This is a genomic window from Arthrobacter sp. zg-Y179 (assembly GCF_020907345.1).
Classification (GTDB): domain Bacteria; phylum Actinomycetota; class Actinomycetes; order Actinomycetales; family Micrococcaceae; genus Arthrobacter_B; species Arthrobacter_B jinronghuae.
Genome location: NZ_JAJJOB010000005.1, coordinates 506,610 through 563,240, shown reverse-complemented (window position 1 = coordinate 563,240; position 56,631 = coordinate 506,610). Strand labels below are relative to the sequence as shown.

General features: G+C 63.7%; 54 protein-coding genes and 3 tRNA genes (2 of these 57 running past the window's edge). 30 read left to right on the top strand and 27 right to left on the bottom strand.

Annotation, left to right across the window (positions count from 1 at the left end; translation table 11 throughout):
* The 4 genes from LOC56_RS05860 to LOC56_RS05845 all read left to right on the top strand — a co-directional run.
* Positions 1 to 25: the final stretch of a TIGR00266 family protein gene (locus LOC56_RS05860; protein ID WP_229951314.1), read on the top strand. It extends 626 nt beyond the left edge of the window; 25 of the gene's 651 nt are visible here — the last part of the coding sequence; its start codon lies beyond the left edge, outside the window; it ends in the stop codon at positions 23 to 25.
* A 162-nt stretch (positions 26 to 187) separates the two neighbouring features.
* Positions 188 to 1,123, top strand: coding sequence for a thioesterase domain-containing protein (locus tag LOC56_RS05855; RefSeq protein ID WP_229951310.1), 936 nt, complete (start codon positions 188 to 190; stop codon positions 1,121 to 1,123).
* Between the two features lie 15 nt (positions 1,124 to 1,138).
* Positions 1,139 to 2,041: a non-homologous end joining protein Ku gene (ku, locus tag LOC56_RS05850; protein WP_229951309.1), complete on the top strand. Its 903-nt coding sequence runs from the start codon at positions 1,139 to 1,141 to the stop codon at positions 2,039 to 2,041.
* Positions 2,042 to 2,046: 5 nt separating this feature from the next.
* Complete coding sequence (locus tag LOC56_RS05845; RefSeq protein ID WP_229951308.1) at positions 2,047 to 2,361, top strand: hypothetical protein; 315 nt, start codon at positions 2,047 to 2,049, stop codon at positions 2,359 to 2,361.
* Positions 2,362 to 2,392: 31 nt separating this feature from the next.
* Here the strand turns inward: LOC56_RS05845 and LOC56_RS05840 are convergent, their stop codons facing one another.
* Entirely contained in the window at positions 2,393 to 2,632 is a 240-nt protein-coding gene (locus LOC56_RS05840; RefSeq protein WP_229951307.1) for a DUF2630 family protein, read from the bottom strand.
* Positions 2,633 to 2,679: 47 nt separating this feature from the next.
* On the bottom strand, positions 2,680 to 3,183 hold the full coding sequence (locus tag LOC56_RS05835) for a DUF4383 domain-containing protein (protein ID WP_229951306.1): 504 nt from the start codon (positions 3,181 to 3,183) through the stop codon (positions 2,680 to 2,682).
* Positions 3,184 to 3,313: 130 nt separating this feature from the next.
* Between LOC56_RS05835 and LOC56_RS05830 the strand changes: the two genes are divergently transcribed.
* Together LOC56_RS05830 and LOC56_RS05825 are read left to right on the top strand one after the other, a co-directional pair.
* Complete coding sequence (locus tag LOC56_RS05830; RefSeq protein WP_229951304.1) at positions 3,314 to 4,111, top strand: SDR family oxidoreductase; 798 nt, start codon at positions 3,314 to 3,316, stop codon at positions 4,109 to 4,111.
* A gap of 1 nt (position 4,112) precedes the next feature.
* Positions 4,113 to 5,597: an FAD-dependent oxidoreductase gene (locus LOC56_RS05825; protein WP_229951303.1), complete on the top strand. Its 1,485-nt coding sequence runs from the start codon at positions 4,113 to 4,115 to the stop codon at positions 5,595 to 5,597.
* 91 nt (positions 5,598 to 5,688) lie between these two features.
* Here LOC56_RS05825 and LOC56_RS05820 read toward each other — a convergent pair whose 3' ends face one another.
* On the bottom strand, positions 5,689 to 6,279 hold the full coding sequence (locus LOC56_RS05820) for an SRPBCC family protein (RefSeq protein WP_331460914.1): 591 nt from the start codon (positions 6,277 to 6,279) through the stop codon (positions 5,689 to 5,691).
* 272 nt (positions 6,280 to 6,551) lie between these two features.
* Between LOC56_RS05820 and LOC56_RS05815 the strand changes: the two genes are divergently transcribed.
* Positions 6,552 to 7,049, top strand: a complete 498-nt coding sequence (locus tag LOC56_RS05815) for a Dps family protein (RefSeq protein ID WP_229951302.1) — start codon at positions 6,552 to 6,554, stop codon at positions 7,047 to 7,049.
* A 102-nt stretch (positions 7,050 to 7,151) separates the two neighbouring features.
* On the opposite strand, the gene LOC56_RS05810 is transcribed toward LOC56_RS05815, so the two are convergent.
* A complete protein-coding gene (locus LOC56_RS05810; RefSeq protein WP_229951301.1) occupies positions 7,152 to 7,856 on the bottom strand; it encodes a FadR/GntR family transcriptional regulator in 705 nt (234 codons plus the stop codon).
* 263 nt (positions 7,857 to 8,119) lie between these two features.
* On the opposite strand from LOC56_RS05810, the gene LOC56_RS05805 reads away from it, so the two are divergent.
* From LOC56_RS05805 to LOC56_RS05795, 3 genes are all read left to right on the top strand, one after another.
* Positions 8,120 to 8,638, top strand: coding sequence for a gluconokinase (locus LOC56_RS05805; RefSeq protein ID WP_229951300.1), 519 nt, complete (start codon positions 8,120 to 8,122; stop codon positions 8,636 to 8,638).
* A 124-nt stretch (positions 8,639 to 8,762) separates the two neighbouring features.
* On the top strand, positions 8,763 to 9,539 hold the full coding sequence (locus LOC56_RS05800; protein ID WP_229951298.1) for a metal-dependent hydrolase: 777 nt from the start codon (positions 8,763 to 8,765) through the stop codon (positions 9,537 to 9,539).
* 48 nt (positions 9,540 to 9,587) lie between these two features.
* Complete coding sequence (locus tag LOC56_RS05795) at positions 9,588 to 11,318, top strand: cation:proton antiporter (RefSeq protein WP_229951296.1); 1,731 nt, start codon at positions 9,588 to 9,590, stop codon at positions 11,316 to 11,318.
* 38 nt (positions 11,319 to 11,356) lie between these two features.
* Here the strand turns inward: LOC56_RS05795 and LOC56_RS05790 are convergent, their stop codons facing one another.
* The gene (locus LOC56_RS05790) at positions 11,357 to 11,734 is read right to left on the bottom strand and encodes a VOC family protein (RefSeq protein ID WP_229951294.1); all 378 of its coding nucleotides are present in this window, start codon (positions 11,732 to 11,734) and stop codon (positions 11,357 to 11,359) included.
* A 67-nt stretch (positions 11,735 to 11,801) separates the two neighbouring features.
* Positions 11,802 to 12,545, bottom strand: a complete 744-nt coding sequence (locus tag LOC56_RS05785) for a LysR family transcriptional regulator substrate-binding protein (protein WP_229951290.1) — start codon at positions 12,543 to 12,545, stop codon at positions 11,802 to 11,804.
* A gap of 80 nt (positions 12,546 to 12,625) precedes the next feature.
* Between LOC56_RS05785 and LOC56_RS05780 the strand changes: the two genes are divergently transcribed.
* The gene (locus LOC56_RS05780; protein WP_229951524.1) at positions 12,626 to 12,988 is read left to right on the top strand and encodes a DUF5997 family protein; all 363 of its coding nucleotides are present in this window, start codon (positions 12,626 to 12,628) and stop codon (positions 12,986 to 12,988) included.
* Between the two features lie 181 nt (positions 12,989 to 13,169).
* Here LOC56_RS05780 and LOC56_RS05775 read toward each other — a convergent pair.
* A tRNA-Leu gene (locus tag LOC56_RS05775) sits at positions 13,170 to 13,252 on the bottom strand.
* A gap of 451 nt (positions 13,253 to 13,703) precedes the next feature.
* On the opposite strand from LOC56_RS05775, the gene LOC56_RS05770 reads away from it, so the two are divergent.
* From LOC56_RS05770 to pknB, 7 genes are read left to right on the top strand one after another with little or no spacing between them, the layout of a single operon-like run.
* A complete protein-coding gene (locus tag LOC56_RS05770; protein ID WP_229951288.1) occupies positions 13,704 to 14,435 on the top strand; it encodes an FhaA domain-containing protein in 732 nt (243 codons plus the stop codon).
* On the top strand, positions 14,435 to 14,920 hold the full coding sequence (locus LOC56_RS05765; RefSeq protein ID WP_442860070.1) for an FHA domain-containing protein FhaB/FipA: 486 nt from the start codon (positions 14,435 to 14,437) through the stop codon (positions 14,918 to 14,920). The genes LOC56_RS05770 and LOC56_RS05765 overlap by 1 nt, the downstream gene beginning before the upstream one ends.
* Before the next feature lie 44 nt (positions 14,921 to 14,964).
* On the top strand, positions 14,965 to 16,440 hold the full coding sequence (locus LOC56_RS05760; protein ID WP_229951287.1) for a PP2C family protein-serine/threonine phosphatase: 1,476 nt from the start codon (positions 14,965 to 14,967) through the stop codon (positions 16,438 to 16,440).
* Positions 16,440 to 17,858 (top strand): FtsW/RodA/SpoVE family cell cycle protein, encoded by a 1,419-nt coding sequence (locus tag LOC56_RS05755; RefSeq protein ID WP_229951286.1) that lies wholly within the window; start codon positions 16,440 to 16,442, stop codon positions 17,856 to 17,858. Before LOC56_RS05760 ends, LOC56_RS05755 begins: the two co-directional genes overlap by 1 nt.
* Positions 17,855 to 19,294, top strand: a complete 1,440-nt coding sequence (locus LOC56_RS05750; protein ID WP_229951285.1) for a peptidoglycan D,D-transpeptidase FtsI family protein — start codon at positions 17,855 to 17,857, stop codon at positions 19,292 to 19,294. Before LOC56_RS05755 ends, LOC56_RS05750 begins: the two co-directional genes overlap by 4 nt.
* A complete protein-coding gene (locus LOC56_RS05745) occupies positions 19,291 to 21,129 on the top strand; it encodes a protein kinase domain-containing protein (RefSeq protein ID WP_229951284.1) in 1,839 nt (612 codons plus the stop codon). The genes LOC56_RS05750 and LOC56_RS05745 overlap by 4 nt, the downstream gene beginning before the upstream one ends.
* A 6-nt stretch (positions 21,130 to 21,135) precedes the next feature.
* Positions 21,136 to 23,022 (top strand): Stk1 family PASTA domain-containing Ser/Thr kinase, encoded by a 1,887-nt coding sequence (gene pknB, locus LOC56_RS05740; RefSeq protein ID WP_229951283.1) that lies wholly within the window; start codon positions 21,136 to 21,138, stop codon positions 23,020 to 23,022.
* Here pknB and LOC56_RS05735 read toward each other — a convergent pair.
* Both LOC56_RS05735 and LOC56_RS05730 read right to left on the bottom strand, forming a co-directional pair.
* Positions 23,019 to 23,693: an aminodeoxychorismate/anthranilate synthase component II gene (locus tag LOC56_RS05735; RefSeq protein ID WP_229951282.1), complete on the bottom strand. Its 675-nt coding sequence runs from the start codon at positions 23,691 to 23,693 to the stop codon at positions 23,019 to 23,021. The two genes, pknB and LOC56_RS05735, sit on opposite strands and share 4 nt — an antisense overlap.
* Positions 23,694 to 23,869: 176 nt before the next feature.
* Positions 23,870 to 24,640, bottom strand: a complete 771-nt coding sequence (locus LOC56_RS05730) for a class E sortase (RefSeq protein ID WP_229951522.1) — start codon at positions 24,638 to 24,640, stop codon at positions 23,870 to 23,872.
* 228 nt (positions 24,641 to 24,868) lie between these two features.
* Here LOC56_RS05730 and LOC56_RS05725 point away from each other — a divergent pair, with 228 nt between their 5' ends.
* Entirely contained in the window at positions 24,869 to 25,120 is a 252-nt protein-coding gene (locus tag LOC56_RS05725; RefSeq protein ID WP_229951281.1) for a cell division protein CrgA, read from the top strand.
* A 462-nt stretch (positions 25,121 to 25,582) separates the two neighbouring features.
* Here LOC56_RS05725 and LOC56_RS05720 read toward each other — a convergent pair whose 3' ends face one another.
* Positions 25,583 to 26,206 (bottom strand): rhomboid family intramembrane serine protease, encoded by a 624-nt coding sequence (locus LOC56_RS05720; protein ID WP_331460913.1) that lies wholly within the window; start codon positions 26,204 to 26,206, stop codon positions 25,583 to 25,585.
* 302 nt (positions 26,207 to 26,508) lie between these two features.
* On the bottom strand, positions 26,509 to 27,051 hold the full coding sequence (locus LOC56_RS05715; RefSeq protein WP_229951279.1) for a peptidylprolyl isomerase: 543 nt from the start codon (positions 27,049 to 27,051) through the stop codon (positions 26,509 to 26,511).
* Positions 27,052 to 27,203: 152 nt separating this feature from the next.
* On the opposite strand from LOC56_RS05715, the gene LOC56_RS05710 reads away from it, so the two are divergent.
* Positions 27,204 to 28,211, top strand: a complete 1,008-nt coding sequence (locus LOC56_RS05710) for a hypothetical protein (protein ID WP_229951278.1) — start codon at positions 27,204 to 27,206, stop codon at positions 28,209 to 28,211.
* Between the two features lie 133 nt (positions 28,212 to 28,344).
* On the opposite strand, the gene LOC56_RS05705 is transcribed toward LOC56_RS05710, so the two are convergent.
* From LOC56_RS05705 to dnaA, 11 genes are all read right to left on the bottom strand, one after another.
* On the bottom strand, positions 28,345 to 29,268 hold the full coding sequence (locus tag LOC56_RS05705; RefSeq protein ID WP_229951277.1) for a DMT family transporter: 924 nt from the start codon (positions 29,266 to 29,268) through the stop codon (positions 28,345 to 28,347).
* A gap of 135 nt (positions 29,269 to 29,403) precedes the next feature.
* Positions 29,404 to 29,476 (bottom strand) — tRNA-Ala (locus tag LOC56_RS05700).
* A gap of 64 nt (positions 29,477 to 29,540) precedes the next feature.
* Positions 29,541 to 29,660: a DLW-39 family protein gene (locus LOC56_RS05695; RefSeq protein ID WP_229951275.1), complete on the bottom strand. Its 120-nt coding sequence runs from the start codon at positions 29,658 to 29,660 to the stop codon at positions 29,541 to 29,543.
* Between the two features lie 45 nt (positions 29,661 to 29,705).
* Positions 29,706 to 29,779 (bottom strand) — tRNA-Ile (locus LOC56_RS05690).
* A gap of 115 nt (positions 29,780 to 29,894) precedes the next feature.
* Entirely contained in the window at positions 29,895 to 30,404 is a 510-nt protein-coding gene (locus LOC56_RS05685; protein WP_229951273.1) for a DUF3566 domain-containing protein, read from the bottom strand.
* Positions 30,401 to 33,058, bottom strand: coding sequence for a DNA gyrase subunit A (gene gyrA, locus LOC56_RS05680; RefSeq protein WP_229951271.1), 2,658 nt, complete (start codon positions 33,056 to 33,058; stop codon positions 30,401 to 30,403). The genes LOC56_RS05685 and gyrA overlap by 4 nt, the downstream gene beginning before the upstream one ends.
* A 69-nt stretch (positions 33,059 to 33,127) precedes the next feature.
* Positions 33,128 to 35,185, bottom strand: coding sequence for a DNA topoisomerase (ATP-hydrolyzing) subunit B (gyrB, locus tag LOC56_RS05675; RefSeq protein WP_442860069.1), 2,058 nt, complete (start codon positions 35,183 to 35,185; stop codon positions 33,128 to 33,130).
* 265 nt (positions 35,186 to 35,450) lie between these two features.
* Entirely contained in the window at positions 35,451 to 35,969 is a 519-nt protein-coding gene (locus tag LOC56_RS05670; protein ID WP_407079922.1) for a DUF721 domain-containing protein, read from the bottom strand.
* 4 nt (positions 35,970 to 35,973) lie between these two features.
* Complete coding sequence (gene recF, locus LOC56_RS05665) at positions 35,974 to 37,158, bottom strand: DNA replication/repair protein RecF (RefSeq protein WP_229951268.1); 1,185 nt, start codon at positions 37,156 to 37,158, stop codon at positions 35,974 to 35,976.
* A gap of 185 nt (positions 37,159 to 37,343) precedes the next feature.
* Positions 37,344 to 38,468 carry a DNA polymerase III subunit beta gene (gene dnaN / locus LOC56_RS05660; protein ID WP_229951266.1) on the bottom strand — a complete coding sequence of 375 codons (1,125 nt, stop codon included), beginning with the start codon at positions 38,466 to 38,468 and terminating at the stop codon, positions 37,344 to 37,346.
* 602 nt (positions 38,469 to 39,070) lie between these two features.
* Complete coding sequence (gene dnaA / locus LOC56_RS05655; protein ID WP_146359770.1) at positions 39,071 to 40,492, bottom strand: chromosomal replication initiator protein DnaA; 1,422 nt, start codon at positions 40,490 to 40,492, stop codon at positions 39,071 to 39,073.
* A gap of 525 nt (positions 40,493 to 41,017) precedes the next feature.
* On the opposite strand from dnaA, the gene rpmH reads away from it, so the two are divergent.
* The 8 genes from rpmH to LOC56_RS05615 all read left to right on the top strand — a co-directional run bounded on the left by rpmH (position 41,018) and on the right by LOC56_RS05615 (position 47,017).
* The gene (rpmH, locus tag LOC56_RS05650; protein ID WP_022892375.1) at positions 41,018 to 41,155 is read left to right on the top strand and encodes a 50S ribosomal protein L34; all 138 of its coding nucleotides are present in this window, start codon (positions 41,018 to 41,020) and stop codon (positions 41,153 to 41,155) included.
* A gap of 63 nt (positions 41,156 to 41,218) precedes the next feature.
* Positions 41,219 to 41,566: a ribonuclease P protein component gene (rnpA, locus tag LOC56_RS05645; protein ID WP_227920389.1), complete on the top strand. Its 348-nt coding sequence runs from the start codon at positions 41,219 to 41,221 to the stop codon at positions 41,564 to 41,566.
* Between the two features lie 30 nt (positions 41,567 to 41,596).
* A complete protein-coding gene (gene yidD / locus LOC56_RS05640; protein ID WP_229951263.1) occupies positions 41,597 to 41,968 on the top strand; it encodes a membrane protein insertion efficiency factor YidD in 372 nt (123 codons plus the stop codon).
* 9 nt (positions 41,969 to 41,977) lie between these two features.
* Positions 41,978 to 42,940 (top strand): membrane protein insertase YidC, encoded by a 963-nt coding sequence (yidC, locus tag LOC56_RS05635; RefSeq protein WP_229951261.1) that lies wholly within the window; start codon positions 41,978 to 41,980, stop codon positions 42,938 to 42,940.
* Positions 42,937 to 43,482: a Jag family protein gene (locus LOC56_RS05630; RefSeq protein ID WP_229951259.1), complete on the top strand. Its 546-nt coding sequence runs from the start codon at positions 42,937 to 42,939 to the stop codon at positions 43,480 to 43,482. The genes yidC and LOC56_RS05630 overlap by 4 nt, the downstream gene beginning before the upstream one ends.
* A 39-nt stretch (positions 43,483 to 43,521) precedes the next feature.
* Complete coding sequence (rsmG, locus tag LOC56_RS05625) at positions 43,522 to 44,154, top strand: 16S rRNA (guanine(527)-N(7))-methyltransferase RsmG (protein ID WP_229951257.1); 633 nt, start codon at positions 43,522 to 43,524, stop codon at positions 44,152 to 44,154.
* A 376-nt stretch (positions 44,155 to 44,530) separates the two neighbouring features.
* Positions 44,531 to 45,472: a ParA family protein gene (locus LOC56_RS05620; protein WP_229951519.1), complete on the top strand. Its 942-nt coding sequence runs from the start codon at positions 44,531 to 44,533 to the stop codon at positions 45,470 to 45,472.
* Between the two features lie 105 nt (positions 45,473 to 45,577).
* Positions 45,578 to 47,017 (top strand): ParB/RepB/Spo0J family partition protein, encoded by a 1,440-nt coding sequence (locus tag LOC56_RS05615; protein WP_229951255.1) that lies wholly within the window; start codon positions 45,578 to 45,580, stop codon positions 47,015 to 47,017.
* A 3,132-nt stretch (positions 47,018 to 50,149) separates the two neighbouring features.
* On the opposite strand, the gene LOC56_RS05610 is transcribed toward LOC56_RS05615, so the two are convergent.
* Positions 50,150 to 51,436: an MFS transporter gene (locus LOC56_RS05610; protein WP_229951253.1), complete on the bottom strand. Its 1,287-nt coding sequence runs from the start codon at positions 51,434 to 51,436 to the stop codon at positions 50,150 to 50,152.
* A 60-nt stretch (positions 51,437 to 51,496) separates the two neighbouring features.
* Between LOC56_RS05610 and LOC56_RS05605 the strand changes: the two genes are divergently transcribed.
* The gene (locus tag LOC56_RS05605) at positions 51,497 to 52,042 is read left to right on the top strand and encodes an ArsR/SmtB family transcription factor (RefSeq protein ID WP_229951251.1); all 546 of its coding nucleotides are present in this window, start codon (positions 51,497 to 51,499) and stop codon (positions 52,040 to 52,042) included.
* A gap of 102 nt (positions 52,043 to 52,144) precedes the next feature.
* Here the strand turns inward: LOC56_RS05605 and LOC56_RS05600 are convergent, their stop codons facing one another.
* Positions 52,145 to 53,404, bottom strand: coding sequence for an oxamate carbamoyltransferase subunit AllG family protein (locus tag LOC56_RS05600; RefSeq protein ID WP_229951249.1), 1,260 nt, complete (start codon positions 53,402 to 53,404; stop codon positions 52,145 to 52,147).
* 75 nt (positions 53,405 to 53,479) lie between these two features.
* On the opposite strand from LOC56_RS05600, the gene LOC56_RS05595 reads away from it, so the two are divergent.
* Positions 53,480 to 54,145, top strand: coding sequence for a class I SAM-dependent methyltransferase (locus LOC56_RS05595; RefSeq protein ID WP_229951247.1), 666 nt, complete (start codon positions 53,480 to 53,482; stop codon positions 54,143 to 54,145).
* A gap of 118 nt (positions 54,146 to 54,263) precedes the next feature.
* On the opposite strand, the gene LOC56_RS05590 is transcribed toward LOC56_RS05595, so the two are convergent.
* The 3 genes in view from LOC56_RS05590 to trxB are tightly spaced (at most 28 nt apart) and all read right to left on the bottom strand, a layout consistent with a single transcriptional unit that may run on beyond the window.
* Positions 54,264 to 55,457 carry a peptidoglycan-binding protein gene (locus tag LOC56_RS05590; protein WP_229951245.1) on the bottom strand — a complete coding sequence of 398 codons (1,194 nt, stop codon included), beginning with the start codon at positions 55,455 to 55,457 and terminating at the stop codon, positions 54,264 to 54,266.
* Between the two features lie 6 nt (positions 55,458 to 55,463).
* On the bottom strand, positions 55,464 to 55,790 hold the full coding sequence (gene trxA / locus LOC56_RS05585; protein ID WP_229951243.1) for a thioredoxin: 327 nt from the start codon (positions 55,788 to 55,790) through the stop codon (positions 55,464 to 55,466).
* Positions 55,791 to 55,818: 28 nt separating this feature from the next.
* Positions 55,819 to 56,631, bottom strand: the 3' portion of a protein-coding gene (gene trxB, locus LOC56_RS05580) for a thioredoxin-disulfide reductase (RefSeq protein WP_229951241.1). The gene runs 231 nt beyond the window's last position; 813 of the gene's 1,044 nt are visible here — the last part of the coding sequence; the start codon falls outside the window, past its right edge — the gene reads right to left on this strand; it ends in the stop codon at positions 55,819 to 55,821.

Here is a 56,631-nt window from a genome sequence, read left to right as displayed (position 1 = left end):
CCCCGTCGCTACCGCTGCCCGCTGACACCCCCGTCCGCCGCCCGGCAGGATTCCACGACAACAGGATTCTGTCCTTCCCTCCCGTTCACTGGCGGCCGGGACTGCGGCATGTGAAAGTGTCCCTATCGGGCCGAAACCGCTGCGTTGCGCGGTCGGTGAAGGTGCCGCCGCAACGAAGGAGGCAGCCATGGATCCCGCACCCCTCGGACCGCCGGAGAAACCCGGAACGCTGGTTTTCCTGCCGGGCACCGGCAGGCCCAACCCGCAGCTCGCGGACCGGATCCGGGAGCAGGTGGCCGAGGTACCGGGATTGTCCGATTACCGGGTGCTGGCGGTTGACTGGGCCGCCGCCGCACCCGATGAGGTCAGCTTTGTCCCGGCATTGCCCCCGCGGTATGTCGCCGACGATCCGCCCGGCGTGACCGATACGTCCCTGGCCCTGGCCCTTTTCGGTATGGACCTGGGGGCGGCTGATCCGCTGAAACAGGCCTCCAGCGCCGGTGCCCCGCCGGCGCGGCCGGACGCGGCTTTGCTGGGGGAAACGCTGCAGGATCTGGTCCTGGGGCTGATCACGGACGCGGGGATCCGGCACCGGATCCGCCTCACGGATGCCGCGGGCAGTTTCTTCGGCAAGGTCGCCTTTTATCTGCGCCACGGTCCGGCCGCCCGCGCCCGCATTGCTGACACCCTGCGCAGTATGGACCAGGATGCACCGGTGGTGTTGTTTGGACACAGCCTCGGCTCCGTGGCGGCTGTTGACCTGCTCAGTTCCCCCGAGGCGGAGGGCATCCGGGTGGATCTGCTGGTGACCGTGGGCTCGCAGGCACCGTGGTTCTACCTCCTCGATGCCCTCGCTTACCTCGGGCCGGTCCGCGGCGGTTCGGGGCCGGCAGTTCCCTGGTTGAACTTCTGGGACGAGCGCGACCTGATTTCCTTTTGCGCCGAACGGGTGTTTGCCGGCCGGGATGTGAACGTGACCGACAGCGAAGTGGACTCGGGCAAACCGTTTCCCGAATCCCACGACGCCTATTTTTCCGATCCACGCGTGTACCGGCAGCTGTGGGAGCATCTGCGGGAGGCACGCGCAGACAAACCCGACTCTGGCAACGGAACCGGAATCTAGTGTTCACTGGACTACATGAGAGCGATCTGGAAAGGCGCCATCGCGTTTGGGCTGGTCAACGTGCCGGTCAAGGTTTATGCCGCCACCGAGGACCACGACGTCAGCCTTCACCAGGTGCACGGCAAGGACGGCGGACGCATCCGCTACCAGCGCCGCTGCGAGATCTGCGGCGAGGTGGTGGAATACAAGGACATCGCCAAAGCGTACGACGACGGCGAGCAGACCGTGGTCCTTACCGACGAGGATCTGGCGTCCCTTCCCGTGGAGAAAAGCCGGGAAATCGACGTCGTGGAATTCGTGCCCAGCGAGCAGGTGGATCCCATCCTGTTTGACCGGACGTACTACCTGGAGCCGGACTCCAAATCGACGAAGTCCTACGTGCTGCTCCGCCGCACCCTTGAGGACACCGACCGCACGGCCATCGTGCAGTTCTCGCTCCGGCAGAAGAGCCGGCTGGGTGCCCTGCGCGTACGCGGCGACGTGCTGACCCTCCAGACCCTGCTGTGGGAGGACGAGGTCCGGGAGGCCACCTTCCCCTCGCTGGATGAAAAGGTGCGGATTTCCGCCAAGGAGCTGGAGATGTCCTCGGCCCTCGTGGATTCCTTCAGCGGGGACTTCGATCCTTCCGAATTCACCGACGATTACCAGGAGCAACTCAAGACCCTGATCGATGCCAAGCTCGAACAGGGAGAATCGCTCGACACGGAGGAGACCTTCGGCGGAGAATCCGAGGAGGACGAGGGCGGCAAGGTCCTGGACCTTATGGAGGCGCTGCGGCGCAGCGTAGAGAAGAACCGCGATAAAAAGAGCGGCACCGACGCTAAAAGCACCAAAGAGGACGGCGCCAAGAAGGCTCCCGCCAAAACCGCGAACTCCAAGAGCACCAAAAGCACAACCAAAACCCGGAAAGGCGCCTGAGCACTATGGCATCTCGTAATTTCTTCACGGACCGGTTCGGCCGGCAGACCGTTTTCAAGGTGCCCAACGGGCCGCTCATCGGCTGGGGCGTGTTTGGCGTGGCGTCAATGATGGCATTGACGCCCAGGAACGCCGGGCTGCTGAAAACCCTCAGCAAAGGCTGCCTGATGGTCTGGGCCCTTGGGGAGACCTTCCGGGGTGAAAGCGGCTTCCGGCGCAGCATCGGGGCCGCCACCCTGCTTCGTGAGGTCACCGGCCCGGCGGACCCGGACACTGAAGCCGGCACGCCGAAGGTGTCCGACAGCAGCCGGAAGCACTAGTCCGCTCGGGGCCGGCCGTACGGGATGGTCCCTACTGGCGGTATCCCTCGACTTCGCCCACGGGCCGCTCCTGCGCCTCATCCGGGTTCTGTCCGGCGTCGGCCTTGGCCCGCCGCTGGCGGAGGAGGTCCCAGTACTGGTCGAGCTGTTCCTCCACCCGCCTCAGCTCCGCGGCGTGCTTTTCGGGTTCCGCACCCGGGTCCGCCTCCCGAAGGGACTGCTCCTGCGCTACGAGTTCCTGGATGCGGTGCTGGATTTCCTGTTCGTCCATGGCTCCTACGCTTCAGCTCGGCGTTGCTCTCGATCGACTGGCGGTACCTAGTTGGGAACTGATCCTTCGCCGGGGTTCGGGTTGCTGCGGTACGAGCTCGATTCGCTCTCGCGGCCCAGGAAGATACCCAGCAGGATCATCACTACGGCCAGCACTGCGTGCAGCCAATTGTCCGCCGTGTTGAAGGGAACGAAGTTGGCGTCCGAATCCAGCGGGATGAGCAGCCCGTAAATGAAGAGCAGGGCGTAGAGGATGCCTCCTCCCAGCAGATAGAGCTTCGCCGAGGAGTGCTTACGCGCCAGGGCAAGCCCGGCGAAGCCCAGCAGCATGTGGACCACGTTGTGCAGCACCGAGACCTGGAAAATGCCCAGAAGGGCGGCCTCCGATGCGTAACCCGAGAAGTAAAGCTGGCCGTAATTTATGGTGGCCCCGGGAATGAACCCCAGGACTCCGATAAGCAGGAAAACAATCCCGAAGGCAATTGCGGCTTTTTGCGCATTGGTCCTGCGGGCCGAAAGACCGCCGCCGGAACTGTAGCTGGGGTATGCCATGATGACTCCTCTGCTCCGCAGCACGGGAGGACCGGACCGGGAGGATTCGGTGATCAGGACTTTAAACTGTTGCACAATTGGGGCAAGGTGGGAAGCATACTGACTTTCCAGGACCACGAGGGGGTACCAGATGGGGTTTGCGCCTAAAACGGCGATAGTCACGGGGTCTGATTCCGGCATTGGACGTGCCGTCGCGGTAGCTCTGGCGAAGGCGGGCATGGACGTGGGTATCACCTGGCATTCCGATGAACAGGGTGCCGTGGACACGGCGGAGGAGGTCCGCTCACACGGCCGCGCCGCCGTCGTCGCCCGGCTGGACACCACGGATCTGCCAGGATGCGCGGACGTCGTGGATTCCCTGGCGGAGAAGCTGGGCGGCCTGGACGTGTTCGTCAACAACTCCGGGACCGGAGACGGGCAGAAGTTCCTGGACCTGACCTATGACGCCTGGCGCACCACGGTGGACACCAACCTCAGCGGGGCCTTTGTCTGCCTGCAGCGGGCAGCTCAGCGCATGGTTGCGCAGGGCAACGGCGGCCGGCTGATCGCCGTCACCAGCGTCCACGAACTCCAGCCACGGGTGGGCGCTGCGGCCTACACCGCCTCCAAGCACGGGCTCGGCGGGCTGATGAAGACCATCGCCCTGGAGCTGGGAAGCTACGGGATCACGGCCAATTCGGTGGCCCCCGGGGAAATCGCCACACCCATGACCGGGCAGACGGACTCCGACCCCCGGGCCGAGGACCGCCCCGGCATTCCGCTGGGCCGGCCGGGCTACGCTTCCGAAATCGCCGACGTCGTGGCCTTCCTGGCCTCACCGGCGTCGTCCTACGTCACCGGGGCCTCCTGGCCCGTCGACGGCGGCATGCTCCAGATGGGACCGCAGGGCGGCTCCCACATCACTTCGTCAGCTTGGCGGGAAGGATAACTTGAAATCTCTATGGCTCGATAACGCGCCCGTTATACCCACTGATCTCTTCGACCCGGAGGCGTCCTACGACACCGTGGTGGTCGGTGCGGGACTTACCGGCCTCACCACGGCAGCTCTGCTGGCCCGCAGCGGACAGCGCGTAGCCCTCCTGGAAGCACGCACGGTAGGCGCCGTCAGCACCGGCAACACCACAGCGAAGGTTTCGCTCCTGCAGGGAACGCAGCTCTCCGGCATCACCTCGCACCACAACGCGGAGACCGCCCGCCAGTATGTGGAAGCCAACCGGCAGGGACAAAGCTGGCTGCTGCGCTTCTGCGACGAACACGGGATTGGCTACGAGGTCCGGGACGCGTACACCTATGCCACCACCGAGCAGGGACTCAAGACCCTGCGGAAGGAACAGGAGGCAGCCCAGGCCGCCGGACTCGACGTCGAGTTCACCGCGGAGACCGAACTGCCCTTTGAAACCACTGGCGCACTGCGGCTTCGCGACCAGGCACAGATCCAGCCGATGACGGTGCTGGCCGGCCTGGCCAAGGACTACCGCGCCCATGGCGGCGCCCTGATCGAGGGCGTCCGGGTGACCGGCGCCCGGCATGAGGACGGGGCGGGCATCAAGGTCGGTACCAGCCAGGGCGAGGTCACCGCCCGGCACCTGGTGTTGGCCACCGGCATCCCGATCCTCGACCGCGGCGGCTACTTTGCCGTCCTGAAGCCCGAGCGTTCCTATGCGGTAGCCCTGCCGGTGACGGGAACGGTTCCGCAGGGCATGTACCTCTCCGTCGATTCGCCCACCCGCTCGCTGCGGACCGCAGAGGCGAACGGCATCTCCTACCTGCTCGCCGGGGGCAACGGGCACACGGTCGGCCGGAAAAAGCACACCCAGGAACTGGTGGACGATCTGGTGGACTGGACCGTGGAGAACTTCGCGGTGGGAAGCGCGGCCAGTTATGCCTGGTCGGCGCAGGACTACTCGCCGGCACGCAGCCTGCCCTACGTCGGGCAGCTGCCGCTGATGGGCTCCAACATCTATGTAGCCACCGGGTACAACAAGTGGGGCATGACCAATGCCGTTGCGGCTTCGCTGGCACTGAGCGCGGAGATTCTCGGCGGAGAGAACCCCTGGGCACGCGAGCTGTACAAGCCCCGGGTGGCCCCGCTCGATGCCGCCTCCACCCTGCGGGACAACGCCGAGGTGGGGCTTTCCATGCTCACCGGCTGGGCCGCCGGACTGGTCAACAGTACCGACACGGCCCCGCCGGAGGGGCAGGGAGTGGTGTCCCGGGAGAACGGGAAGCCCGTGGGTACCTGCACCGTGGCCGGCAAGACCAGCCGGGTGTCGGCCGTGTGCCCGCACCTCAAGGGAGTCTTGAACTGGAACGACGCCGAACAGTCCTGGGACTGTCCGCTGCACGGCTCCCGGTTCACGGCCAAGGGAACTCTGCTGGAAGGTCCCGCGGTTAAGAACCTCGATCCCGCCTGATCGCGGGACCCCGTTAAACCCGGACCCGTTAAACAAGAGACTGCGGATGCCTTGCAAGGCATCCGCAGTTCTTTTATGACCTGCCGGGCGGCTAGAGACCGGCCCTGGGTCCGCCGGATTCCGGGTCATCCATTGCCGGATCCGCATCCGGAGCCGCCGCCAGCCGCGACGTGTCAGTGGAGGTAGGTCCTACCGGAGCCGTGCCGGCTGCGCCGGTGGCAGCATTGCCCGGTGCATCAACATTTCCCCGCCACGAGCCCGTTTCCGAACCGCGGCTCTCAATAAATTCCTTGAAACGGGCGAGGTCCGATTTGACCTGCCGGTCATCGGCGCCGACCACGGAACCCAGCTTCTCTACGACGTTTTCGGGTTCCCAGTCCAGCTGGACGGTTACCCGCGTTTCGGCGTCGCCCAGGCGGTGGAACGTTACGACGCCGGCATGGGACTTTCCGTCCGTACTCTTCCACGCGACCCGCTCGTCCGGATGCTGCTCGGTGATTTCAGTGTCGAATTCCCGCTCGACACCGGCCACCTTGGTCACCCAGTGGGTGGTGGTGTCCGAAAGCTGGGTGATGGAGATAACGCCGCCCATGAAGTGGGGGAAGGACTCGAACTGGGTCCACTGGTTGTAAGCGGTGGTTACCGGTACTGATACGTTGATCGACTCTTCTACGGTGGTCATGCTGTCCCTCCGGTAGTGCGAATCCTGCCTTTGGCCGGGCCGTTTCTCACAGGTCCCGTTTTCCTCACCGTACACAGGACGACAACGCACTTCAACTGGAAGTAAGGTTGCTTATATTAGCTTTCCCGGGAACCTGTCCATTCTGTTCCGAGCCGCTTCCCGGGGTTAGGCTGGGGAACAATCCACCTGCCGAAGCCGCTTTGTCCGGACGGTATCCGGGCTTTTTCGGCAGGTGAGTCCAGTACTCATTTTTCGTCAACATTGGAGGAAACATGAAGGCATCTGAAGAGCTGACCACCAACCTGCAGGCCGTCCTGGTGGACATGATCGAACTGCATCTGCAGGGCAAGCAGGCCCACTGGAACGTAGTGGGTAAGAACTTCCGGGACCTGCACCTGCAGCTTGACGAGATCATTGACGACGCGCGCATCTTCGCGGACGAACTGGCCGAGCGCATGCGTGCCCTCCGCGCCGTCCCGGACGGCCGCAGCCTGGCGGTCGCCAACGGCACCAGCCTGCCGCCGTTCCCCGCCGGGCTGGTTGACACCCGCGACACCGTGACGCACGTGGTCGCCATGCTCGAGGCCGTCGTCAAGACCATGCGCGACGTGCATGACCAGGTGGACGAAGAGGATCCGACCACCGCAGACATCCTGCACGGCTTTATTGCCAAGCTCGAGCAGTACGCCTGGATGGTGGATGCCGAGAATATCTCCGCCACGGCGGAGGTAGTCACGCCCGAAGACAGCAATCTGGAACCGACCCGCTAAGACTCCGGCTTCCGGGCCGGCGCATCCCTTTCCACGGGGGTGCGCCGGCCTTTGCCGTCCCTGGAGGCTCTGCCGGCCCAGCAGCCGTGCCCCGGGGAACGGCTAACCCTCGATGGCCTGCCGCACTTCTTCCAGTAAATCCATCATGTGCGCCAACGCGGCAGCACCGTCTCCAGCGGCGACGGCGTCGGCCACCAGCACATGCCCCCGCAGGGCAGCCTCGCTCGGTTTCGGCGGCATCATGCCCTGCCGGGTGCGGCCGGCAAGGACCTCGGCAACCACATCCTGAAGCGATGCGAACATGTCGTTGCCGCTGGAGCGCAGCAGCAACGTATGGAATTCAATATCGGCCTGCAGGAACTCCTCCAGCTCTCCCGCTTCTCCGAGCCTTCGGAGCTCCGCGGCCAGCTCCACCATCCGGTCACGCTCGGCGGCTGCAGCGTGTGTGGCGGCGGCCGCCGCGGCCACCGGCTCCACTCCCACCCGCAGTTCGGTCAGGGTGCGGAACTGCTCTGCCCGGCCCGGCCCGGCAAGGCGCCATTTGATGATCCGCGGATCGAACACGTTCCACAGCTGGGGATCCTGCACCACAATGCCGACGCGGCGCTTGGAATACACCAGGTTCATGGACTCGAGGATCCGCATGCAGTCGCGGACCACGGTTCGGGAAACGCCGAACTCCTGCTGCAGCCCGTCAAGCGTGAGCCGGTCCCCCGGCGCAAGCACGCCGGAGGCAATGTCCTGGCCCAGGGTCTCGATGATCCGGGCGTTTAGGACCGCGGCCGGCGGGCCGGCGTGTTCGTTCATATCCGCATCTTTCCAGCTACGTTCCTTTGTATATTCCTTACAGTGCATATGATTGGGAGGCCCGAAATCAGCACGGATCCTGCCGGTAGCGCTGGTCGCCCCCTGTTTCAGCCTAGCCTCCGAACCATGCCTTTGATCAGCCGCTGACGGAGCATCGATTTCTCCGGCTGCGCCAACTGCTGTTGGTGATACCTTTGTGCTCAACAGTTCGGGTCAGCAAACCGGCCCGAACCCGCGACAACGGCGTCCCAAGGAGATTTCAAATGTCCCCAGCTGCACAGCACCTCGTCATCATGGGTGTTGCCGGATCGGGCAAAACCACCATTGCCAACCTGCTTTCCAAACGGCTCGGATGGATTGCCGCAGAGGCCGACGAGTTCCATCCGGCCGTTAATATCGCCAAGATGTCCGCCGGCGTCCCCCTGGACGACGACGACCGGTGGCCGTGGCTCTACGCCATCCGCGATTGGATGGGTGTCCAGGCGGAAAACGGCCGGTGCACCATCGTTACTTGTTCCGCGCTGAAGCGCACGTACCGAAATGTCCTTGCACAGGCAGCAGGAGACGTAACGTTCGTCCACCTGGACGGGAGCAGCGAAGTGCTTGCGGAACGGATGAAAACGCGAAGCGGACATTTCATGCCGCCGTCGCTGCTTCCCTCGCAGCTGAGCACGTTGGAGCCGCTTGCCCCGGACGAAGCCGGTCTCCGGATTGAAATAACGGATTCTCCTGCCGAAATCGTGGATGCCATTCTCCGACACCTGGGCTTCGCGGTCGCCTAGGCATCCCCGCTGCCGGTCCGCCGCCGGTCCAAGGTGAACGCAGGGCCGGGGAAACCGTGGAAAAATAGGTAGCTTCAATAAATTCTTTGGCGCCTGCACCGCCCTCTGGAAGGACTTTTCAACCATGATGGGTGGCCACCATGCCGCTAGCGGCGCTGCGGCATGGGTTGCCGTTGCCTCCACCGCTCCCCACGCATTCGGCTGGTATCCGGTGACGCCGCTCGGCGTCGTCACCGGAGCCCTGTTGACCGCCGGTGCCGCGCTGCTGCCCGATCTCGACCATCACAGCGGGACCATTGCCCATTCCCTTCCCCCGCTCACCAAAATCCTTGCCCGCTTTACGGAGGCCGTCAGCGGCGGCCACCGCCGCGGCACGCATTCCCTGCTCGGGCTGGCGGTCTTCGTGGCGCTGGCGACGGCATTGGGCAGGGTGACTACCGAGGTGCCGGTCTTCGGCTCAGTGGCGCTGGGCGCGGGGATCCTCTCCGTCCTGCTGATGGGATTCGCCTTCAAGGCACTGAAGATCGCCGGCGGACCGGTTCGCAGCTGGTTCCTCGCCCTGGCCTTCTCGGGGTTCATTGCCGTCTATGCACCGGAAAACAATGACTGGCTGCCGGTGGCGGTGGGCCTGGGAGTGGCAGTACATATTGTCGGTGACCTCCTCACCCACCAGGGCGTAATGATTCTGTGGCCGCTGCGGATCAAGCGCCCGCGTTCCCTGGTCCGCTTCCCTGTGGTCAGTAAGCTGTGGCGGAGCAGCGGCTGCTTCTCGCTGCCCCTGATCGGCGCGGCCGGATCATGGCGCGAATGGGCCCTGATGGTGCCCGTGACCATTTACGCGATTTACGGCGTCACCGTGGACGGCATGACGGCGCTGACCGGTTGGTCCCCCTACACCTGACCCGCTTCCGCGGACGGGAGCACAGCCGAGCGGGACTAAAGTTGAAGTGTGGAACTGGCTCTTTTCGCTGTAGTGGGTGTTGCCGTCATTGTGACGGTTGCTGCCTTTTCCAAACGCCTCGGAATAGCTGCACCATTGATCCTGGTGGTACTGGGGCTGGCCCTTTCCTACACGCCGGGCGTGCCGGAGTTCTCCGTTCCACACCAATGGATCCTGATGGGGGTTCTGCCCCCGCTCCTCTATGCCGCCGCGGTGAACGTCCCCGTAGTGGACTTCCGACGCAACATCGGTGCCATTTCCTCGTTGTCCGTCTTCCTCGTCCTGTTTTCGGCTTTCGCCACGGGACTTCTCCTGTACCTGCTGCTGCCGGACCTGAACTTCGCCGCCGCGGTGGCGCTGGGCGCCGTCGTCAGCCCGCCCGACGCCGTCGCTGCCACCTCGATCGGAAAGAAGCTGGGCCTGCCGCCGCGCCTGGTCACGGTGCTCGAAGGCGAGGGGCTGGTCAATGATGCCACCGCCCTGGTGCTGCTGCGCTCCGCCGTCGCCGCCTCCGCCGGGGGCCTGTCGAGCATCTGGGCCGGCATCGGCGACTTTGGTTTCGCCGTCGTCGTTGCCGTTCTTGTCGGCCTGCTGGTCGGCGCGGCCACGGTCTATGTCCGATCCAAACTCCAGGACCCGGTTCTGGATACGGCAATCTCCTTCGTGGTTCCCTTCATAGCCTTCATTCCGGCGGAGGAAGCCGGGGCCTCGGGTGTCCTGGCCGTCGTCGTGGCCGGGCTGTACACCGGGCACCGGAGTGCCTCAGCGCTCACGGCGCAGGCCCGGATAAATGACAGCATCAACTGGCGGACCATCCAGTTCCTGCTGGAGAACGGCGTTTTCCTCCTCATGGGACTGGAACTGCGGCATCTGGTGGAGAACGTCGACGCCAGCCTCCTTCCAGTCCTCGATGCCGTACTGATCGGCCTGGCAACCACCGTGCTGCTGATCCTGCTGCGCTTCGCCTGGGTAACTCCGCTGATCTACCTGCTGCGGCTGAAGGTCCGCCACCAGGACCGGCGGACGAAGCGGTTCCGGCTGGGTCTGGACCGGATCAAGGCGAACGGGCTGAGCGACGAGCGGCAGCGCAGGCGGCACCGGCGGGCCGAATTGCTCTACCTCCGCCGCCGGGCCGACGTCGAGCAGCTCAGCCGCGAGGGTTTGGGCTGGCGCGGAGGCATGGTGATCTCCTGGTCCGGCATGCGGGGCGTGGTAACCCTGGCCGCGGCCCAGTCCCTGCCGGAGCAGACCCCGTACCACGAGCAGCTGGTGCTGATCGCCTTTACCGTGGCCGTGGCAACCCTGCTGCTACAGGGCGGCACCCTGCCGTGGCTGATCCGCCTCCTGGGGGTTCGGGGCCGGGATGTCGCATCGGACCAGAGGGAGCTGGCGAAGCTGCTGGACGAGCTCAGCGGTGCCGGACTCAGCGTTCTGGAGCGGCCTGAGCATTGCCCGGGCGTGCGTCAGGAGGTGGACCCGGATGTGGTCGAAAGGGTCCGGCAGAGCACCTTCCTCCGCAGCGAACTGGCATGGGAGCGGGTACGTGCACTAGGGGAAAACGAGGATCCGACGCCGCAGCTCCAATACCGGGCGCTGCGCCGCGCCGTCGTCGAGGCCGAACGGGACCAGTTGCTGCTGGCCCGCCGAGAGGGACGCTTTGCTTCCCGGACCCTTTCCGAGGCACAGCGGTTGCTGGACCTGGAGGAATCCCGCCTGCGGCCGCGGCTCGGGGAACGCTAGCGGGCGCCGCCGGCCCAGCATCGCGGCCGGCCCCCGCCTCAGTCCTGGTGGAGCTGGAGGTAGTTGCCGCAGCCGTCGTCGAAAACCGCCTGGGTGCCCGTTGAATCAAGGGTTGGTTCGCCGAGGAACTGGACGCCGAGCCCCGATAACCGCTCGTACTCCGCCTGTACATCCGGTACGCCGAGCACCAGCACAGGCAGCTGTTCCCGGTACAGCCCCGACCGGTACGCTTCGGCAACCGGGTTGTCGCTGGGTTCGAGCAGCAGCCCCGGGCCGCCCGGGTCCTCAGGCGAGCAGACGATGAACAGGTTGTACTCCGGCATGGCCATCAGGGGTTCCAGGCCCAGGGTGCCCGTGTAGAACTCGTAGGCACGTTCCGGGTCCACCACGTGGATGCCGCTCATTTTGATCCGCATCTGCGGAACGGTACCCCCGGCTCAGGCCGGTGTCAGCAGTGCCGGATCAGTTGTTGACAACGGTATTTCAACGGCTGCGGCGCGGCTTGCCGTTTTTGCCGGCGCCTTTGCCCTTGCCTGCGGGACGCCCGCCGGACTTTGCCGCAGGCTTGGCCGCGCTCCGGGTCTGGCGCTCCTTGGTCCGCTTCTTGGCTGATGACTCCTGTTCAGCCTGGATGGAGGGCTGGCGGGAGCTGTTCGCGGTCCGTCCCCGCACCACTCCGATGAATTCTTCTATGTCCGGCTCGTCCCGGTCCTGCAGCCAGGCAATTCCGATCCGGGTTGCCGGAACGCCGCTTACGGGCCGGGCTGCAACGTCCTTCCGGGAGTGCAGACGGGCTACCGACATGGGGAGAATCACAACACCGCTGCCGGCGGCAGCCACCTCAAGGGCGACGGCGGCGCCTCCCATCACGTCAATGTCCAGAATCGTCTCGCCGTCGAGATCCGCGAGGTCGACGGCGTCGAAGGCCGCCAGGGGGTGCTCCTTTGAGGCGGCGGCCACCGGCTGCTCTTCGTACAGCGGAATCACGTTCACACCGTCCGGGCGTGCGAAACCTTCGGCAGGAATACGGATAAACGCCAGATCCGCCCGGTTGGAGGCAAGTTCCTCCAACGCGGCCGGCTCCTCACACTGGAACGTCCGGAGTTCCTGGTCCTGCCGTTCCCTCCAGCGGGTAATCCATTTGCCCGGAGTCACGCCCGGTACGTAGGCCACGGTCAGCGGCCGCGACGTCGCCCCCTGCAGGGGTGCTGATGTGTCTGTGGGCATCAGAACACCTTAGCCCACCGGAAGGTGGCGCGGCGGGCGGATACCCTTGGAATATGACCACCGAGAAATCTCCCCAATCCATGAAGCCTGCCACGGCAGCCAAGAAACTGGGCATCTATCTGCCCGCAGCGCCGCAGGACTTCCAGGACGGGCCTATTTCGCGGGCCCGGTTCGATGAACTGCAGTCCAATCCGCCTGAGTGGCTCACCGAGCTGCGCCGCACCGGCCCGCATCCGCGCCCCGTCGTGGCGCAGAAGCTCAACGTCTCGATCGGCGGTTTGACCCGCGCCGGCGTGACCGAGGCCCTGACCACCGAGGAAATCAAGGCACTGCTGGCCCAGCCGCCGGCCTGGCTGGTTGAGGAACGGGCGAGCTTTGCCGCCGTCCGTGCCGAAGCCCAGCGCGTAAAAGAAGCAGAAGCCAAGAAGGCGGAACGCGCCTAGGAGCCGTTCGGCTCACCGGATTCGCAATAAGGGAGGGGCCGCGCAGCATCTGCGCGGCCCCTCCCTTATTGTGTTGGCCCTTGTTCGGAGTCCCCTGCTCCGGGGATCGCCCGGGACGCAGGACGCAGAACGCAAAAAAGAATGACCCCGGCCGTCTGGCCGGAGTCATTCTTTATCTATGTGCGCGAGGGGGGATTTGAACCCCCACGCCCTTTCGGACACTGGCACCTGAAGCCAGCGCGTCTGCCGTTCCGCCACTCGCGCATAAATGGTTTCCCGCGGCAACGCTGTGCGGACGATCTGACACGATCCAAGTGGATCCCGTCTGTGATCATTCGTTGCGTTTCCTCGGGAACAGCAGAATCAAGCATACCGGCATTTCGGCCAAACACCTAAACGGCTTCCGGGACAACATAAAAACCGCGCTGTTGCAGGGAACGCCGGCCGTTCTCCCGGCTGCAGAGGGTAGGCCGCGAAGCCGGCAACGGGGGTGGAACAGCGCCCGGACCGGCACGCGGGGCACCGGGACGGCGGTAAGACATTTATCTGCAGTCACCAGTAGTATCGAAGTGGACGCATGTACCTGTGCCCTGCCGGAACCAGTCGCGAACCAGTTGCGAACCAGTCCCGGCAGACAATTGGGCCCCGCACCGCGGCGCCGGGCAGGTACTGCTGACGAGGCAATTCAATGGACAGGACACGGAAGGAGACGGACTTGGGCATACTCGACAATGTCGAACGCGGCATCGAAAAGATTGTTCGTGGTGCTTTCGCGTCCGGTTCGTCCGGCCGTGTTGAACCGCTGGAGCTTGCCATCGCACTCCGCAAGGAACTGGATCAGCATTCCATGGTCCTGGGCCAGGGCCGGACCCTGGCACCGAATGTCTTTACGGTGCGGCTTTCCACCTCGGATTTCGCCCAGGCACAGAAGTGGGGCGCACCCCTGGCTGAAGAGCTCTGCGACGTAGTCATCAAACATGCCCGCAGCCAGTCCTACACTCTTCAGGGCCCGGTGCGGGTTTCGTTTACCCGCGATTCCTCCCTTAAGGCAGGGGTGCTTGAAGTGGATTCGTCCACTGAAAAGTCACCCTCGGCCCAGACCCGGATGCCCTCCCCTCCTGCACCGCGGCAGGGACCATCGGCTCGGATGCAGCCCGTCTTGGACGTTGACGGACAGCGTTACACCCTCAATGCGCCCTCAGTGGTTCTGGGCCGCTCCTCCGAAGCCGACATCCTCGTGGACGACACCGGCGTTTCCCGCCGTCATCTGGAGATCCGCACCGAGAACGGAGCCAGCCGTGCCATCGATCTGGGCTCCACCAACGGCAGCTTCGTCAACGGCCAGAAAGTTCAAGGTGAAGCAGTGCTTACCGACGGATCCACAATCACCATGGGGCGCACCCGAATCGTCTTTCGGCTGCTGCCCGTCCGGACCGGGGGACGTTAGTGCTCAGCGAATTAACTGAAACGCTCCTGCGCTACGGCTTCCTGATCCTGCTGTGGATCATGGTGGTCAGCGTGGTCGGCGCCATCCGACGCGACCTCGCCGTTGGCAGCCGCAACCGGACCGGGACCCCGACGGCCCGCCAGATCCGCAAGGACCCGAACCTTGAAAAGCGTGCGCCGGCCCCCAGCAAAGTGACGCCGAGGGAGCTCGTGGTGACGGAAGGCCCGCTGCGCGGAACCACACTGGACCTGGCCGCCAGCCCCATCCTGCTTGGACGGGCACAGGAAGCAACCCTTGTCCTGGAAGACGACTACGCCTCCGGCCGCCATGCCCGCCTCTTCCCCCAGGGCAGCCGCTGGTTCGTTGAGGACCTCGGTTCAACCAACGGAACCTATCTCGGTGGAAGCCAACTTACCCGGGCGTTGCCCGTCGAACCCGGTGTGCCGATCCGCATCGGTAAGACGGTCATCGAATTGAGGCCCTGACAGTGGCCCTGGTCCTCAGATATGCAGCACGGTCCGATGTTGGAATGGTTCGTTTCAAGAATGACGATTCCGCCTACGTCGGCCGTTACCTCGCCGTCGTTGCCGACGGCATGGGCGGCCACGCCGGCGGCAACGTCGCCTCCGCCTCCACCGTGCTCGATCTGGTCCATTTGGACAGCAGTGTCCACGAGGATGAACCACTGACCGTCCTTGCCGATGAAATCCAAGCGGCGAATTCGCTCCTGTCCGAGTTGGTCACCACCAGCCCCCAGCTCTCCGGCATGGGAACCACAGTCACCGCGCTGCTGCTGCACGAGCAGCGCCTGGCACTGGCGCATATCGGCGACTCCCGCGCCTACCGGCTCAAAGACGGCCGGTTCGAACAGATCAGCATCGACCACACCTTCGTGCAGCGGCTTATCGATGAAGGGCGTCTGCAGCCCGAAGAAGCCGAAGTGCACCCGCATAAAAACGTCCTCATGCGCGTGCTTGGCGATGTTGATGCCAGCCCCGAACTGGACCTCGCCACTTTCGACGTCGAGCCCGGCGAACGCTGGTTGCTGTGTTCCGACGGGCTTACCGCCGTCCTGCGGGATTCCGACATCGAGGGCGTTCTCCGCAGCACCTCGGACCTGCAGGAGTGCGTAGACACCCTGGTTGAACTCACACTGGCCGGCGGTTCTCCGGACAACGTGACAGTTGCTGTCATTGAAATCGATGAGGACCCCGACGCCGGCTCTGCGCCGGCCACCGCTCCGCTCTCCGAGGTGTCCTCCAGGGACAACGCGTACCGCCCGACTGCTGCTGTAGCTGCGGCCCCGCCCGTGACCGAGGATGAGCCGGGATCGCGCGCGGAGGATCCCGCTGCCCAGGACGACGCCGACGACGCCGAGAGTGAGCGCGAACGCGCCCAGCTGATCCGCCAGGATCTGGCCTCCCGGCCGCACGTATTGGTTGGCGCGGCGTCCCTTGCCACCGAGACCGGTGAAATTCCGATCGTCACGAAGCGGTCCGCCGAGCGGCGCGCTGCCCGCATGCTGACCCACAAGGCCGAATCCGAGCAGCAGGCAGAGCAGCCCACCGGGGACTCGCCCCGTACCGGTTGGAAGCGCTGGCTGCTGCCGGCGTTCCTGACCGTGGTTGCACTGCTGCTCGCCGTCGTCGTGTGGCTCGGCTACACCTGGACGCAGACCCGCTACTACGTGGGCTCCTATGACAATCGGGTTGCTATCTACAACGGTGTCTCCCAGACCGTCGGACCTATCCAGCTCTCACATGTCACCGACGTATCCGACATTCCGGTGGACAGCCTCTCCGAGTATCACCGCAACCGCGTGGAAGACACCCTTCCTGCCCGGGATCTTGAGCATGCCGGTGAGATAGTCAGCGAGTTGCGGGACACTGCCAAGGCGGTCCTGTGTCCGCCGGTGGACAACGGTTCCGCTACTGCTGCACCTTCACCAGGTGCTACCGCCGCACCCAAAGCCGAACAGAACAGCGCCTGCGGAGGTGAGCAGTAATGTCGGATGTCCTCACCGTGCCTAAACCGCGCCGGAACACTGAAGCCCTCCTCCTCCTCGTTGCGCTGCTGGTCGGAGTCGGCGCCAACATGATCGTTGGCCTCGACGAAGACCGCGCCTTCGACTCCGACTTCTGGGTCCAGGGCGGGACCCTCATGGCGCTGGTGATCATCTTCCACCTGGTGCTGCGCTTCCGTGCCAAATATGCCGATCCGGTAATACTTCCGATTGTCACTGCCCTTAACGGCATCGGGCTGGCCATGATCCACCGCCTGGACATCACCAACGGCGATGACGCAGCGGACCGGCAGCTGTTGTGGAGCACGGTAGCCGTGGCGGCAGGAATCGCCGTGCTGTTCATCATCAAGGACCACCGGATCCTGCGCCGCTACACCTACATCTCCTTGATAGTCAGCGCGATCCTGCTGCTCCTTCCGCTGATGCCGGCCCCCGTGGGCCGCGAGATCAACGGAGCACGAATCTGGATCAACGTTGGCATCGGGACCTTCCAGCCCGGTGAAATCGCCAAGATCACCCTGGCCATATTCTTCGCCGGGTATCTATCCACCAACCGCGACCTCATCCTGCTCGCGGGGCGGAAGGTCGGGCCGCTGCAGTTCCCGCGTATGCGGGACATGGGCCCCATGGTCGTTGCCTGGCTTGTCAGCATCGGCGTGCTCGTCTTCCAGCGGGACCTTGGCTCGTCCATCCTCTTCTTCGGCCTGTTCATGGCCATGATCTACGTCGCCACCAGCCGTGTGAGCTGGGTAGTGATCGGCGTGGGCCTGCTCGCAGCGGGCGGTTTCGTCGCCCTTCAATTGTTCAGCCACCTGCAGGCGCGGATCCACGGCTGGCTCAACGCCTTTGATCCCGAGGTCTACAACGGGGCCGGCGGCAGCTACCAGGTAGTGCAAGGGCTCTTCGGCCTGGCCAGCGGAGGGCTTGTCGGCACCGGTCTGGGACAGGGCCGGCCTGATCTGGTGACCTTCGCGAACAGCGATATGATTATTGCCGCCCTCGGTGAGGAACTGGGCCTGATCGGCATCTTCGCGATCGTGCTGATGTTCGTCCTGCTGGTATCCCGCGGATTCCGTGCCGCCCTGGGCACCAAGGACGGTTTCGGAAAGCTCCTGGCATGCGGATTGTCCTTCATCATTGCCCTGCAGTGCTTCGTGGTGATCGGCGGCGTCACGCGCCTGATCCCGTTGACCGGGCTGACCACCCCGTTCATGTCTGCAGGCGGCTCCTCCTTGCTGGCCAACTGGATCATTGTGGCGCTCCTGCTCATGATTTCCGATGCCGCCCGCAGGCCCGTGCCTACCGGCCCGCTGTCCACCGACATGGTTCCCGCCATGGCAGAATCCCGGTCCGGCGCTTCCGCCCGTACCCGGCGTTCCCCTAAGGAAGGAGACGAATGAACCAGGCTATCCGTAACAGCTGGGTAGTGGCCCTGGCAATGTTCGTGCTCATTCTCGGTTCGCTGACGTATGTGCAGTTCTTTGCCGCCGAGAAGCTCAACACCAACCCGAATAACAACCGGGCCATCTACCGGGATTTCGGGGAGCCCCGCGGCTCCATCCTCGTGGATGGCAAGGCTGTCGCCGAGTCCGTTCCGTCCGACGACCAGTTCAATTACCAGCGGGTCTACAACAGCCCCGAGCTGTATTCGCACCTGACGGGCTTCTTCAATCTGAACGGCACCACGCAGCTGGAAATGGCAATGAATGAAGAGTTGTCCGGCAACAGCTCCCAGCAGTTCTACGACAAGCTGGTCCAGGTTTTCTCCGGCGCGCAGAGCCAGGGTGCCTCGGTGGAACTGACCATCGATCCGGAACTCCAGCAGTTGGCCTATGACCTCATTCCTGACGGCCAGCGCGGGTCAATCGTGATGATGGACCCCAAGACGGGCGATATCCTCGCCATGGTCTCCAAGCCGTCCTACGACACCAATCTCCTGGCCGCCCACGACACCGGGCTGCTCAGCACCAACATGGACGCCCTCACTTCCCAGCCGGGACTGTCGCCGTATACCAATCCGGCCACCCAGTCCCTGCTGGCTCCCGGCTCCGTCTTCAAGCTGGTGGACACTGCGGCAGCCCTGGAATCGGGGAAGTACGACGCCGACTCGGTGATCCCGAACCCGCCCTCGCTGCCGCTGCCCGGGACCAACATTTCCCTGCCGAACTTCGTCACCGGAGCCTGCTCGGCCCGCGCCGAGGCGGACTTTGCCTTTGCCCTGGCCCATTCCTGCAACACGGTCTTCGCCCAGGTGGCGCTGGATCTCGGCCAGGACAATATTGCGGCACAGGCCGAGAAGTTCGGTTTTGATACCTCACTGAAGATTCCCACCGACGTCGTCGCCAGCCACTTCCCCGAGAACGAGGACGAGGCCCAGCTGGCCCTGGCCTCCATCGGCCAGGGCAGCGTGACGGCCACCCCGCTGGAAGTCGCCATGATCTCTGCAGCCATCGCCAATGACGGCGTGCAGATGACTCCGAACCTGGTCCGCAGCGTCCGCGCTCCTGATCTGTCCGTAATAGACGAACCGAAGCCCACGGAACTAAACACTTCCGTCAGCCCCGACACGGCACGCCAGCTCACCGAGTGGATGGTCGGCGTCGTAGACAACGGCAGCGCCACTGCCGCCCGGATTCCGGGCATACAGGTGGCCGGCAAGACCGGTACGGCCCAGGTCGAAGGCCGGGGAGACAATGCCTGGTTCACCGGGTTCGCTCCGGCCGACGATCCGCAGGTGGCCATTTCCGTCGTCATGGAAGACGTGGACCTGACCACCGGTGCCCAATTGACCACTCCAAGCGCGCAGAAACTCCTAGAGGCGGTGTTGAATAAGTGAGGCCTACATCGGGTATCACCTTAGGCGGCAGATTCCAGCTGACCGACCGTATTGCCATCGGCGGTATGGGCGAGGTCTGGAAGGCACGGGACCTGGTCCTGGGCCGCATTGTTGCCATCAAGATCCTCAAGGAGGAGTACACCGGGGACCCGGGCTTCCTTAACCGGTTCCGGGCGGAGGCCCGGCACACCGCGCTGCTCAACCACCCCGGCATCGCCAATGTCTTTGACTACGGCGAAGAGGACGGTTCGGCGTACCTGGTCATGGAACTTGTTCCCGGCCAGCCGCTGTCCACCATCATTGAGCGCGACAAGGTGCTCTCACCGGACCGGACACTGTCCATCATCGGCCAGGTCGCCACTGCGCTGGCCGTGGCCCACAACCAGGGCCTCGTGCACCGGGATGTGAAGCCCGGCAACCTGCTCATCATGCCCGACGGCAAGGTCAAGATCACCGACTTCGGGATCGCCCGCCTGGCCGACCAGGTGCCGTTGACCGCCACCGGACAGGTCATGGGCACTGCCCAGTATCTGGCTCCGGAACAGGCCACCGGACAGCAGGCAACGGGTTCCAGCGACATCTACGCGCTTGGTGTCATTGGCTACGAACTTCTCGCCGGCCGCCGTCCCTTCTCCGGCGAATCCCAAATCGCGATTGCCCTGGCACAGGTCAACGACACGCCTCCGCCGCTGCCGGAAACCATTCCGGAGCCGGTGCGTGCCCTGATCATGTCCATGCTGGCGAAGGACCCGGCGGACCGTCCCGCCGACGCCGAATCGCTGGCCCTTGCCGTCGCCGCCATCCGCCGCGGAGACATCCACGCAGCGCAGGAAGCCGTCCCCGGAATGCTGCTCTTCGGATCCTCCGCCGGCGCGGTCACAGCCCCGGTGCCCACCACCGGTACTTCTGCCACCCGCGTGGTGGACACCGCACCGTCGACATCGGCCCTGCCCACGGTCGCCGGCGCATCCGTGCCCGACGCCCGCACGGGTGAGCTTGCCGCATCCCGTGAGTGGACCGACGAAGACGATGTCGATTACGACGACGGCGACCCGGGGGACGTCGAAGAGGAAAAGCGCCGCAGCCCCTGGACGATCCCGCTGATCGCCTTGCTCGTGCTCATTCTGGCCGGCGTCGTCGCGTTCTTCGTGCTCACCGGCTCCGAGGGAGACGAGGACCCGGCCCCCGCCGCGAGTTCGTCTGCCGCCAGCCCGTCCCGCAGCCCCTCGCCTTCCAAGACCACGGCGTCTGCCACGCCGTCCGAAACCCCCGACGAAATCCGCATCGATTCGGCCACGTACGAGGGCCGGCCCGTTAACGAGGTCTACGGCGAACTGATTGCCCTGGGCCTTCAGGTGGAACGGCTTCCGGTTTCGGACGCAACCATCCCGGAAGGTTCCGTCATTGAGGTCAACCCCTCGGGAACGCTGAGCCGCGGGGATGCCGTGACCATTATTTACTCCTCGGGCCCGGAAATGGTTTCCGTCCCCGCCCTGACCGGACAGCCTGAGGCTGCGGCCCGCCAGCGCATCGTCGATGCCGGCCTGATGCCGGTCAACGGCGGCACCCAGCAGTCCGACGCCGCTCCGGGCACTGTCGTGGGGGTCAATCCCACCGAAGGCTCCAGCGTGGCGCGGGGCTCTTCCGTCACCTACTACATCGCAGAAGCAGCCCCTTCAACCCCGGCTCCGGCTCCGACCACCCAGAATTCTTCCGCCCCGCCGGCTGGGAGCGAGGGTGCCGACACCGGTATCGGTTCCCGTCTGAACCAGTCGGGTACGGGTTCGGATCAGTCCGGCGGCGCCAGCATGACCGGCCCTACAGGCAGCAGCTAAGAGACCATGAGCGCAGAATTCCTTCGAGGGCAGCCCACCCTCAATACCGATAACGTCCTGAACGGGCGCTACGAGGTGGGTGAACTGATCGGACGCGGCGGAATGGCCGACGTCTACCTTGGGCGGGATATTCGCCTGGGCCGGACCGTGGCCATCAAGGTGCTGCGTCCGGACCTGGCCCGTGATCCGCTGTTCCAGTCACGCTTCCGGCGCGAGGCACGGGCTGTGGCGGGGCTGAACCACCCCTCTGTCGTGTCCGTATATGACACCGGAGACCAGGAGTCCGTCTCGCCGCGGGACGACGTGCGGCTGCCCTACATCGTGATGGAATACGTTCCGGGGCGGACCCTGCGCGACCTGCTCAAGGCAGACGAGCTCACCATCGAGAAGTCGATTGACTATTCCCTCGGCGTCCTCGCTGCCCTTGATTACAGCCACCGGTCCGGAATCGTCCACCGGGACATCAAGCCAGCCAACGTTATGGTGACCGCCGACGGCGGAGTAAAGGTCATGGACTTCGGCATCGCCCGTGCCATGGCCGATTCAGCCGCAACCATGACGCAGACCCAGGCCGTAGTCGGTACCGCCCAGTATCTATCCCCCGAGCAGGCCCGCGGCGAAACCGTGGATGCCCGCAGCGACCTTTACTCCACCGCATGCCTGCTGTTCGAACTGCTTACCGGCAGGCCTCCGTTCATCGGTGAAAGCCCCGTCTCCGTGGCCTACCAGCACGTCCGCGAACAGCCCGTCACGGCCAGCAGCCTGAACCCCGAAATTCCAGCCGCCCTGGACGACGTCTTGAAACGCGGACTGGCCAAGGACCGCGACCACCGTTATCAGACCGCGAGGGAATTCCGGGAAGCCCTGCTTTCGGCGCGCGACGGCGGACCCGTCACCGCTGCTACACAGGCGATCTCCGTGCCAAGGCCGCAGGAACCCGCCACGGTTGCCATGGCATCTGCTCCCGAGGACGAACCCCGCACACGGGCCATGGCCAAAGTGCTTGCCGGCGGCTCCCTGCTTTCGGACGATGCTCATCCCCGGACAGAAGACCATCCGGCCCTCAACATCGGTTCCACGGGCGACCGTGACCCCCAGCAAAAGGCCCGCCGGCGGGCCTGGATCACCGTTTTCAGCATTCTGGTGGTCCTGGTTCTCGCCGTCGGCGGATTTGTCGGATGGAACATGATCAATGCCGAACCCGCCGCACCTGCTACCGCAGCCGTGCCCCAGGTCGAGGGCAAATCCCAGACCGATGCCATGAACGCCATTATCAGCGCGGGCTTCCAGCCCCCCAGGATCAGCGAGGAATACAGCGACAGCGTGGCCGAGGACCTGGCCATCCGCACCACTCCGGCGGGCGGCGCGGACGTAGTCAAAGATGAGAGCATTACGCTCTACATCTCCAAGGGCCCTTCCAGCATGACCATCCCGCAGGATCTGGTGGGAATGACGGAATCGGGTGCCCGTGACGAGCTTCGCGGGCTCGGACTCAGGGGCGGGTCTACGATCGGGGGCAACAGCTCCACAATGGAGTCGGGACGCGTTCTCGGCACCGACCCCGCTGTCGGCGAGACCGTGCCGGCGGACAGCGAAGTCGACATCGTGGTGTCCACGGGGCGGGTCACCGTTCCGAACCTCGAGGGGATGCCTTGGGAGCAGGCCGAAACCAGGCTGGTCGATCCGGCACTCCTTCTGACTCCCAAACGAACAGAGGTCGAATCCGCCGATGTAGCACCCGGCACGGTCATTTCACAAAGCGTTCCCGGCGGCACGGACGTGGCCCCGGGCACTACCGTGATCCTGTCGGTTGCCAAGGCCCCTGCTCCGGAGCCGACGCCTGCTCCGACGGCCTCGCCGTCCAGTACGGCCCTCCTTCCGGGACGGCGCTAGGCGCGGGCCGGAGTCGCCTGCCCGGCCTGCGCTGCGCTGGAGATGAGCGGGCTCAGCGTGGCCGCGTGGGCCGCCGCTCCTGTCAGTCCGACTGACTCCAGCCAGTTGCCCAGCATTTGATAGCCGCCCTCCGTGAGGACGGACTCCGGGTGGAACTGCACGCCGGACAGCGGTGCTGCCGCATGCCGCAGGCCCATGATGATTCCGCTGGCCGTTCGCGCCGTAACCCGCAGCTCGGCGGGAATGCTATCGGTGACGGCCGCCAGCGAGTGGTAGCGGGTAGCGGTAAGCGGGCTGGGCAGCCCCGCGAAAACATCCTCGCCGCCGTGTTCCACCAGCGAGGTCTTGCCGTGCATCAGTTCAGGCGCGTGCGTCACCGTGCCGCCGTACGCCTCCGCCAGTGCCTGATGGCCCAGGCAGATGCCCAGCATCGGCGTTGCAGTAGTTCCGCACCAGCGGATCAGGTCTACCGACACACCCGCCTCGCCCGGCGTGCCCGGACCGGGGGAAACCAGCACCCCGTTGTGGCGGGCAGCCAGCTCAATCGCTGACTCGACACTCAGGTCATCATTGCGGATCACCGTGGTTTCCGCCCCGAGCTCCTGCAGGTAGCCCACCAGCGTATAAACAAAGCTGTCGTAGTTGTCGACCACCAGGATCCGGGTGCTCATGGTGCTAGGAACCGCCAATCGTTGAATCCGTTAATGAAGGAAAAAGGCTGCTCTCGGCAAGCCAGGGGAAGACATACTCCATCAGGGCCAACACGGCCGCGGCGATCAGCACCGCGGAGAGCAGGATCCGGAACCACAGCGGTCCGGGAAGGTGCCGAAACAACCATCCGTACATTTTAGCGACCTCCGGAGGCATTGGCGGCAACGACGTCTGCAATTGCCGACGGGGGTCCCGCGGACAGAGGCTGCCACGAGTCCAGCAGGGCGTAGGCAATAATGCGTTCCTCGGAGCCGAAGCGCGGGTTGCAGCTGGTGAGGGTCAGGAAGCGTTCGCTCGGGACAGCCGCGGGATCCGTGGGGACAGCAGCAATCACGTCGACCCGGTCGGGCAGCACTATCTGGGTATTGCGGTAGACGTAGTCGTAGTAACCGTCCGCGGTCTGAACGTAGATGTGGTCTCCGGGCACGAGGGTGTGGATGGGATCCAAGGCCTTGCCGTGGGTCTGCCGGTGGCCGGCTACGGCGAAGTTGCCAACACCTCCGGGCATCGCGGTAGCGGGATAATGTCCCAGCCCCAGGCGATCCAGCACGGCCGTTCCGACGCCGCTGGTCACCGGAGCGGCATAATCCGCCCCGAACCGGGGAACATAGACGACGGCGAAGGTCTCGCCTTCCTTACTTAGGGGGTCCAGCACCACCGGATCTCCGTAGTCCTGGGAAGAGGACGCCGGCGGTGCTGCGGGGAGGTCGAAACCCTCAAACAACCCGTCAATGGCCTCCTGCTGGGCCCGGTTCGAGTCAATGTTGGTCCACCAAAGCTGCCAGGCAACAAACAGTGCCAGGACAACTCCCAGCGTTATCAGGAGCTCTCCGGCTACCTGGACCACCATCCGGCCCTTTCCTCCTGACCGGCGCGGGGAAGCACGACGCCGGCGTCGGTGCTTCATGGTGGTGACGGATGGCTCGGCCAACGCTCTCCTTTTGGCGGGGACCGGTATTTCACGGCCTTAGGGAACCCGGGACAGCTCGCCCGCGGAATTCGCTAGGATAATCAGAATAGGGATGACCCTAACAGGTCTGCGCGTTGAAGGAGACTTCTCCCGCGGGACCGTGGTTGTCCCAGCCCATAACCACAACCACCGGCGTCTGCAGAGCCGGTTCCGCTAGGAGGATCCGTGCCTGAGTCCAAATCCCGCAAGAAGCCTTCCCGCACCGCAGCCCCAACGAAGACTGCGTCGGTGCCCAAGGAAAATCCCGTTTGGTACAAGCCTGTCATGTTCGGCCTGATGATCCTCGGCCTCCTGTGGATCATCACGTACTACATCACCCAGGGGGAGTACCCGGTTCCGGCTTTCGGTGACAGCAACATCCTGGTGGGCTTCGGCATCGCGATTGTGGGCTTCCTGATGACGACGCGCTGGCGCTGACGCTCCGGCCTTCGTGCCCCAGGCTTCCCGGCGCCGTTTTCGGCGCCGGGAAGCCTTTTTGTTTGCCCGGACGACCGCTGTCCCCTGTTTTCCACGTTGTTCACAGGTTGTGCACGGAGTTATCCACAGGTGTGGGAAACTCTGTGGGTTACTTCGGCAACTTCCTTGCAAACAAAGGGAAGGAGGTTATCCACACCTGTGGAATTACATGTGTGTAACTCCCTGCAGCCTATGGATAACCCTGTGGATCGGCGCTGGGACTCGGAAATTACATCCATGTAGGTTATTAACACTGTGGGTATCCCTGTGGATAACTTTTGGATGGCTGGAGCAGCCTTGGGCCGTCCTTCCGGTGCCCCAGGTCCTGACAGGCAGGTCCCTCGAAGACTTCCGCGTCGTTAAAGGGATGTGCCCGCCGTCAGTGACGGCGGGCACGCAGATCGGTGTCAATATCGCGGGGGGTTAGCCGGGGATAATCTGCACCGGAGACTGCCAGAGCACAGCTGCCACCACAAGCACCAGCACAATCCCGGCAAGACCGGCGAACTGGACGGCCGTGCGGTGCTTTCCGCGGGGCGTGTACGCCAGAATGGCTGCACAGGCCGCTCCGGTGATCAGGCCGCCCACATGGGCCTGCCAGGCGATCCCGGGAACCACGAACCCAAGGACGAGGTTGACCGCCAGCAGGATCAGCAGCGAACGCAGCTCCCCCCGCCGCTGCCGGATCACCACGAACAGGGCACCGAAGAGCCCGAACACGGCACCGGAGGCGCCCACCACGGCAACCGTGGGATCCGCCAGGTACATCACGCCCACAGAGCCGCCCAAGGCCGAGATCAGGTACAGCAGGACGAACCGGACGCGGCCGAACAAGGGCTCCAGGCTGCGGCCCAGGAACCAGAGGGCGTAGAGGTTAAAGGCAATATGGATGGGACTGCCCTGGGAATGCAGGAATGCTGCGGTCAGCAGGCGCCACGGCTGATAATCCGTCAGCACGGGTGCGTAGAAGAAAGTCCGCGTGAATTCGGGCAGCAGCAGCTGCAGCACGTAGGCAACGGCGCACACCGCCATGATGGTGATGGTCACCACCGGTTTTCCGTTCGGGGCGACTCGCCCTCCGAAGGGAGTCCGGTATGCAGGCTGCGTCTTGCGCTGCTCGTTGAAGCAGTCCACGCACTGGACGCCTACTGCAGCGTTCTGCTGGCACTCGGGGCAGGCAGGGCGCCCGCAGCGCTGGCAGCGGATGTAGCTGACCCGGTCCGGATGGCGGGGACACACGGGCACCTGAGAAGCCGGCACCTCGGCCGGCACACCATATGACATTGCTGGGACTCCCGGATTGACGAAAGCCCCGGCCGGAGACTCCGGCCGGGGCACCTTCGGACAGATTAGAGCTGTTCGACGGTAATGCTGTTGATAACCACGTCTTCGGCCGGCTTGTCGCGGCCGTCGGTGGAAACCGCATTGAGCTGGTCAACCAGTGCACGCGACTCGTCGTCGGCAACCTCACCGAAGATGGTGTGCTTGCCCTGCAGCCACGTGGTGGGCACGGAGGTGATGAAGAACTGCGAGCCGTTGGTGCCCCGGCCCATCTGGACACCCGCGTTGGCCATGGCCAGCTTGTACGGGGCGGAGAAGTCGAGATCAGGGTTGATCTCGTCGTCGAACTGGTAGCCCGGTCCGCCGGTGCCGCGGCCCAGGGGGTCGCCGCCCTGGATCATGAAGTCCTTGATGATGCGGTGGAAGATCGTTCCGTCGTAGAGCGGACGGGTGGTCTTCTCACCCGTTGCCGGATCGGTCCACTCGATTTCGCCGGTGGCCAGGCCCACGAAGTTCTTGACCGTCTTGGGGGCGTGGTTTCCGAACAGGTTGACACGGATGTCGCCCATGGAAGTGTGGATGGTTGCTTTTGCTGTAGGAATAGCAGTCATAAGGCCATTGTTCCACGGCGCTTCTACGCGTGGGCGGAATCGGCCGTGTTCAGCGCACAGTGAAAACCGCGCCCTGTCAGGGCCCTTGATAGCAGAGACCCGCAGGAACACGTAGGCTAAGGCTGAAACGACAACTATCCCGGGAGGTAGTTTTGAAGAAGGACCGCATCACCCATGATCTCGAAGCCAATGTTGCAGCAGGCATCGTGACTGCCCGCGAGTGGGCAACACCCAAGGTCGACGCAGCCAAGGGCTGGGCCGTTCCGCGGATTGAAAAGGGGATCGAGACCGCATCTCCGAAGATCCAGGACGGCATCAAGCGCGCTGCTGATGAAATCGCCCAGGGCGTAGCCACCGTCACGCCCCGCATCCAGGGCGGGCTCGAGAAGGTTGGGCCGCGCATCAGCCACGCAGTGGATGAAGCCGCTCCGCGCATCCAGAACACCCTGGACCGTGCCACCCCGGCACTGAACACGGCCAAGGACCGGGTTGTCGATGATTACATTCCCGCCCTGTCCACGCGCATCGGGGTTGCCGCAGACAGCGTTTCGCGCAGCCTGACCGCTGCCAACGTACCGGTGCAGACGGCCGTTGCGAAGGTCACGGGAAACAAGAAGGCACTGAAGCGGGCACAGAAGGCGGCCGCGCAGGCTGCCAAGGAAGCCCGCAAGAGCCAGAAGGGCGGCGGCAAGGGCTGGCTGGTCTTCGGCATCATTGCAGCGGCCGTAACGGCCGGTGTGGCCGCCTGGCGCGCTTCCCGTCCGGTCGAGGATCCGTGGAAGACTCCGGCTCCCAAGCCTGCCGCCAGCACCGGCGCAGCGCCCAAGCCGGCAACCACCACCCCGGCAACGGCTCCTGCCAGCACCGGTGCTTCTTCCACCGCTGCGGCTAAGCCGGCAGCGGCCACCACGCCCATTGTCGAGGTGCCCAAGCCGACGCCGGCAGCCAAGCCTGCCGCGAAGACCACGGACGCCGCTGCGCCCGCTCCTTCCGACACCGCGGAGACCGTCGCCAGCATCAAGGAAGCAGCCGAGCGTGCTGCTGCGCGGTCCGGCGAGAAGGCCTCCGATGCCGGTAAGCACAGCAAGGAAACCACCGGCGACGCCAAGGAAGCTGCAAAGCCCTCCGGCGCCCATTCGGAGAACAACACCGGCAAGTAGCAGAGCCGGTTCGGGTATCGGCTAGGGCCGGACCCGGACAAGTACTGAAGAAGGAGGGCTCCGCCTATGGCGGGGCCCTCCTTCTCTGTTTTGGAACCCTCTGTTTTGGAACCCTCTGCTTTGAAACCCCTGCCTAGAGTTGGTCCCCGCCCAGGGCCGGCGGGGCGGGTGGCACCGGCTGCGCGGTTGCCCCGGACCGTCTGCGGAGCCTGCCCTGGCCGGCAACGACAACCGTTAGACCCGCCAGGATGAGTGCCAGCCCCGCATAAGTACCGGCGGGAAGCTGCTCGTGAAGGAAGACGGCCGCCAGGATGGCAGCTCCCGGGATCTCCAGCAGGATGATCATGGACACGACCAACGGACTGATCACGGCCAGCAGGTGATTAAACACTGTGTGGCCCAGGATCTGCGCCACCACGGTCACTCCGAGGATCCCCACCCACGCCGCCGGCGGGAAGCCGACGATAGGCTGCCGGAAGGCTGCGCACAGGGCCAGGAGGAGCACCGCGCAGGCACCGTAGCAGAGGGATGTATAGATGCCCGTAGACATGGATTCCCGGGCTTTGCCGCCGGCAATCGTGTACACGCCGGCCAGGGCGCCTCCGGCCACGGCAAGCACGTCGCCGATGAGGGCCTCCCGGGACAGGCCCAGATCGAACCCGGCAATCACCAGCACGCCTGCAAACGCGGCTGTGAGTCCCGCCAGGACGACGGGCGGGACCCGGATGCCCTGCAGGACATTGAACAACGCGATCCAGCCTGCCTGCAGGCATACCAACGCCGTGGCAGCGGCAACGGACGTCAGTTGCAGCGAGGTGATGAAGCAGGCGAAGTGCAGTGCCAGCGCGACGGCGGCAATGGCGGTCCACTTGTAGTCCCGGGCGGTGAGCTGTCCGAACTCCCGACGCCGGCCCAGCACGGCCGGAGTACCCATCAGTACCGCACCGATGGCATTGCGCCAGAAAGCAATGGCCAAAGCCGGGGCCGCGGTAGCGGCCATAATGGGCCCGGATGCGGAGACGCCCAGCACTCCTACCACCGCGAGGAAAATATTCACAGGCCAACACTAGTGCAGGACAGCGGGGCTCCGGCGCCGCGGCGGGGGGAAGGGACCCCTGGCGAAGCCGGGCATCCCTGACAGGTGAAACGCAGAAGGTCCCCGCTCCGAAGAGCGGGGACCTTCTGTATTCGGTGGAGGCACGGGGACTCGAACCCCGAACCCCCTGCTTGCAAAGCAGGTGCGCTACCAATTGCGCCATGCCCCCGAAATGAGAACTTATCCAGTATAACCTATTGTTGCCTCAGGTTATGACCGGAAGCTGTTTGGTTTTAGTCGACCTTGTCGGTCGATTCCTTCCAAACGGTCTTCTCAGCAGCAGTTTCCTGCCACTTCTTGAAAGCAAAGACTCCCGCAGCCGCAGCTGCCGTTACTGCCAGCAACTTCTTCACGGAATCCTCCTTGCCGTTGTGGTCCACCTCTTGCAAGGTGTTCCGTGGGCGTACCAGGACTTGAACCTGGGACCTCTTCGTTATCAGCGAAGCGCTCTAACCGCCTGAGCTATACGCCCCGAACCTCTTCGGGCCGAGATATGACTTTACCGTACCTTCGGCCCGGCGCCAAATCGAGTGGTTTTCCGGTTCCGGAGGAGCTGTTTGGGCGCCTCCGGAACCGGAAAACGCTAGTCAGTCGTCTGTCAGCGTGACACCAATACCGCCCACCAGGGTGGAAGCGATGTTGTACAGCACGGCCGCGAGCATCGACAGCGCCGTCAGCAGCAGGACGTTCACCACGGCGATGATGGTCGCAAAGGAAACCACCTGTCCCAGCGAGGCAAAGTCACGGAGGTCGAAGCCGCCGGACTCGCTGCCGGCAATCTCGCCCAGCAGCGTGTTGACGCGGTCAAAGATGCCGGTCAGGTCCAGCACTGTCCACAACACAATGGCAGCCACCACGGTGACAACGCCGAGCGCCACGGACAGCAGGAAGGCCATTTTCAGGACGGACCAGGGATCGATCTTGCTGACCAGCAGCCGGGCCTTGCGGGCCTTGGCCTTGGGAGCGGGCTTCACCAGCGGCTGGCGGTTACCCGAGGTGCTCTGACCCCCTCCAGGACGCTGGGCAGGGCGGGCGGGGGTTTTCACCCGCGGCCCGCCGCCCGAGGACGACCTAGGGCTTGGGTTGGTCGAGCTCACTCGCTACCTCCATCTTGTGCTGACTGTGCATCGGGCGCAGCCGTTTCATTTGTAGACAACGGTACTTCATCGCCTGTGGGCTCCACAGGTGCCTCCCCGGCGGCTGCCAGCGCCGCTACGGAAGTTCCGTCCGACGGTTCGGCGTCCTCTTCAATGGCCAGGTCGCGCTCGGAATTGCGGGCAACGGCGATAATCCGGTCGTTTTTGTCCGGCTTGGCGAAGATAACGCCCATCGTGTCGCGGCCCTTGGACGGCACGCCGGTGACGGAAGAGCGGACTACCTTGCCGCCCTGCATAACCACCAGTACTTCGTCCTCTTCCTGGACCACCATGGCGCCGACCAGGTGGCCGCGTTCCTCGGCGAGTTTGCCGACCTTGATGCCGAGGCCGCCGCGACCCTGGACACGGTATTCGTCCGAGCTCGTGCGCTTGGCGTAGCCGCCTTCGGTCACCGTGAAGACAAACGAGTCCTCGGTAACGACGTCGGCTGCCAACAGTTCGTCGTCTTCCCGGAACTTCATGCCGGTAACGCCGGACGTGGCCCGTCCCATGGGACGCAGGGCATCGTCGGTGGCGGTGAAGCGCAGCGACTGGCCCATGCGGGAAACCAGCATCAGATCATCCGTTTCGGAAACCAGCTGGGCCGAGACCAGTTCGTCGCCGTCCCGCAGGTTGATGGCGATGACGCCGGCGGAACGGTTGGTGTCATAGTCCGCCAGCCGGGTCTTCTTGACGAGTCCGCGCTTGGTGGCAAGCACCAGGTACGGAGCGGCGTCGTAGTCCGGCAGTGCCAGGACCTGGGCGATGTGCTCGTCGGGCTGGAAGGCCAGGAGGTTGGCCACGTGCTGGCCCTTGGCATCCCGGCCGGCTTCGGTCAGTTCGTAGGCCTTGGCCCGGTAGACCCGGCCCAGGTTGGTGAAGAACAGCAGCCAGTGGTGCGTGGTGGTGACGAAGAAGTGCTCGACGACGTCGTCCCCGCGCAGCTGGGCGCCCTTGATGCCCTTGCCGCCGCGGGCCTGCTGACGGTAGTTGTCGCTGCGGGTGCGCTTGACGTAGCCGCCGCGGGTGATGGTGACCACCATTTCCTCTTCGGGAATGAGGTCTTCCATGCTCATATCGCCGTCGTAGCCCATGAGGATGTGCGTGCGCCGGTCATCACCGTATTTGTCGGCAATTTCCTGCAGTTCGTCGCTGACAATCTGCCGCTGGCGCTCGTCGGAGGCCAGGATGACGTTGTACTCGGCGATTTCCGCTTCGAGCTTGGCGTGCTGGTCCTGGATCTTCTGGCGTTCCAGGGCAGCCAGGCGGCGCAGCTGCATGTCCAGGATGGCCTGGGACTGGATCTCGTCGATTTCCAGCAGGCCCATCAGGCCGTTCCGGGCGTCCTCAACGGTGGAGGAACGGCGGATCAGGGCAATGACCTCGTCCAGTGCATCCAGCGCCTTGAGCAGGCCGCGCAGGATGTGTGCGGCTTCCTCGGCCTTGCGCAGCCGGTAGCGGGTGCGGCGGACGATGACTTCGAGCTGGTGGGCAACCCAGTGCCGGATGAAGGCGTCCAGGCTCAGGGTGCGGGGCACACCGTCCACGATGGCCAGCATGTTGGCACCGAAGTTGTCCTGCAGCTGGGTGTGCTTGTACAGGTTGTTCAGCACCACCTTGGCGACGGCGTCGCGCTTGAGCACAATCACCAGGCGCTGGCCGGTGCGGCCGGAGGTTTCGTCGCGCATGTCGGCGATGCCGGTGATCTTGCCGTCCTTGACCAGCTCGGCGATCTTGACGGCCAGGTTGTCCGGGTTGGCCTGGTACGGCAGCTCGGTGACCACCAGGCAGGTGCGGCCCTGGAGTTCCTCGACGTTGACCACGGCACGCATGGTGATGGAGCCGCGGCCGGTGCGGTAGGCATCCTCGATGCCCTTGTGCCCGAGGATCTGCGCGCCGGTGGGGAAGTCGGGACCCTTGACCCGGCGGATCAGTTCTTCAAGCAGCTCTTCATTGGGCGCGTCCGGGTTCTGCAGGTACCACTGGACCCCGTCAACAACTTCCCGCAGGTTGTGCGGCGGGATGTTGGTGGCCATGCCCACGGCGATGCCGGAGGAGCCGTTGACCAGGAGGTTCGGGAACCGGGCCGGCAGGATGGTCGGTTCCTGGTTGCGGCCGTCGTAGTTGTCCTGGAAATCAACGGTTTCCTCGTCGATGTCGCGGACCATTTCCATGGCCAGCGGAGCCATCTTGGTTTCCGTGTAACGGGGCGCCGCGGCGCCGTCGTTACCCGGGGATCCGAAGTTGCCCTGGCCCAGTGCCAGCGGGTAGCGCATGGTCCAGTCCTGGATCAGGCGGACCAGGGCGTCGTAGATCGCCGAGTCGCCGTGCGGGTGGTACTGGCCCATGACTTCGCCGACCACGCGGGCGCACTTGTTGAAGGAGCGGTCCGGACGGTAGCCGCCGTCGAACATCGCGTAGAGCACGCGGCGGTGCACGGGTTTCAGTCCGTCCCGCACGTCGGGAAGGGCGCGTCCCACGATGACCGCCATGGCGTAGTCAAGGTAGGAGCGCTGCATCTCGGTCTGCAGGTCGATCTGCTCAACCCGGTCTGTCAGTGCGGTCCCGGCCAGGGGAGTCTCGTCCCCGGTTACCTCGGGAGTCTCATCACTCATAGTTCTGCTTCCGTTTCTAAGTCGCTAAAGTCCATGCTCTCCGGCAGCCAGTCGCCGGCACTGAATCCGCTAGATGTCCAGGAAGCGCACGTCCTTGGCGTTCTGCTGGATGAAGCTGCGGCGGGACTCGACGTCTTCGCCCATCAGCACCGAGAAGACCTGGTCCACGGCCGCTGCGTCATCCATGGTGACCTGCAGCAGCGTGCGGTGGTCGGGATCCATGGTGGTGTCCCAGAGTTCGGTGTAGTCCATCTCGCCCAGGCCCTTGTAGCGCTGGATGCCGTTGTCCTTCGGCAGGCGCTGGTTGTTGGCCAGGCCCCGGGTGATGACTTCATCCCGCTCACGGTCGCTGTAGACGTAGTCGTGGGCGTGGTTGGACCATTTGATGCGGTACAGCGGCGGCTGGGCGAGGTACACGTAGCCGCTTTCGATCAGCGGACGCATGTAGCGGAAGAGCAGCGTCAGCAGCAGGGTGGTAATGTGCTGGCCGTCGACGTCGGCATCGGCCATCAGCACAATCTTGTGGTACCGGGCCTTCTCCACATCGAAGTCCTCGCCGATTCCGGCGCCGAACGCGGTGATCATGGCCTGGACTTCGGCGTTGCTGAGGGCTCGGTCCAGGCGGGCACGTTCCACGTTCAGGATCTTGCCGCGCAGCGGCAGGATGGCCTGGGTTTCGGGGTTGCGTCCGCGGACGGCCGAACCGCCTGCGGAGTCGCCCTCCACAATGTAGATTTCAGACTTCGACGGATCCTTGGAGGAGCAGTCCTTCAGCTTGCCGGGCATGCCGCCGGATTCCAGCAGTCCCTTGCGGCGCGTGGATTCGCGGGCCTTGCGGGCAGCGAGGCGGGCCTGGGAGGCCTGGATGGACTTGCGGATTACGTCGCGGGCCGGGCCCGGGTTGCGTTCCAGCCAGTCACCGAGCTGGTCGGTGACCACCCGCTGGACAAACCCCTTGACCTCGGAGTTGCCCAGCTTGGTTTTGGTCTGGCCTTCGAACTGCGGTTCGGCGAGCTTGACCGAAATGACGGCGGTCAGCCCTTCACGGATGTCATCGCCGGTGAGGTTGTCATCCTTTTCCTTGATGATGTTCTTCTCGCGGGCGTACCTGTTGATCAAGGACGTCATGGCGGCGCGGAAGCCTTCTTCGTGCGTTCCGCCCTCATGCGTGTTGATCGTGTTGGCGTAGGTGTGGACGCTCTCGGAGTAGGCGGTGGTCCACTGCATGGCCATTTCCACGGCCATCTTCTTGTCCGAGTCCTCGGTTTCGAAGGCGATCACGTCATCGTGGACGACTTCGACCTTCTTCGCGGAGTTCAGGTACTTGACGTAGTCGAGCAGCCCGTCTGCGTAGAGGTAGTCCACCGTGCGGTGCTTCGGAGCCGCGTCCGCGTCAGTGGTTTCGGCGATTTCCTCGGTTTCCTCTTCCAGCGTCCGCTCATCCGTGAGCCGGATGCGCAGGCCCTTGTTCAGGAAGGCCATCTGCTGGAAGCGGGCACGCAGGGTTTCGAAGTCGAACTCGGTGGTCTCGAAGATCGCCGGATCCGGGTAGAACGTCTGGGTGGTGCCGGTTTCGCTGGTTTCTTCGCCCTGGCGCAGTTCGCCGACGGGGTGCCCGCCGTTCGCGAAGCTCTGGTGCCAGACGAAGCCCTGCCGGCGTACTTCAGTTTCCACCCGCTCGGAGAGCGCGTTGACCACGGAGATACCAACGCCGTGGAGGCCGCCGGACACTGCATAACCGCCGCCGCCGAATTTGCCGCCGGCGTGCAGGATGGTCATAACAACCTGGACGGTGGGGATGCCTTCGGTGGGATGAAGATCCACGGGAATGCCGCGGCCGTTGTCAGTGACGCGCACGCCGCCGTCGGACTGCAGGACCACCTCGATGTGGTCGCAGTAGCCGGCCAGAGCCTCGTCGACGGAGTTATCGACCACTTCGTACACCAGGTGATGCAGGCCGCGGGGGCCCGTGGAACCGATGTACATGCCCGGGCGCTTTCGGACTGCCTCAAGGCCTTCCAGAACCGTAATTTCATTCGCGCCGTATTCCACGGGGGTGGCCTTTTCCGGCACTGCGTGGTCCTCTGGTGTTACCTCTGAGTTGTCCATCTCATTGTCGTTAGCCACAGGTGCTGTCGACTCCTCTTGTGTTCGTCAGAATTGAAGCCTCCCCAGCGGACAGGCATCTCCACTCTCAATTCTACCGCGCCGCAGGGGGCAAACCTGTCCAAAACACCCTCTGGCAGGCCACTAATGATGCTTTGAAGCGAATTGGAGCCGCCCGGATAGGGGCGGATACCAGCAAGGGGGTTCTCCGGCCCCTAACCGGCTCCTGTACGGGCAGGATTTCCGGTCCCTGCCGCACTGAGGCTCCGGATGCCAGGCGATCGACCTACCCGTAGGTATCCCGGGGGCCCCGCCCCTTGACGCTGCGCAGGCCCTTGCGCCAGTTCGGCGCCGCCGGACCGATGACCTCGATCTTGGTGACGACGCCGGAACCGAGTTCAGCGTCGAATCGGGCAATCAGGGTGTCCCGCAGCAGCCGGAGCTGGGTGGCCCAGGCCGTCGAGTCACATCGAACCTGCACCGTGGTGTCCTGGAAGGACTCCGGTTTGCAGTGCGCGCTGACCTCGCTTCCCACCAGCTCCTCCCAGCGGGAAATCACCGATCCGACGGCGACGGGAGAATTCCAGCCGCGTTCATTCACAAAGCGGGTGAAGACATTGCCCAGGCCCTGCGGGTCCCGCCCGACATACTCTCCGGGGATAAAGGGGGTCTGCCGGCTGCGGCCGGTCTTGCGCCGGGTGGCGGGGGTGCGCTGGTTTCCGCGGGCCTGTGCGGCCTGGCGCATGCGGTTGAGCTGCTCCCGGGCGGCGTCGGGCCGGTCCTCGGGCTCCTCACCGGGGAGCACGTGCTCAGGAGACGGGCACACTGACGCCTCCCGGGATCACGTTAATGACCCGTCCTGCCAGTGATTCCGGGATGTCGTCGCCGACAGCCGCAGTCACCAGCACCTGCTCGGCTCCAGCCACAATTCCGGCGAGCCGCTGCCGGCGCTGCACATCCAGCTCCGCAAACACGTCGTCCAGGATCAGGATCGGCCCGGAACCGGGGGTGGGATCATCGCTGGTCAGCAGGTAGTAGGACCCCAGGCGAAGGGACAGGGCAAAGGACCAGGTTTCCCCGTGGGAGGCGTACCCCTTGGCGGGCGCCTGTCCGAGGATCAGCTCCAGTTCGTCCCGGTGCGGGCCCACCAGGGAGATTCCGCGTTCAAGCTCGCGCCTGCGGTTGGCGGCGAATGCCTGCAGGAACCGCTCGGTGAGTTCCGGCACGGTCAAGGAATACAACTCGTCCGGGTCCTGGGAACCTTCCACAGCGCCGTCGTCGTTGACGGTTCCCTGCAGAGTGGACCGATAGACCGCCCGGGCAGCCTTCGAGCCGTCGGTGAGGTCTCGGTAGGCCGCCTGCAGGTGAGGCTGCAGGCGTTGGAGCGCCTCGAGGCGAGCTGCCACCAGCTCGGCGCCGGCTACAGCCATGTGCTGGTCCCAGACGTCCAGTGTTGCCTCGTGCGCGGAGGTGACGCGGCCGGCGGCCCGTGCCGATTTCAGCAGCGCGTTCCGCTGCTTCAGCACGCGGTCGTAGTCCGAGCGGGTTGCCGCATGGCGGGGCACCAGGGAAACGATCAACTCATCAAGGAAACGACGGCGGCTGCCGGGATCGCCCTTGACCAGTGCCAGGTCCTCGGGCGCAAAGAGCACCGTCCGGCACAGGCCCAGGATGTCCCGGGCACGGACCGGATTCGCGCGGTTGATCCGGGCCCGGTTGCCGCGGCCGGGGTTCACTTCCAGCTCGACGCCGGTGGCCTGGGAACCCCGCACCAGACGGGCCCGGATCAGTGCCTGTTCGGCATCGAAGTTCACCAAAGGGCCATCCGTGCTCACCCGGTGCGAAGACAGCGTGGCCAGATAGCCGATTGCCTCAACAATGTTCGTTTTGCCCGTGCCGTTGGGTCCGACAAACACGGTGACTCCGGGTCCGAGCCGGATGTCCAGCTGTGGATAACTGCGGTAGCCCGTCAGGGAGAGGTGGTCAACGTACATGGGTTCTGATCCTCTCCTGTCCGTCGGGCCTGTCGGGCCGCCGGCCGTTTCCGGCCAGCGGGCTGCCCACTGCTCAACAGGCCCTTGTCAGGCCCTTGTCAAATTGTGTTACATCGACATTGTTACGCCGTTTTTTCGGCGCCGTCGCGCGCTTATGGCCGTGACGCTATGCCGGGGCCGTCGAACTACTGGTTCGGCAGACGTACCGGCATCAGCAGGTAGCGGTAATCGGCCTGGTCATCGCCGGTGAGCTCTTCCTGGGCGGAAATCACTGCCGGCTTGGGCGGCGTCGTGAAGGAGAAGCGGACATATTTGCTCGGGAACGCGCTCAGGCCTTCGCTCAGGTAGTGCGGGTTGAAGGCGACCGTGATGTCGTCGCCCACCAGAGCCGCTTCCAGTGCTTCAGATGCCTGGGCGTCTTCGCCGGTACCGGCATCAAGGGAGAGCTGGCCGTCGGTGAAGGCCAGACGGACCGGTGTATTCCGTTCGGCCACGAGGGACACTCGACGTACGGCTTCCACCAGCGCAGAGGTTTCCACCGTGGCGTGGATCGGCGTGTTTTCGGGGAAAAGAGAGCGGATCTTGGGGTAATCGCCGTCTACCAGCAGCGACGTGGTGCGCCGGCCGCCGCTTTCAAAACCGATGAGTTCACTGTCATCGGACAGGGCGATGTTGAGGTCGCCTGCGCCGCCGAGGGTCTTGGCCACCTCGTTGAGGGTCTTGGCTTTGACGAGTGCACTGGTGGAAATCCCCGGGGTAGCCGGTTTCCAGGACAGTTCCCGCAGGGCCAGACGGTACCGGTCGGTAGCCAGGAAGGTGATGAGGTCATCTTCGATTTCCATCCGCACACCCGTGAGGATGGGCAGGGTGTCATCCCGGCTGGCGGCAATGATGACCTGCGACACGGCCTGCGCGAAAGCATCGCCGTCGACGACGCCGCTCACCTCGGGCAGGGCCGGCAGTTCCGGATATTCGGCTTCAGGCATGGTGGCGAGGTTGAAGCGGCTGTTGCGGCAGGTCAGCGTGACCTTTGAGCCGTCGGTCTCCACTTCCACCGGAGCCGAGGGAAGGCTCCGGCAGATCTCGGCCAGCAGGCGGCCGGAAACCAGGATGGTGCCTTCTTCGCTGATGTCAGCCGGAATCTGGAGACGGGCGGAAATTTCGTAATCGAAGCTGGCGATGCTCAGGGAACCGTTTTCAGCCTTGATAAGCAGCCCCGAAAGGACCGGAACCGGCGGGCGCGGAGACAGGGAACGTGCTGTCCACGTGACGGCCTCGGCCAGGACATCCCGCTCAACTCGAAACTTCACTGAAGGGTGCCGCCTTTCGCAACGTACTTCTCAGTACAACTGATCTTGTCTTGAACTCGTGTGAGTTATGTGGTGGTGGAACGGGGAAGCATCCGCGGACTGGTCCGGGTAGGAGCGGATAGACGGGCATTCAGCTCCAGCTACCGGACCGTACGGGTTTACACGCGAATGACAACCATACTCTGTGACAGCTTAGCCCTGTCCGGTGGTGAACTGCACCGGAGCAGGACCGGAGAGGCGAACGGTCGGGTGCTGGCCGGCCCTCTGGTCAATGAGTTTTTCATTGGATGTGTCGGGGAGGTTCGAGGGGTGCGTGAGCTTAGTTGTTATTTGGTGGAACCGAATTTCTTAAGATCCGTAGTGTTAATAACTCCTGTGGATACTGTGGATAACCCCTCATGCCGGGGCTTCCCGGCTGTTTAAGCCTGTTGATAACCTGTGGACGCGCTGCAGCGGCCGTGCTCGGGGCTGTTGGAAACTTTTTAAGGGTTCCGCGTATCCACAGGGAAGAGTGGGTAACCAGGGGTTGTCCACCGGGTTATCCACACCCTTGTCCACAAATGTTAATTTCGAGCCCCTGCGGGGCTCTTTTTCACCGGTGTTCAGGCTTCGCGCTGCTGCTGCTTGATCCTGTTGGTCAGTTCCGTCACCTGGTTGTAGATAGCCCGCCGTTCGGCCATCAGTTCGCGGATCTTGCGGTCTGCGTGGATCACCGTGGTGTGGTCCCGCCCGCCCAGTTCCTGGCCGATCTTGGGCAGCGACATGTCGGTCAGTTCGCGGCACAGGTACATGGCGATCTGCCGGGCAGTGACCAGGGTCCGGGTCCGGGACTTGCTGCAGAGTTCTTCGAGGCTGATCTGGAAGTAGGCGGCAGTCTGCCCGAGGATTGACGCGGCGGTGATTTCCTGGGCGCCGTCGTCGGTGATCAGGTCCTTCAGGACGATCTCGGCAAGACCGACATCCACTTGCTGCCGGTTCAGGCTGGCGAATGCGGTTACGCGGATCAGTGCACCTTCAAGTTCCCGGATATTGGTCGAGATCTTGGACGCGATGTACTCCAGGACGTCGTCGGGAGCGCTGAGACTGTCCCCGATGGCCTTCTTCCGCAGAATCGCGATGCGGGTTTCGAGCTCCGGCGGCTGCACATCCGTCAACAGGCCCCATTCAAACCGCGACCGCATCCGTTCCTCGAAACCGGAAAGCTGCTTGGGCGGCAGGTCCGAGGTGATGACCACCTGCTTGTTGTGGTTGTGCAGGGCGTTGAAGGTGTGGAAGAACTCTTCCTGGGTGGCGTCCTTGTTGGCCAGGAACTGAATGTCATCAATCAGCAGGATGTCCACGTTGCGGTACAGCTGTTTGAAGCTGGCGCCTTCGTCATAGCGGATGGAGTTGATGAAGTCGTTCGTGAACTCCTCCGAGTTCACGTAGCGGACCCGGATCCCGGTGTACAGGTGACGGGCATAATGTCCGATGGCATGCAGGAGATGGGTCTTGCCCAACCCGGAGTCGCCGTAGATGAACAAGGGGTTATAGGCCTTCGCGGGGGCTTCAGCCACGGCTACGGCGGCAGCGTGGGCAAATCGGTTGGACGATCCGATAACGAAGGTTTCGAAGACGTACTTCGGATTGAGGCGGCCGAATTCCTGGCTGGTGCTCGGCGGCGTCGGGGAAGGTGCACCGCTTTCGCCGGAGGGTACGGGGCTGGGGGCCGCCGGCTGCTCTTCGGGCTCCGGTTCGGCTTCAGCCACGGGAGTGAGGTCGGAGTCAATGACGAAAGCACACTGGATGTCGGCCTGGAAAACGCCGCGAAGGACTTCGTCGAGGATGTTCTTCAACTGCGTCTGCAGCACTTCACGGGTCAGTTCGTTGGGTACCGCCACCAAAAGGGTGGTGCCGATCAGGCCCTGGGCCTGCGCAAGCACCACGAATCCACGCTGTCGGGGAGTGACCCTGTCATCGGTCTCCAGAGTCCGAATGACCTTGCGCCAAGAGCTGCCCACATCGTTGATTTCGTCCGTACCCACAAAAACCTCTCATGACGCCCTGCGGCTGTCTAAGAAAACTCGGGATCCCGGTGGGGATCCCGGCACTTCATCCACAGAGTTATACACAGATAGTGGATAAAGTACCCGTCGCCAAGCCTAGAGGATGATTTCCCGTGGTGGTAGCTGGAAATCCGCCTGTACAAGGGCCTGTTGGCTCTCTCACAGGGCACATGGCCGCAGGATACCCACAGCAGTTGTCCACAGCTGTTGAAAAATCTGGGTGCACAACCGGATGTGCGGACTATCCACAGGGTATCCACAGCCTGGCGCGCGCTGTGGATTACTCGCGCTCCGAGCCCGGTTTGACTGGTGACCCTGTCTCACCTAACGTTGAGTAGTCCTTTGTGTCTGCTATCTGTACTCACACATGCCCTGCAGGGGTTCTGGAAATCAGGGTCCAGGTCCGGGCGAGTACAGACAGACACATGAAAAAAGCGCCGCTTGTTCTTCCCCCTTGTCGCAACAAGTGCCGGCGCGACTCAAGATTGTCTTGGAGTAACTACCGTGAGCAAGCGGACTTTTCAGCCGAATAACCGCCGTCGTGCCAAGAAGCACGGCTTCCGCCTTCGCATGCGTACCCGTGCCGGCCGTGCCATCCTTTCCGCACGCCGTGGCAAGGGCCGTACCGAACTGTCGGCCTAAATAACCTCAAAGTTTGTCGATGCTGCCTCTTAGCAGCTTTACTCCGGATTCCAGGTGGTCATAATGCTGGCCGTGCGGAACCGGGTAAGGGCATCGGCAGATTTTTCTCGTACTGTACGTTCCGGTGCCCGCAGTGGGCGCCGGAACGTAGTGCTATATGCGCTTCCTACGGGTGACCAGCCGAGCCGCATAGGCTTCATAGTGGCCAAATCCGTCGGGAACGCGGTGACACGCAACCTCGTTAAGAGAAGACTGAGGGAAGCGGCAGCGCAGAGCCTCGCTCTTCACCCCACCGGGTTTGACGTGGTGGTGCGGGCCCTGCCTGCTTCCGCCTCGGCGTCGTGGCCGGTACTGAGTGCCGACTACCACAGCGCCTTGAATGCCTGCATAGCCAAACTTTCGCAGCTTTAGACATGTCAGGTGAGGAAGGATGAGCCAGCGATGAGGGACTCCGGATCTATTCCGTTGAGGGCCTTGATTGCTGTTGCCCGTTTTGTATGGAACCTCCCGCGCATGCTCCTCATCGGCCTGCTCATGGCGTACCGGAAGGCCGTTTCGCCCCTCTACGGCCAGGTCTGCCGATTTTTCCCTTCGTGTTCCGCCTATGCCCTCGAAGCAGTCACCGTCCACGGAGCCGTAAAAGGCTCCTGGCTGGCTTTCCGACGGCTTATCCGCTGCCATCCTTGGAACGGCGGCGGCGTGGATCACGTACCTGATGGACACCGGATTTGGGACTCAACGAATGTCCCGAGGATCATTGTGCTGAATCACCCCGTGATTCCAGCTGACGAAGACAGCCGCTCGGCGGCCTGAGGAGAGTAAATGGGTTTCTTCGAGACGATACTGTTCCCCTTTAAGTGGGTAGTGTCATGGATCATGTGGGTCTTCCACGAGGGATTCGTTTTCCTCGGGATGGATGCCGCATCCGGGTGGACCTGGACGTTGTCCATCATCGGCTTGGTGATCGTGATCCGCGCCGCGTTGATTCCGGTCTTCGTCAAGCAGATCAAGGCGCAGCGCGGAATGCAGTCGCTGCAGCCGGACCTGCGCAAGCTGCAGCAGAAGTACAAGGGCAAGACCGACCAGCTTTCGCGTCAGGCAATGACGCAGGAGCAGATGGCCCTGTACAAGAAGCACGGCACCAACCCGTTTGCGGCCTGCCTGCCCATGCTCGTACAGATGCCGTTCTTCTTTGCCCTGTTCCAGGTGCTGAACGGAATTTCCTCGTCCAATGCCGCGGGCGAGGGCCAGGGCGCGCTGTCGCACAGCGCCATCCAGCAGTTCGACGAGGCCACCATCTTCGGTGCCCCGCTGTCCTCCTCGCTCTTGCACGGTTTCGGCGACGAAGGCCACTTCTCGGTTGTAGTGCTCTCGATCATCATGATCCTGGCCATGACCGCTTCGCAGTTCATCACGCAGAAGCAGATCATGTCCAAGAACATGTCCGAAGAGGCCCTTGCCAGCCCCTTCATGCGCCAGCAGAAGATGATGCTCTACGTACTGCCCATCGTCTTCGGCGTCGGCGGCATCAACTTCCCCATTGGTGTGCTCATCTACTGGACCACTACCAACCTGTGGACCATGGGACAGCAGTTCTTCGTCATCCGGCGGATGCCTACCCCCGGCTCGCCGGCAGCAAAGGCCCTGGCCGAGCGCCGTGCCCGCAAGGGCCTGCCGATGGTTCCGCTCCTGGGTGAGAAAAAGGGCGAAACGCCCGTAGAGGTACCCGCAGCACCGAAAGGCCAGCGCACCCAGCCTCAGAGGAAGAACAGGAAGAGAAAATGAGCACTGAGCACATTGACGATCCCGCGGTTCCCCTTGTAGACGCTGCGGAGCCTGAACAGGTCCGCAGCGGGAGGCTTGAGGAAGAGGGCGACGTAGCCGCCGACTACCTGGAAGAACTCTTGGATATCGCCGACATTGACGGGGATATCGACATTGAGGTCCGGAACGGCCGTACATACATCTCCGTAGTGTCCGAGGAAGGCGACGACGCCGCTCTTCAGGCCTTGGTGGGACCCGATGGTCAAGTGCTGGAGGCATTGCAGGAACTCACGCGGCTGTCGGTGCTGACGGCCACGGAAAACCGCTCCCGTTTGGTCCTGGACATCGTTGGCTACCGCGAGGAGCGCGGCGGGCAGCTGCAGACCATCGCCGAGGACGCAGCCAAGCGTGCCAAGGAAACCGGGCAGGAAGTGGCGCTCGTTCCCATGAGTGCCTATGAGCGCAAGATTGTTCACGACGCCGTGGCTGAACTTGGCCTGGTCAGTGAATCCGAAGGTGAAGGCGCGGACCGCCACATCGTCGTTTCCCTGCCTGCTTCTTAGTTACCCCACCCGGCAGTGCAGACAAGGAATATCAAGTAAGTGGTTGAAACAACTCCCGCAGAACTGGACGCCGCCCGGAAGATCTTCGGTGACCGTCTGGATCTGGCTCAAAGATACGTAGAGCACCTCGCGACGTCGGGCATGGAACGGGGCCTCCTCGGCCCGCGGGAAGTCCCGCGGCTATGGAGCAGGCACGTCCTGAACTGCGCCGTGGTGGCCGAGCTGATCCCTGCGAATGCCACCGTCGCCGATGTCGGCAGCGGTGCCGGGCTGCCCGGCCTGTGCCTGGCCATCGCCCGGCCCGACCTCAGCATGACGCTCATAGAGCCCCTTGAGCGCCGGGTTATCTGGCTCAATGAGGTGGTCACGGATCTTGGACTCGACAATGTCCGCGTGATCCGCGGCCGCGCAGAACAGGTAGTAGACGAGGTAAACGTGGATGTAGCCACGGCCCGGGCTGTTTCGGCCCTCGGCGGATTGGCCGGACTGACGGTGCCTCTGCTGCATGGCAAGGGGCAGGTGCTGGCCATCAAGGGCCGCAGCGCCGAAGAAGAGGTGCAGAAAGCCGCGAAAGCAATCCGCAAGTTGGGCGGACGGGATACGGCTGTGCTTACCGTAGGGGCGGACGTCCTTGAGGAACCGACCACGGTGGTACGCATAACCGTGGGGTGAGGAGCCCGACACCTTAGCTTTCATGCACACACCCATGCCGGTCCCGGGGAATGGCCGTGAAGCGGATAGTCTAGATGAACTAATGCCTTAACGCTTTATGTTGGAAAGTGAGCATGACCAGGTGAGTGCGCGTGATTCTGCCGCAAAACGAATTCCTCCCTTCGCCGCACTCGGTTCTGCCCTGTCCGCCTCCTTCGGTAGAAAGCAACCGCAGGTGGTTGTGGAAAAGCCGGCGATCGTTTCACGTGAAACGGTGCCGGCCGAGCGGCCGGAACCCGCCAAATCGCTGGAACCGGCCAAGCAGTTAGAACCGGCCGAGCCGTTGGAACCCGCCCAGACTGAAAGCAGTGCCGCACTCGTGCAGGCCCCCCGAGCTATCGAAGGTGGTGTATCCGAAGGAGCCGCTCCTGTGGCGACTTCGGAAGACGTTATGGATTTGATGGACGAGAGCACCCCGCTGGCGCGGGAACTGGCCAGTGAAAACCGGCGTCGGGAGAAGCTCCGCGGACGCGTTCTGCCGCGGCCGCCCCAGACGCGCATCATGACGGTGAGTAACCAGAAGGGCGGGGTGGGGAAAACGACCACCACGGTCAACCTTGCTGCTGCCCTGGCAACTGCCGGCCAGAACGTTTTGGTTATCGACATCGATCCCCAGGGAAACGCATCCACGGCCCTTGGCATCGACCACCGTGCTGACGTGGAGAGCATCTACGACGTGCTGATCGATGACCTTCCGCTGGCAAATGTGGTTGCGCAGTGCCCGGACATCAGCAACCTCATCTGTGCGCCCGCCACTATCCACCTCGCCGGGGCTGAAATCGAACTGGTTTCCCTGGTTGCGCGTGAACAGCGTTTGAGCCGCGCCATCAATGTCTATGCGGCCGAACGGGAAAAGCAGGGGCTGGAGCGCCTGGACTACATATTCATTGACTGCCCGCCGAGCCTTGGTCTGCTTACCGTCAATGCCTTTGTAGCGGCGAGGGAAGTCCTGATCCCCATCCAGTGCGAGTACTACGCGCTCGAGGGCCTCAGCCAGCTGCTGAAGAATATCGAGATGATCCAAAAGCATCTGAATGCAGATCTGGTTGTCTCTACCATTCTGCTGACCATGTACGACGGTAGGACGAACCTCGCCGCGCAGGTTGCCGCCGAGGTGCGCGAACACTTCCCTGAGCAGGTGCTGCGCGCCGTCGTCCCGCGTTCGGTTCGCGTTTCCGAGGCACCCAGCTATCAGCAGACGGTCATGACGTATGACCCGTCTTCAACTGGAGCGCTTTCCTATTTGGAAGCGGCAGCCGAGATAGCCCAGCGCGCCTAGTGACACCCCGGCGGGGTTCGGCTGCCAACTTGCTTCCGCGCCATAGAATACTCTCACAATCAATCCGTGCCGCTTGAAGTGCGGGCATAAGGGAAGGACTTACCCATGGCCGAGAAGCGTCGGGGTTTAGGCCGCGGTCTGGGAGCTTTGATTCCTAGCAGTGCGGAACCTGCGGAGACAGAAAACTCGAACCAGGGAACCGTCACTCCGGGGCGTCCGGCTGATTTGTTCTTCGCCGCAGCCGATGAGTCCCGCTCACAGTTCGGTGCTACAGGTCCGCGCAAGGGTGCAGGGATCAACAAGGAAGCGCTTCGCGGTCCGGCAAAGAAGTCGACCACGCGCAGCTCCACGACGCGTCCGGGTGTCCGTAATGCTGCGGAGCCGGAGGCGCTTAGCCCTGCTCCGGCTGCCAAACCCGGTGATTCAGGGGCCGTAGGGACGGATGCTGATTCTTCGCCGGTGTCCACCAGCCCCGATTCCGGCAACAAGGGCGCCAAGCGGGCTCCCAAGGCCTCCCAGAGCGACGTAAAGGGCACGGCGAAGACCAAGCCTACGGACGGCCCTGAGGCTGCGGTTGAAGCGCCGCAGACTCCTCCAGCTCCGGAGCCTGGTCCCGTGGAGGCGGCTAAGGAAATGCCGGTTGAGGACGCGGGTGCCCCGGTGGAAGCGGATGTTTCCCGTGAAACATCGACCCCGGATTACAGCGGGGAAGAAGGCCTGGTCCAGGTGCCAGGTGCGACGTTCGCCGAGCTTCCGATTGATTCCATTCATCCGAACCGCAAGCAGCCTCGGTCCGTCTTCGATGAAGACGACATGGCCGAACTGGTACATTCCATTCGGGAAATCGGCGTACTCCAACCGATCGTTGTTCGCCCCTCGCTGGAAGGGGATGCGGAACACCCCTACGAACTCGTTATGGGTGAACGGCGCTGGCGTGCATCACGCGAAGCCGGACTTTCCTCGGTGCCGGCTATTATCCGGTCTACACAGGATGTCGATCTTCTCCGTGACGCCCTCCTGGAGAACCTGCACCGTAGCCAGCTGAACCCGCTGGAAGAAGCTGCGGCTTACCAGCAGCTGCTGGATGACTTCGGTTGCTCCCACGAAGAACTCGCAGATCGAATCGGCCGCTCCCGGCCCCAGGTAACCAACACCCTGCGGTTGATGAAGCTTCCCCCGTTGGTTCAGCGCCGGCTGGCCGCTGGAATTCTCTCTGCCGGGCACGCACGCGCGTTGCTCGGGCTTGGGGATCCGGCTGAGATGGAGAAGCTGGCGCAGAAGATCGTAGCCGAGGGCCTTTCCGTGCGTGCCACGGAAGAGATTGTTTCGCTGGCCGACGGCCTGCGGAAGCCGGCCAAGACCTCGAAGCCAAAGATCGGCGCCCGGCATGAACGGCTGGATTATCTGGCGACGTCCCTCGCTGACCGCCTGGACACCAACGTCAAGATCACCCTCGGCGCCCGGAAGGGTAAGGTCAGCATCGAATTCGCGAGCGTGGATGACCTGAATCGAATTATGGGTGTCCTCTCTACCCCCTCGGAGTAGTTCTTCGCCCGACGGGTGCCTTAAGGGCCGGTGTTTCACGTGAAACACCGGCCCTTAGCGCGTTCTAGGGAGAGGTCGCATGGGCGCGTTTGCCGGGATCGGCGGTCGCCGGGCTAGCTGCAACCACCCACACAGCGCTGCGACCGACCGACCAACCGCCCGGTTGATGCGTGTCTACGGAACCGTGTGCGGCCGGTTTCCTTCGCTGCTGGCCCCCTAATGCGGTTGATGTGTTGGATCCCCGTCCCGGGAGGTATCGATACACGGGACGGTCCCTGTGGGTGGCATCGCGTAGTCTCCACCCGGGTACGGTTCTTGGTGTTTCACGTGAAACACATTTTGTAAGGTCGGAGGGGCCCTTGCGCCGCATCTCTGGTCCCGAACCTGGCGGGCGTGGGCATCACTACCATGGTGCGTGCGTCACCTAATGCGACGTTTCACGTGAAACCTACCTCCGGCTGCGGTGGTAGTACATACAAGCTGTACCGTATCCACTACCGCAGCACCCGTGCGGCCCCTGACTTGTTGAGTATGTGATCGGCGGGGAGTACTGAACCGAGCGAAGTCGTGTCGGGCTAAGCACCTGTGTTCCGGCCTAGGCTCCGGTGATACAGGCGCGGTGCCTGGGTGCCGGCGAATCCCACCGTTGAGTCCCACGGTGCTAGTAAACCTTTGGGCTACAGCAAGTCCCAGATTCCTTCGATGTAGAGAGGCCGTATCCGCGATTTACCGCGAGCACACCTCGCTCAGCGGTTGATGAACGAGCTTTAGATCGGTCAGGTAGCCGTGTGCAAATAAGGCGACACGGAGCACCTCAGGCCGACACAGCTTCACAGTGCTGGTCGATTCCCGCCGTGCTGAAGGCAGAGATGAGCCGTGAGCTAGGGCTGTTTCACGTGAAACCATGTGTTTGCAGACAGCCGGTACGCAGGCACCCAATAGCGAAGCGCCTTCGCAAAGTATGCGCGGCACTGTCCGGCCGGGTGGTAGCTCGTGTACTGCTAGCTGGGTCGCCATCGGCTGTGGTGTAAATGGCCATTGTCGAGGGCCAAACGCGACGGTCCTTCACTGACGCATAGTGCCAGGGCGTCGGTTTAGGGCCACCCCCTCCCTCTCGGCACCGAGGTCCTGGCTCTGTCCTACAGATCGGGAAGACAGACGGAACTGGGCGCCTAAAAGGTGGGAGAGCGTGAAGCGCAGCGGTCCTTCGTTGAGTGTGGTGGCAGGTGTGCAGGCCAGCGGTCCTTCAAGCGGTGTGGAGGTGTGCGTGAAGCGCATGTGAAGCACTGGGGTCCTTTCATCCGCCGGAATAGGGTCTGCGCCACGCTGCCACTTGTTCGTATTCCCTTAGTACGTCATGCCTGTTTCACGTGAAACGCCCCCGGGCGTGCGACCAGGGAGAGCATCTAGCTGGGCTCGAAACACGTGCGGAACTGGTGCGTGTCCAAAGGGCATGGAGGAAAGCGAGGCTCGTGGACGGCCGTTTAGCTGCCCTCAGCACGCACTATCGCGGCATGGGCGATGCAGGGCTTGGCGGAACAGGCAGCATCGCGTGGCGGTGTTTCACGTGAAACACCCGCCCCGGGGCAGAGAGGGGTCTAGGCCGCCGCACCTAAGAGGGAGCGCCGTGGGCGCGAGGACCAGAAGGGCCACACGCGGCCTTGGGGGCCCCGCGTGAAGCCATGGACACTGAGCCGGGTTCTGGATACCAGGCAGGCTGCGGCCCCGCCTGGCGGTTCATGAGCATGATCTGCCCTGCCGCCGGCACCGCGGGTGGCGATCGGTATCCCGCCGGCGGCGTCGATTGCGGGGTGCGAATTCGAACTGCGGCACAAGCAGACCTATTGATCTGGTGCTGTCCAGGGACGCGATTAGGTGCTGTCCAGGGACGTGCCAAGGAGCCCGAAGATGGCCCCAGGGACTGCACCTCAACTGGATTTTGAGGCTGGAACTGACACAGCAGCAATTAGGCAGCATGCCGGCATGAAGGATCCATCCGAGTGGCGGACTCGGTTCTGGCGATTTTCCCGTCTCATGTGTCGTCGATGCCGCAGGGCGGAGGCTTGAGGGCAGCGGCACTCGGTGCCACCGACGCCGGAGTCCGTATCGGCTCATTGAGGTATTTCATTTGGTGCGCTCTGTCCTATGTTCGAAGGGCGGGTGTCCTGTGACCTGGTGACCTGAAGTCTGCAGGTAGAGGGTTTCTGCGCGGACTCTGAGCCGGAGAGTTGTTTAGCGACGGTAAACACAACTTAACGTCGCTACCCCTGGATACGTCTGCGAGGACGAGAGGACGATTGAACCGAGAACGCAGGCGACGCCTGACGCACCCGGCACCACGGGTAGCGGCTCGGGGTCTTTGCAAATCTGGCATCTGGGCAGTGCCGTGCTAGATACCGACTGCTTGTCCCGCCGTGCCGGGAAGTATGTCTGGCGGCCTTACCGTAAAGCCAATTGGGTGCTTATCGTGCGGATGGGGGTAGGGCCTCGGAAGACCCCCTCGCGGGTCGGCCGCGGTGGAGCCTCACCTGTCCAGTCAGGGTTTGCAGCCGTCAATCGCTTAACGCTCGTGTGACTTCCGAGCGTCCGATCGAGCCTGGCTGCGCTTCGCCTAAGTCCTGCCACTCTTCCGAGCGTCCAATCGGGCTCCGCTGCGCTTCGCCTAAGTCCTGCCGGACGTCGGCAGAGTGGGGGCGCCTTGGTTGAATGTGTTGTTTGTCCACCCTCGTCGAGAAGCCCGCCGGCTGGTGTTCGCCAGCGACTTCAGACGAAAGCTGTGAAGCTCTGAGGCTGCTAGCTCCTCCAGGATGGGAAGCAGCGGGGGCGCGAGAAGTAAGTACGCTTCCACACCGGACACCGGACACCGGACACCGGACACCGGACACCGGACACCGGACACCGGACACCGGACACCGGACACCGGACACCGGACACCGGACACCGGACACCGGACACCGGACACCGGACACCGCACGGCGGACAGCGGACACCGCACGGCGCACGTAGGACGCCGGAGGCAGGAGGCCGAGCACCGCACATAGGACACCGCACTGCGCTGACCAGCTCCATCCTCGACGCTGTGTTTCACGTGAAACGTGGACGGGGTAGAAGCTCCCAGCGGTTCAGGAACGCCTATCCGACGGGAGGATTGGTTAATGCGGGGTGTTCATCGGGCAGCTTCCGCATTCTACGCAGGGGCGACAGGGCCACCGGAAGGAAGGCCACACAGGCAGCGGCAGCAGCGATCCACAGTGCTGCCTCAGCTCCGTACAGCTGCCCAAGCACGCCGCCTAGCAGCGCGCCGACGGGCTGGGTGCCCCAGACCAGAAAACGCATGGTGGCGTTCATGCGTCCCAGGAGGCGGTCCGGGGTCAATCTTTGCCGGAAGCTCACTTGAGTGACGTTGTAGACCACCGTGCCGAAGCTGGCCACGCCGAGTCCAGCCGCGCCCAGCCAAACCGACAATCCGCCTCCCGCCGCAGGCAGCAGAAGCGCAAACGGCGCTGTCACAGCCATGGACAGCCAGATGGCAGGTCCTTCACCTAGCCACAGGGTTAGCCGCCGGGTCGCCAGGGCGCCGGCAAGGCCGCCAATCCCAAGAACCGAAAAGACAATGCCGATTTGGTGCGCACCAAGGCCTAGTTCTCTCGGAAGAAAGAACACCAGCATCGCCATGTAGGCGGCAAAGGCCAGATTGAACAATGCTGTAGCACCAGCGATGGCCCTCAGCAGGGGGTTGCCCAGAACGAAACGCAGGCCCTCTGCGATGTCCGTGCCCAGCTGGGATCCCGGCACCGGCTCCGGCTTGGGCTGCCGGTGACGCATGCGCCCAACGAACAGCGCGGACAATCCCATCGCAATTGCATCCAAGGCCAGGGCAACCGGTGCCGTCAGCCAGGCAATGAGCTGGCCGGCTGCGACCGGACCCCCGAGTTGGGCAACTGAGTGCACCGTTTCCAACTTGGCATTTCCTTCGACCAAATGGTCCCGCCCGATAAGCCGCGGCAGATAGCTTTGGTAAGCGACGTCGAAGAAGACGCTGAAGACGCCGATAAGCAACGCCACGACGTAAAGCTGCCAGACTGTGAGTATCCCGAGCCACCAGGCGAGAGGAACGGTGAGCAGGACCGCCGCCCGAATCAGGTCCGAAGAGACGAGCACGTGGCGGTACCGCAGCCGATCGACCCATACTCCAGCGGGCAATCCGATCAACAGGAACGCAACGGTGCTCATGGCGGAAAGCAGTCCAACTTCGAATTCATTGGCCGTCAGGGTCACCACCGCCACCAGCGGCAGCGCCAGGCCCGAAACCTGCTGCCCTAGCTGGCTCAGCGAAGTGGAATAGAACAGGAATCGGAAGTCATGATTCCGTAGGACTCCGCCAGGTACCGCAGCTGCGTCGCCGCCTTCAGTCGTCATGCCGTTGACTCTGGCCAATCGATTGACCTTTGTCAATAGCCCCTCTGGTAGTCTGCACACATGACAGACGAGAGCGGCACGGTCCCTCGGCGGTCAGCAAGTGAGGAAGAGGCGAAAGCCCTTGCGTCGGCAATGCGTATCCGCATTTTGCGCCTCTGCCGGAAAGAACAGCTGACCAACAAGGAAATTGCGACCAGGCTCGCCGCCAATCCGGCAACAGTGCTCCACCATGTCCGCAAGCTCGTCTCAGTAGGCTTCCTGGAACCGCAGGAGGCCCGGTCCGGACCCAGTGGCGCATTCGAGATTCCCTACCGCGCCACGGGCAAGTCATGGCAGTTGAACCTCGACGGCCGGGATCTCCGCTTGCGGGGCGCAGCTATCGGCGCGTTTGTTTCCGAGGTCGAACAGGTCCCCGCGTCGGAACAGGTCCAGATTTCCCGGCTAGGTATACGCCTCAGTGAAGAAGGACATGCCCGGCTCCTCGAACGTGTCCAGGCACTTCTGGATGAGTTCGAAGCCGAAGAACCTCCTGAGGGAAGCACCCATTACTCGCTTTTTATGGCCATCCATCCTGACTCTCCACCTGAAACGCAGCCAGAGCGGTAACCAGGAAATACCAGAACCCCTGACGGTTCAGCAGGGGTATATTTCGGCTACGCCGGCATGGCTACGCGGAGGCAGGAAGCACGTTGTTTCACGTGAAACGGATTACCTGATCGACTGCAGCCGTTCGGACGCGTCGACAAAGGGCTGGAGCGGCGGAGTGAAACAAATCGCGCCGGCAAGTCCGCCGCCGTGCAGGGTCGCCCCGATGTGCACCGGAGGTACGAGACGGAGATCGGCAATGGCGGCAGCATCCATGCCCCAGGGGACCCCGCGCCCGCCAAGTGCCGGAATCCGCAGCGTCGGATGCTCCGCCGACGCAACCGCATACAGGGAGCTGGTCAGTTCCATCATTTGCGCCGGAGTCCCGACAGAGACCGGACTCAGGGCGGGAGCCGCCGCCGCAGCGGCGCCGCCCAGCCCCAGCGTTTCCATGATCAGGCTGTCGCCACCGCTGTACCCCAGATCAGCGGACGTCCAGGGCGGCATGAGTTTTCCGGGAAACCCGGCGATCGGTGGCAGGGGTGTACGGAACCACTGGCCCGGAACGCCGGAAACCCTGATCGCGAATTCCTTTTCGTTCATTGCCATGGCCGTGACGATGGAGCTGCCCGGAATTGAGTCCGCTGCGTCCGCAATCACCTTTGCGGCTGCCATGGCGACGTGAAGGAAATGGAATTCCGCTGTGTCGAGGTACGCCAGCAATGAAGCTGCCTCCGGGACATCGCCCGGACGCTGGAGGACGCGTTCCAAGACGGCATTCCGGAACAGAAGCCCGGCAGCGGTCTGCCTGCCGTGAAGTTCATCGCCCATCGCCAGCGCCTGCGCCATGATGGGCAGGAGCGGTATGGGAGATCCCCGGAGGATCTGTGCCAAGGCCGGTGCCACATGGTTCCTGATTCGGGCCAGATTGTCGTTGACCGCTGGTCCCTGGGAACCGAAGGTAAGCGCCTGCGCCCCTGGACCTTCATTCATCCTGCACGTAGCGGTGCGTCCGGACAGGCGGTCCTGTACAACGAGCACGGGCATGGAGGCGGAGCAAACTCCCGTAAGCGATCCAACGGCACCGTAGTCGTGGCAGGAGCCCAGCCGGATCACCCCCGAGTGAAGCAAGGCGTCCGCCTCTGCCGGGGTGGCAGCAAGCCCTTCGAATATAGCTGAACCGACAACCGCCAAGCGTTGGCAACCGGTGTAATCCTGCCACTGCATCAACGGTCCCGAGACGAGGATGGTGTCCTCAGTCATGCCCGGGACTGCCTCCAGGGCTGGAAGGACATCGATCAGCTCGGGCTCCGCGGAGAGCATTGCCTCGACAGCTGCTTCATTGGCCGAGAGGCGGGAAACCTCCCTCGACGTGGTCGTCATACTGTTTCCGCTGCCATGGAATTCCCCCGAACCGTCATGCCAGAAGCATGGCACACGGCACGGTACGTTGGTGCGATGAATGATGGCGCATCGCCCGGATTCCCGGGTACGGTCGCTCGGGCCTACGACGCCGTTGCCCGGGCCTACGCGGAGCTGATCCCCACGGCGGGCGGGGCCGGGGGGCCGGAGGACGAGCTGGACCTGGCCATGGTGCACAGATTTGCCGGCTCGCTGCCGTCCGGGGCCGCCATCCTGGATGCGGGGTGCGGAGCCGGGCGGATGATTAGCTATCTCGACGCACTGGCGCCACTGGCTATCCAAGGGTGCGACATTTCGGAAGGTATGGTCCGCCAGGCCCGGAAAGCCCATCCGCGAAGGCGGTTTGAGGTAGCTGCGATATCCTCGTTGCCCTACGCCGACGGATCATTCCACGGGGTGCTGGCCTGGTATTCGATTATCCACACCCCGGGTGCAGCATTACCGGAGGTTTTCGCCGAGTTCCGGCGGATACTGCGCCCCGGTGGACGGCTCTTATTGGGTTTCCAGGCAGGGGTGGGGTCCCGGAGAATCACAAAGGCCTACGGACAAGAAATGGAACTCACGGCCTATCTCCACGACGTCCCGAAAACAGCCGCGCTGCTGGAGGGAGCAGGTTTCCAGGTCCGGGAAAGCCTGAACCGTCCCCCGACCTCCGCGGAACGCTATGCGCAGGGATTCATCAGCGCACAACGCCCGGGCTGACAGGCGCTTAGCCCTGCGGGAAAGTTCGATGCCCTGCAGCGCAAACGCTCAGACCTCACCCCGAGCGAAAAACGTGAGATCTGCGCGCACTACTGGGTTTCGATAGGAAACACGCTGCCTAGAGGCCGGAAACCCGTCTCGCAGCCGGCTCTTCCGTCGGATTGAACTTGAGCACATCATCCAGGGCCAGGGTGCCCGTGGGCTGGTCCTCCTCCTCAAGGAGGTACAGGCGCTGGATACCAATCACGATTGAGTCGGCTACCGTCTGGCGGAAGACCGGATCGGCGAGGCGCTCGGCGTCGTGCGCGTTGCTAAGGTAGCCCAGATCGAGCCCCACGGACGGTACACCCGGCACCTTCAGAGTGTCCCAGGTCCGGGCATGAACGCCCAGATTGTCCATGTCGGTACGGGCGCCTAGTTCCTTCAAGAGCAGCACGGCGGCCCGGTGGCCGATGGGGGAGCGTGCTTCACCGGTACCCGGCAGGCCCCAGTAGTAGGCAGCCGTGCCGGAGGCGGCCTGCTGGTTCAGCCAGTCACAGTGGATATCCAGGTTCAGGCTGGGCACGTTCCGCGGCGATCCTGATTCGGATGCGGTGCCGCTTTGCTGCGGAACCAGCCGGGCGCCGAACTCACGCAGGATGCGCTCCACACGCCCGGCGATATCCGTGGTGACCAGCAGTTCGGTCAGCGGATCACCGCTGAGCCGCTCCACGCAGTGCGGCGACACCAGCTGCGAACGGCCGATGTTTACCGAAATAACGCGCCCACGCAGGGCCGCGGTGGAGCGGTCCAGCCGTTCGTAGTCGCGCAGCGCGAAAGCCTGGCTGGGCGAGATGGCGCGGTTCACCCGGGACATGGACAGCATGGTGTCGCGGTCGCACACACCGGTGCCCGGCAGCCCCAGGTTCTGCTGCAGCTCGGCCACTGCGTAGCGGGTACGCACGCCGAAACTGCCGTCAATGTGACCGTAGTAGAACCCGAGGTGGGACAGATGGCGTTGGAGCTCAGCGACATCGTCGCCCCGCAGCTGCCCGCCCTCAACGTAGTTCAGGGTCCGGTCTCCGAAGCGGAACTGCGCCTCGGACAGGGCCCGCTGGGTGTCCGGACCGGCAACGCCGTCGACAATCAGGCCTCGGCTCTGTTGGAAAGCCCGGACCGCGGCGTCAACGTGGTCATCGAAAACGGTCGGATCATTAACGGCGTCCGGTGCCAGGTAGGACAGGGTGACGCCGGCGCGCAGCAACGCTTCACGAAGCGCTACCACACGCCGGCTGGCATCCAGCCTTCGCAGGCTTTCACCATGCACAGTCATTGCTATTTACTTCAGGAAGGCCGCGAATTCCTGCTCCAGGACCTGCTTCGGCTTGGCGCCGATGGAAGTCGCCGCAACCTCACCGCCCTGGAACACGTAAACGGCAGGGATGGAGGTGATGCCGTACTGAGCGGCGATCGCGGGGTTTTCATCCACGTTCACCTTCACTACGTCCACCTTGTCGCTGTACTGCGCGGCAATGTCGTCGAGGATGGGGGACAGCATGCGGCACGGGCCGCACCATTCAGCCCAGAAGTCCACGATTACGGGCTTGTCTGCGGTCAGGACATCGGTACCGAAAGAAGCGTCGGTTACTGCTTTTGCACTGCTCATTTTTTGCTCTCCTAAGCGAGGAACGGAATTAGAGGGCTGCGTGTTCGGAAACAGCCTCTGACGGCGGGGTGGGGACCTCCGCCGCGGTGGAGACGGAATCGCCCAGATCGGCGAGGTAGTGTTCGACGTCGACGGCGGCCACACAGCCGGAGCCGGAGGCGGTGATGGCCTGCCGGTAGGTCGGATCGATGACGTCGCCGGCCGCGAAGACACCCGGGAGGGACGTCTTGGAGGTACGGCCCAGGACGGCGATGGTGCCCTCCTCGGTGAGTTCAAGCTGGCCGCGGACCAGGTCCACCCGGGGGTCGTTGCCAATGGCCACGAACACACCCGTGACGTTGAGCTCGGATTCGGAACCGTCCTTGGTGCTGCGCAGCACCAGGCCGGTGACCTTGTCCTCGCCGCGGATGGCGGCTACTTCCGAATCCCAGGCGAAGCGGATCTTCTCGTGGGAAAGGGCACGCTCCTGCATGATCTTGGAGGCACGCAGGCTGTCCCGGCGGTGCACCACGGTGACCGAGGAGGCGAACTTGGTGAGGAACAGTGCTTCCTCCAGAGCGGAGTCGCCGCCGCCGATGACGGCGATGTCCTGGCCCTTGAAGAAGAAGCCGTCACACGTGGCACACCAGCTGACGCCGCGGCCGGAGAGGCGCTTTTCGTCCGGCAGTCCCAGTTCCCGGTAGGCGGACCCGGTGGAGATGATGACTGCGCGTGCGCGGAAGGTTTCGCCCGTACCGATGGTCACCGTTTTGATGTCGCCGGTGAGCTCCACCTCTGTGACGTCCTCGAAGAGGATTTCGGTCCCGAATCGAGCGGCCTGCTTTTCGAAATTGGCCATCAG

What these genes read in the sequence shown, in the direction of transcription:
- LOC56_RS05855 (WP_229951310.1), top strand. Translation starts at nt 188, where the DNA reads ATGGATCCCGCACCCCTCGGACCGCCGGAGAAACCCGGAACGCTGGTT.
- ku (WP_229951309.1), top strand. Translation starts at nt 1,139, where the DNA reads ATGAGAGCGATCTGGAAAGGCGCCATCGCGTTTGGGCTGGTCAACGTG.
- LOC56_RS05845 (WP_229951308.1), top strand. Translation starts at nt 2,047, where the DNA reads ATGGCATCTCGTAATTTCTTCACGGACCGGTTCGGCCGGCAGACCGTT.
- LOC56_RS05840 (WP_229951307.1), bottom strand. Translation starts at nt 2,632, where the DNA reads ATGGACGAACAGGAAATCCAGCACCGCATCCAGGAACTCGTAGCGCAG.
- LOC56_RS05835 (WP_229951306.1), bottom strand. Translation starts at nt 3,183, where the DNA reads ATGGCATACCCCAGCTACAGTTCCGGCGGCGGTCTTTCGGCCCGCAGG.
- LOC56_RS05830 (WP_229951304.1), top strand. Translation starts at nt 3,314, where the DNA reads ATGGGGTTTGCGCCTAAAACGGCGATAGTCACGGGGTCTGATTCCGGC.
- LOC56_RS05820 (WP_331460914.1), bottom strand. Translation starts at nt 6,279, where the DNA reads ATGACCACCGTAGAAGAGTCGATCAACGTATCAGTACCGGTAACCACC.
- LOC56_RS05815 (WP_229951302.1), top strand. Translation starts at nt 6,552, where the DNA reads ATGAAGGCATCTGAAGAGCTGACCACCAACCTGCAGGCCGTCCTGGTG.
- LOC56_RS05810 (WP_229951301.1), bottom strand. Translation starts at nt 7,856, where the DNA reads ATGAACGAACACGCCGGCCCGCCGGCCGCGGTCCTAAACGCCCGGATC.
- LOC56_RS05805 (WP_229951300.1), top strand. Translation starts at nt 8,120, where the DNA reads ATGTCCCCAGCTGCACAGCACCTCGTCATCATGGGTGTTGCCGGATCG.
- LOC56_RS05800 (WP_229951298.1), top strand. Translation starts at nt 8,763, where the DNA reads ATGATGGGTGGCCACCATGCCGCTAGCGGCGCTGCGGCATGGGTTGCC.
- LOC56_RS05790 (WP_229951294.1), bottom strand. Translation starts at nt 11,734, where the DNA reads ATGCGGATCAAAATGAGCGGCATCCACGTGGTGGACCCGGAACGTGCC.
- LOC56_RS05785 (WP_229951290.1), bottom strand. Translation starts at nt 12,545, where the DNA reads ATGCCCACAGACACATCAGCACCCCTGCAGGGGGCGACGTCGCGGCCG.
- LOC56_RS05780 (WP_229951524.1), top strand. Translation starts at nt 12,626, where the DNA reads ATGAAGCCTGCCACGGCAGCCAAGAAACTGGGCATCTATCTGCCCGCA.
- LOC56_RS05760 (WP_229951287.1), top strand. Translation starts at nt 14,965, where the DNA reads ATGGTTCGTTTCAAGAATGACGATTCCGCCTACGTCGGCCGTTACCTC.
- LOC56_RS05755 (WP_229951286.1), top strand. Translation starts at nt 16,440, where the DNA reads ATGTCGGATGTCCTCACCGTGCCTAAACCGCGCCGGAACACTGAAGCC.
- LOC56_RS05750 (WP_229951285.1), top strand. Translation starts at nt 17,855, where the DNA reads ATGAACCAGGCTATCCGTAACAGCTGGGTAGTGGCCCTGGCAATGTTC.
- pknB (WP_229951283.1), top strand. Translation starts at nt 21,136, where the DNA reads ATGAGCGCAGAATTCCTTCGAGGGCAGCCCACCCTCAATACCGATAAC.
- LOC56_RS05735 (WP_229951282.1), bottom strand. Translation starts at nt 23,693, where the DNA reads ATGAGCACCCGGATCCTGGTGGTCGACAACTACGACAGCTTTGTTTAT.
- LOC56_RS05730 (WP_229951522.1), bottom strand. Translation starts at nt 24,640, where the DNA reads ATGAAGCACCGACGCCGGCGTCGTGCTTCCCCGCGCCGGTCAGGAGGA.
- LOC56_RS05715 (WP_229951279.1), bottom strand. Translation starts at nt 27,051, where the DNA reads ATGACTGCTATTCCTACAGCAAAAGCAACCATCCACACTTCCATGGGC.
- gyrA (WP_229951271.1), bottom strand. Translation starts at nt 33,058, where the DNA reads ATGAGTGATGAGACTCCCGAGGTAACCGGGGACGAGACTCCCCTGGCC.
- recF (WP_229951268.1), bottom strand. Translation starts at nt 37,158, where the DNA reads ATGTACGTTGACCACCTCTCCCTGACGGGCTACCGCAGTTATCCACAG.
- rnpA (WP_227920389.1), top strand. Translation starts at nt 41,219, where the DNA reads ATGCTGGCCGTGCGGAACCGGGTAAGGGCATCGGCAGATTTTTCTCGT.
- yidD (WP_229951263.1), top strand. Translation starts at nt 41,597, where the DNA reads ATGAGGGACTCCGGATCTATTCCGTTGAGGGCCTTGATTGCTGTTGCC.
- yidC (WP_229951261.1), top strand. Translation starts at nt 41,978, where the DNA reads ATGGGTTTCTTCGAGACGATACTGTTCCCCTTTAAGTGGGTAGTGTCA.
- LOC56_RS05630 (WP_229951259.1), top strand. Translation starts at nt 42,937, where the DNA reads ATGAGCACTGAGCACATTGACGATCCCGCGGTTCCCCTTGTAGACGCT.
- LOC56_RS05615 (WP_229951255.1), top strand. Translation starts at nt 45,578, where the DNA reads ATGGCCGAGAAGCGTCGGGGTTTAGGCCGCGGTCTGGGAGCTTTGATT.
- LOC56_RS05610 (WP_229951253.1), bottom strand. Translation starts at nt 51,436, where the DNA reads ATGACGACTGAAGGCGGCGACGCAGCTGCGGTACCTGGCGGAGTCCTA.
- LOC56_RS05605 (WP_229951251.1), top strand. Translation starts at nt 51,497, where the DNA reads ATGACAGACGAGAGCGGCACGGTCCCTCGGCGGTCAGCAAGTGAGGAA.
- LOC56_RS05600 (WP_229951249.1), bottom strand. Translation starts at nt 53,404, where the DNA reads ATGACGACCACGTCGAGGGAGGTTTCCCGCCTCTCGGCCAATGAAGCA.
- LOC56_RS05595 (WP_229951247.1), top strand. Translation starts at nt 53,480, where the DNA reads ATGAATGATGGCGCATCGCCCGGATTCCCGGGTACGGTCGCTCGGGCC.
- LOC56_RS05590 (WP_229951245.1), bottom strand. Translation starts at nt 55,457, where the DNA reads ATGACTGTGCATGGTGAAAGCCTGCGAAGGCTGGATGCCAGCCGGCGT.
- trxA (WP_229951243.1), bottom strand. Translation starts at nt 55,790, where the DNA reads ATGAGCAGTGCAAAAGCAGTAACCGACGCTTCTTTCGGTACCGATGTC.